The organism is Bacteroides sp. AM54-2NS (assembly GCF_003602935.1).
Taxonomy (GTDB): domain Bacteria; phylum Bacteroidota; class Bacteroidia; order Bacteroidales; family Bacteroidaceae; genus Bacteroides; species Bacteroides xylanisolvens.
This window is the reverse complement of record NZ_QTMZ01000014.1, coordinates 57,672-115,342: the sequence shown is the minus strand read 5'-3', so window position 1 is coordinate 115,342 and position 57,671 is coordinate 57,672. Positions and strand designations below refer to the sequence as shown.

The 57,671-nt window shown below is 42.9% G+C and carries 22 protein-coding genes and 10 pseudogenes (2 of these 32 cut by a window edge); 1 reads left to right on the top strand and 31 read right to left on the bottom strand.

Annotation, left to right across the window (positions count from 1 at the left end):
- The 24 genes and pseudogenes from DXA05_RS10915 to DXA05_RS10805 all read right to left on the bottom strand — a co-directional run.
- A pseudogene (locus tag DXA05_RS10915) lies at positions 1-4 on the bottom strand (DcaP family trimeric outer membrane transporter) (it extends 1,255 nt beyond the left edge of the window).
- Between the two features lie 54 nt (positions 5-58).
- Entirely contained in the window at positions 59-1,006 is a 948-nt protein-coding gene (locus DXA05_RS10910; RefSeq protein WP_008641729.1) for a tRNA-dihydrouridine synthase family protein, read from the bottom strand.
- A gap of 227 nt (positions 1,007-1,233) precedes the next feature.
- Positions 1,234-2,333, bottom strand: a pseudogene (locus DXA05_RS28360) (DUF5017 domain-containing protein).
- A 30-nt stretch (positions 2,334-2,363) separates the two neighbouring features.
- Positions 2,364-4,135, bottom strand: a pseudogene (locus DXA05_RS10900) (RagB/SusD family nutrient uptake outer membrane protein).
- Between the two features lie 27 nt (positions 4,136-4,162).
- A pseudogene (locus DXA05_RS10895) lies at positions 4,163-7,320 on the bottom strand (TonB-dependent receptor).
- A 159-nt stretch (positions 7,321-7,479) separates the two neighbouring features.
- Positions 7,480-9,015 carry a sulfatase-like hydrolase/transferase gene (locus DXA05_RS10890; RefSeq protein WP_049701570.1) on the bottom strand — a complete coding sequence of 512 codons (1,536 nt, stop codon included), beginning with the start codon at positions 9,013-9,015 and terminating at the stop codon, positions 7,480-7,482.
- 284 nt (positions 9,016-9,299) lie between these two features.
- Positions 9,300-13,358 (bottom strand): two-component regulator propeller domain-containing protein, encoded by a 4,059-nt coding sequence (locus DXA05_RS10885; protein WP_004298357.1) that lies wholly within the window; start codon positions 13,356-13,358, stop codon positions 9,300-9,302.
- A 195-nt stretch (positions 13,359-13,553) separates the two neighbouring features.
- Complete coding sequence (locus tag DXA05_RS10880; protein WP_015532085.1) at positions 13,554-14,837, bottom strand: acetylxylan esterase; 1,284 nt, start codon at positions 14,835-14,837, stop codon at positions 13,554-13,556.
- A gap of 17 nt (positions 14,838-14,854) precedes the next feature.
- Positions 14,855-15,559, bottom strand: coding sequence for a hypothetical protein (locus tag DXA05_RS27460; protein WP_347812597.1), 705 nt, complete (start codon positions 15,557-15,559; stop codon positions 14,855-14,857).
- Between the two features lie 47 nt (positions 15,560-15,606).
- A complete protein-coding gene (locus tag DXA05_RS27455) occupies positions 15,607-15,924 on the bottom strand; it encodes a hypothetical protein (protein WP_284515523.1) in 318 nt (105 codons plus the stop codon).
- 22 nt (positions 15,925-15,946) lie between these two features.
- Entirely contained in the window at positions 15,947-17,719 is a 1,773-nt protein-coding gene (locus DXA05_RS10870) for a RagB/SusD family nutrient uptake outer membrane protein (RefSeq protein WP_128859167.1), read from the bottom strand.
- A gap of 11 nt (positions 17,720-17,730) precedes the next feature.
- Entirely contained in the window at positions 17,731-20,763 is a 3,033-nt protein-coding gene (locus DXA05_RS10865) for a SusC/RagA family TonB-linked outer membrane protein (protein ID WP_128859166.1), read from the bottom strand.
- Positions 20,764-20,775: 12 nt separating this feature from the next.
- Positions 20,776-22,613, bottom strand: a pseudogene (locus DXA05_RS10860) (RagB/SusD family nutrient uptake outer membrane protein).
- 19 nt (positions 22,614-22,632) lie between these two features.
- The gene (locus tag DXA05_RS10855) at positions 22,633-25,872 is read right to left on the bottom strand and encodes a TonB-dependent receptor (RefSeq protein ID WP_008776109.1); all 3,240 of its coding nucleotides are present in this window, start codon (positions 25,870-25,872) and stop codon (positions 22,633-22,635) included.
- A gap of 28 nt (positions 25,873-25,900) precedes the next feature.
- On the bottom strand, positions 25,901-27,649 hold the full coding sequence (locus DXA05_RS10850; RefSeq protein ID WP_128859165.1) for a hypothetical protein: 1,749 nt from the start codon (positions 27,647-27,649) through the stop codon (positions 25,901-25,903).
- Positions 27,650-27,686: 37 nt separating this feature from the next.
- Positions 27,687-31,193 (bottom strand): annotated as a pseudogene (locus DXA05_RS28355) (alpha-galactosidase).
- Positions 31,190-33,288, bottom strand: a pseudogene (locus DXA05_RS10840) (glycoside hydrolase family 36 protein). Before DXA05_RS10840 ends, DXA05_RS28355 begins: the two co-directional pseudogenes overlap by 4 nt.
- Before the next feature lie 12 nt (positions 33,289-33,300).
- On the bottom strand, positions 33,301-34,455 hold the full coding sequence (locus DXA05_RS10835) for an MFS transporter (protein ID WP_004310370.1): 1,155 nt from the start codon (positions 34,453-34,455) through the stop codon (positions 33,301-33,303).
- A gap of 136 nt (positions 34,456-34,591) precedes the next feature.
- Positions 34,592-36,193, bottom strand: a complete 1,602-nt coding sequence (locus tag DXA05_RS10830) for a hypothetical protein (RefSeq protein ID WP_008641751.1) — start codon at positions 36,191-36,193, stop codon at positions 34,592-34,594.
- Between the two features lie 22 nt (positions 36,194-36,215).
- Positions 36,216-36,794, bottom strand: coding sequence for an SIS domain-containing protein (locus DXA05_RS10825; protein WP_004310374.1), 579 nt, complete (start codon positions 36,792-36,794; stop codon positions 36,216-36,218).
- A gap of 5 nt (positions 36,795-36,799) precedes the next feature.
- Complete coding sequence (locus DXA05_RS10820; RefSeq protein WP_128859164.1) at positions 36,800-37,768, bottom strand: ROK family protein; 969 nt, start codon at positions 37,766-37,768, stop codon at positions 36,800-36,802.
- A gap of 5 nt (positions 37,769-37,773) precedes the next feature.
- A complete protein-coding gene (locus DXA05_RS10815) occupies positions 37,774-40,176 on the bottom strand; it encodes a sugar-binding domain-containing protein (protein ID WP_128859163.1) in 2,403 nt (800 codons plus the stop codon).
- A 122-nt stretch (positions 40,177-40,298) separates the two neighbouring features.
- Positions 40,299-42,935, bottom strand: a complete 2,637-nt coding sequence (locus tag DXA05_RS10810; protein ID WP_128859162.1) for a family 78 glycoside hydrolase catalytic domain — start codon at positions 42,933-42,935, stop codon at positions 40,299-40,301.
- Between the two features lie 125 nt (positions 42,936-43,060).
- Positions 43,061-44,071, bottom strand: a complete 1,011-nt coding sequence (locus tag DXA05_RS10805) for a LacI family DNA-binding transcriptional regulator (RefSeq protein WP_008023950.1) — start codon at positions 44,069-44,071, stop codon at positions 43,061-43,063.
- Positions 44,072-44,258: 187 nt separating this feature from the next.
- Here DXA05_RS10805 and DXA05_RS10800 point away from each other — a divergent pair, with 187 nt between their 5' ends.
- Positions 44,259-44,900 carry a carbohydrate-binding family 9-like protein gene (locus tag DXA05_RS10800; RefSeq protein ID WP_004307482.1) on the top strand — a complete coding sequence of 214 codons (642 nt, stop codon included), beginning with the start codon at positions 44,259-44,261 and terminating at the stop codon, positions 44,898-44,900.
- 84 nt (positions 44,901-44,984) lie between these two features.
- On the opposite strand, the gene lpxA is transcribed toward DXA05_RS10800, so the two are convergent.
- The 7 genes and pseudogenes from lpxA to DXA05_RS10765 all read right to left on the bottom strand — a co-directional run.
- Positions 44,985-45,755, bottom strand: coding sequence for an acyl-ACP--UDP-N-acetylglucosamine O-acyltransferase (gene lpxA, locus DXA05_RS10795; protein ID WP_004307481.1), 771 nt, complete (start codon positions 45,753-45,755; stop codon positions 44,985-44,987).
- 18 nt (positions 45,756-45,773) lie between these two features.
- Complete coding sequence (locus tag DXA05_RS10790) at positions 45,774-47,165, bottom strand: TolC family protein (protein WP_061447859.1); 1,392 nt, start codon at positions 47,163-47,165, stop codon at positions 45,774-45,776.
- An 11-nt stretch (positions 47,166-47,176) separates the two neighbouring features.
- On the bottom strand, positions 47,177-50,608 hold the full coding sequence (locus DXA05_RS10785; RefSeq protein ID WP_128859161.1) for an efflux RND transporter permease subunit: 3,432 nt from the start codon (positions 50,606-50,608) through the stop codon (positions 47,177-47,179).
- 16 nt (positions 50,609-50,624) lie between these two features.
- A complete protein-coding gene (locus DXA05_RS10780; protein WP_008023959.1) occupies positions 50,625-51,800 on the bottom strand; it encodes an efflux RND transporter periplasmic adaptor subunit in 1,176 nt (391 codons plus the stop codon).
- Between the two features lie 181 nt (positions 51,801-51,981).
- Positions 51,982-55,088 (bottom strand): annotated as a pseudogene (locus DXA05_RS10775) (glycoside hydrolase family 2 TIM barrel-domain containing protein).
- A gap of 282 nt (positions 55,089-55,370) precedes the next feature.
- Positions 55,371-55,565 (bottom strand): annotated as a pseudogene (locus tag DXA05_RS10770) (DNA-binding protein); the annotation flags it as partial.
- Between the two features lie 31 nt (positions 55,566-55,596).
- A pseudogene (locus DXA05_RS10765) lies at positions 55,597-57,671 on the bottom strand (TonB-dependent receptor) (it continues 102 nt past the right edge of the window).

The window sequence follows — 57,671 nt, the reverse complement described above, 5'->3', positions numbered from 1 at the left end:
TCATAATGTGCATGTTTGTAAACGGGTGCAAAATTACGTAAAATTACTGGTTATTAGTTTATCGTTGATTAAAAAAGGCAAGGATTGCCTGATTGTATTTGTTGAGGCTTGTGCTTTTATGAATTGCTTTCAGTAATTTTCTGTCTGCTTGCGGCATTAAATATTCCCAGAAAGTTTTCATTTTGTTCAGAAGCTGTTCGTCTCCTCCTTCTAACTGTTCTGCATATTGATTGTATACACATCTATGCATCGATTGCAATTTTTCTCTTATTTCATCAAGCTCAAGTGTACGGTTTTGTCTATATTCCAATGCCAATGCCGGGTTGGCAAGTAATCCTCGTCCTATCATCATTCCGGCTAATCCGGGAAACTGTTCCTGAATGTGGTGAATATCTTCCACACTATTGATATCCCCATTATAGATGAGCGGATGTTTGCAGACTCCCTGAAAGGCTTCAAACGCTTTAAGGTCGACTTCTCCTTTATATTGCTGTTTTCCTAAGCGGGGATGCATAACCACTTGTCGTAGGGGGAGCTCATTGATAATCGGAGCCAGTTTCAGACATTCTTTCGGATCTTCCCAACCCAACCTCATTTTGATAGAAAAACTTATTTGCGGATATTCCGTAATCAGCAGGCTAAGTAACGCTTGCACTTCTTCGGGATAAGGAAGAATACCGGAACCATTGTGGCGTTTAGCCAGCATGGGAAAAGGGCATCCCATATTGATATCGACTTCCTTATATCCCTTTTCAATGAATAGGGATAAGATTTTGTCTGCTTTGTCAAAAGAGGGAGCTATCAGTTGCGGAATCAGATGGGGTACTTGATTATTTCCGGGCTCGATTCCTCGGACATCTCTATGACGAAATCCGCCTTTTTCGAGTCGTACAAATGGGGTATAATAAGTATCTATACCTCCGAAGCAGGCAGCATGAGCATTACGGTAAAACACGTCGGTATAACCTTGTAATGGGGCAAAATGAATAGGAAGAGTCTTTTGCATTGTTTTTATTTTTGTGCAAACTTATATATAAATGTTGATTTATACGCTAGTTGAGTAAAGAAAAATGCTTTTTCGGAGGAGAAGAAAGGGAAGAGGGTGAAAAGATATAGTAAAAGTAAAAGAGAGGAACCTCGCGGTCTCTCTCTTTCTGATGTTAAATTGATTAAAGTCTGATTTTTATAAACGTTTTCTATGATTGAAGGTTAGAAAAATTGGGGGATATGTTTTTATTCTACAACGTTTATAGTCAGTTCACGTACTACTTGACCACCTTGATGGACGTAGTTTGCATTGTTGGCTACGAAGGTAGCGGTGTATGTTCCGGCCTCCTCGTAGGTATGTGAGTATATCTCTAATGTTTGCGAGATATTTTTGATGGCCACACCGGCGTCAGGATCGCAGGAACCATTGAGGAGGATTGGATTGGAAATAAGCCAAGTATCTCCTTTGGTATAATCTTTGCTACCCCCGCTAGTTACGAAATCGTTTGGTTGGCTAATTCTCCAAAAATAAGGAATATTACCATCCACTGTGGTGTATGCTATCTTGTCTGCATATTCAGCACTTTTCATTTCTTCAAGTGTGAGATTTTTGTTTCCTAATGCTTCCTTCAGTTTGTTAAGATGAGAATTGTTTTTTGAAAGGTCATCTAAATTATAGGTTACATTCAATGCCGAGAACTCGAAGTTCTTTGCATTAATTGTGGTTGATTTCCCATTGTTGAATTCTAGATTAAGTTGTAATCCTTTAATATGTATAACAGGCATTGTAGCGCTGTTGTCAAGGGGATTCAGGCGGAAAGCAATGCTGATTTCCTTGCCCAAGTAAGAAGTCAAAGGGCAAGAATAGTCTTTAGTAACTTTGGTTGCTTTGGGAAGATCTTCCTGGCTGACAAGTTCCGTCCAGTCACAGTTAGTAACAGCTTCTTTGTCTTTTTCCACGTTGTTGCCACTAATTCCTCCAAATCGATCGGATATTAATATGTGAGTAGAACCTCGATGGTTTTCGCATTGCCATAGTCATATAATATAGAGAAATTGATTTCACATTTTTCTACGTCTTCCGGTTGCATCTCAATTCTGTCCCGATGTTTGTATTCATGGCCTATTTCTCCACTGAAGAAGCTGATAAAATCAGGGTCGCCATCGAAGCTGAACGTTACAGGGCTTCCTTTTTTTACAGTCACAGTTTTGCCATCGAAGCTGACATTGCTGTCTGTCACCACACCCACTTCCATTGCTGTTTCTTCTTTTAATTCCTTGTCGCATGAAGCCAGGGATAGTCCGGCAAAAGCGATAGTCATCAAACTTTTATATATTGTTTTCATGTCCTTTTCTTTTTAAAGTTATTAAGAGAATTACCAACCCGGATTATTCGTCTTGATAGCACCGTTTGATCCTATTTCATTGGCAGGAATCGGGAAATAATTGTAAGACTTCGGAATATTGAAGTAAGTATATACATTGATTCCGAACTTCCAGGATTCGTCAGCCTGTGCCTTGTCCACTTGTTCCTGCATCAGTTTGTAATAGTCTCCCCAACGGATCAGGTCGAAACGACGTGTGTACTCGAAACAGAGTTCCATTGCACGTTCGTCTTTGATTGCTTTGCGGAAGCTCTCTTCATCCAGATTTGCTGCAAGTTTTTTGATTCCTGCACGTTCTCTTACTGTATTGATACATTCATAAGCCAGATCATTAGGACCATGGTTGACTTCATTTTCAGCTTCTGCAATCATCAGCAAAATGTCAGAGTAGCGGAGAAGAGGGAAGTTGATGGAAGTATCGTTTTTGCTCTTCTTGTCTGCTTCATATTCTCTACGATATTTGGCGGCAGCCTGTTGCGGTTCTTATTGGCATCGTTCTTCGATTCACGATCACCGTAAGTAGAACCCGGCTCTGTTTTACCATAGCTGAAGGATTTATCCCAGTATTGTTGTTCCACTTCATCTCTTTTTCCCTTTACAAATTCACGACCGTCCACCGGAGTACCTTCTCCTGCTGACTGGGTGTAAGTGAATGGAGCAATATTCCAGTTGCAACGGTCAATGTCATCGTTTGCTTCATACAATTCCAGCAGTTTAGGAGTATTCCAGATAAAAGCGTATGCATAGCCCGGATCACCTTTACCAGTGATGGATGCTTTGGAAGAAAGGTCCTTACCCTGAATGCCGATAATATTACCGATTCTACCTTCTGCACGTACATCCGTCGAACGGTTACCTGCAAATTCTACTTCCCAAATACTTTCATTAGCCTTGGCACCATCCTTATTGAGAGCAGTGTTATACTTATCAGAACAAATGTCGATAAAGAAGTCCCAATATTTGGCAGTTAGTGAATGACCCTCATTCTTGACTAACTGTGCATAGTAACTTGCTTTTTTGAAATATTCTGTAATCTCGGCACTAGTCGTGTTGTTAGCCAAACCCACTTCCTTGTCACGTTTAGGTTCACCGGCCCGGAACATATATACACGCGCCAACATTCCCCAAGCAGCCGATTTGGAAACACGTCCCGGTAAATAGTTCAAATCTTGAGCAGATTTGAGATCCTCGGCAGAACCATACATCTCTTTGATGATAAAATCATAAATCGTCTGTTTGTCCGTACGTGGAATGGAGAGGTTATAGGCATCTTCTGTAGAAGTAGTCTTGAAAGGTACATCTCCCCAACATTCTACCAAAGTAAAATAATAGAATGCGCGTAAGAAACGGGCTTCGGCTTTGTACTGCTTGCGGGTATCGTCGTTCATATCGGGCACTGCATCAATATTTTCCAGGAAAATATTGGCTCTGTTGATGCCGGAGTATAATGTGTACCACAATGCTGCAACGGCCGGATCACTTGTGTTGGCATTGTTACAGATCAACCCACTTTTGTTAGGTCCGCGGTTGGCACCACCATAGTGTCCCAGATCGTCACCTCCTACAAGGTATAAGAACTCATTTCCGTAGAAGGAACTTTGTCCCAGAATGGCATAGGTTCCTGTCAGCCAAGAGGTAGCGTCCGCTTCATTTTTGAAGAAGTTTTCAGGAGTGGTGTATGTCGGGTCTTTTTCCAAGAAATCGCAGGAAGTCAGGTTAAGTCCGACAAGAAGTGATATGATGATTATTTTTATTGTTTTCATATACGTAATTGTTTGAAGGATGATTGATTAGAAACCTAAGTTTATACCAAAACTGATAGAGTAGGCTCTCGGATAAGCGGAGAAGTCCAGTCCCGGAGTCAGTGCGCCTTCACGGATAGATACTTCCGGGTCGTAACCGGAATACCCTGTACATGTCCATAGATTCTGACCGGCAACGAATACGCGTGCATTGTCTATCTTCCATTTCTTGGTCAGTTGTTTCGGCAGTGTATATCCTAAAGACACGGTCTTCAGACGAAGGAACGAACCATCTTCGATAATACGTGTAGAGAACACTTTGTTAGAACCGGAGTCGGTAGCTCTCGGAATATTACTTTCCGGATTTTCCGGTGTCCAGCGGTCTGCGTAACTTGCGTATTGGTTCAAGTCACGTGTTTTATTGCTGTTCTCGAAGAACAGGCGGTTGGCATTCAATACATCGTTTCCATACGACCATTGGAAGAAGATGCTCAAGTCAAATCCTTTGTATTCGAAATTGTTGGTAAATCCGCCCGTATGTTTCGGCATACCGTTACCGATCATAGTGCGGTCGTTATCGTCGATGATACCGTCACCATTCAGGTCTGCGTATTTCGGCATACCCGGTTGTGTATTACTTTCGGAAGAGAAATACGGAACATTGCGTTTCAGTGTATATGTATCACCTACTTTGTCGAAATCTTCGTATTTGTATGTACCTTCGTAGATGAATCCGTACATCATTCCCATCGGATAACCCACTTTGGCAATGTAGCTGTATTGAGAGTTATAGTTCTGGTCAAATTTGGCTGCACTCAACAGAGAAGATTGGTTTTCGGCCAATTCTAATACTTTGTTCTTGTTGAATGCGATATTAAAGTTAGTAGTCCATGAGAAATGACGGTTCTTGATATTGGTTGTGTTCAATGTGAGCTCGATACCTTGGTTGCGTACCTTTCCTACATTCTTCATGGCACTGAAATAACCGGAAGAGGTGGGAAGTGCAGTATTCAGCAACAAATCACGAGTCGTTTTACGATACCAGTCTACGGTTAATCCGATGCGTTCGTCCAGGAAGCCTAAGTCCAGGCCTAGGTTCCACTGTTCGGTAGTCTCCCATTTCAGTTTTCTGTTTCTTAAGGAAGTGGGCACTGTACCTACACTTGTCAGGCTGTTTTCGAACGGATATACACCACTCGGTAGGCTACCGATCGAAATAAAATCTCCAACTTTATCTTTTAATATCTGATATAAAGCATACGTATCATACTCGCCTACACGGTTGTTACCGGTCAATCCCCAGCTTGCTCTTAATTTACCGGAAGAAACAACAGACTTCAATGGTTTCATAAAATCTTCCTCCATGAATCCCCATGCCAATGAACCGGAAGGGAAATAGCCGAAACGGTTATCACCACGGAATTTGGAAGAACCGTCGGAACGGAAAGAAACCGTTGCATAATACAATGATTTGTAGTTATAGTTCAAACGTCCCAGGAAAGAGAGCATAGACCAGGAACTCTTTAATGATTTGGTCGTACTGGGAGTTCCTTCACTCATTCCTGCCATCCCGAGTGCTTCGTTTGGAATTTGCACTGTCTTGTATGAATAGTATTCATAGTCAGAATTTTGCAGAGTTACACCTACCATACTATTAAAGAAATGCTTCCGTTTGATATTGGTCTGATAGGTTAGAATATTTTCGTTCAACCACGTTGCACGTTGAGAATGGTAGATTTCTGCATTCACCTTATCGGATGATTTCGGATTACCATAACGAGTTTTCGAGTTGTTGAATGTTTCTCCTTTGCGGGTATCGAATGTGTAACCGCCGGAAACTTTCAACTTCAATCCTTTGATAAATTCATATTCTGCAAATCCGTTGAACTGGATATAGTTCGCGTACGTCTTGCGATATTCATTTTTCAAAGACATGATAGGGTTGAAACGATAGTCGTTGGTATTGTTTATCGCGTCGTCCATGATGTTATCCATCAACGAGTTTAATGGTCTGTCCGGTTCGGTCACAGGGCGATATCCCCATACACTATAGAACAGGTTATTCATACCACTGTATGAGTTCTGGGAAGGAGAACCACCAGTGGTTGTAGTGCTTGAATAGTTGGTTGTCAGATAGATTTTCAGTTTCTTCTTTTGGATGGTAGTACCATACGGCCTTGTACACGTTTGTAGTTTGATTCCAATAAGATACCGTCCTGGTCATAATAAGATAAAGAAGCATTGTAGCGAACTCCTTCCGAACCACCGGTCAGGCTGACATTATGGCTTTGCATCCATGCGCTGCGGAAGATTTCATCCTGCCAGTTATATTGCGGGATATTCCTATAATCTTCCAGTCCCCATTTCTTACCGTCATAATCCATGAAGTAGGTAGTTTCCATATCTTTGGGACTACGTTCTGCCTGTAGTTTGACGAACTCGTATGCATCCATCATCGGAATCGTTTTGGTGATATGCTGAATACCGAAACTTCCGTCATATTTAATTTTAGGCTGGCCGATTGTTCCTTTCTTGGTTGTAATCATCACGACACCATTGGCACCACGGGCACCGTAGATAGCAGTAGCGGAGGCATCCTTCAGGAAATCGAGTGACTCAATATCGTTCTGATTGATGGCTGCGGCTATGGAAGGGTCTTCCACCGGGAAACCGTCAATGACATAAAGAGGAGAGTTGTCCTGTGTCAAAGAGTTGTTACCACGGATGACGATGTTCATCTGTCCGCCCGGCATACCTTCGCCCGAACTTACGTTGACACCGGCAATACGTCCGCCTAATGTCTCGCCGAAAGAAGCAGTCGGAGTGCTAAGAAGTTCTGCCATGCTGGCTTTGGCAACAGAACCCGTCAGATCCTTCTTGCGTATTTCCTGATAGCCGACTACTACCACTTCGTCCAATGTCTTTGTGTCTTCCTTCAATGTGATAACCATTGGCTTTTGAGTATCCGCCTTTATTTCTACAGTGACATAACCAATGAAAGAAATAACCAATATTGAATTCTTATTGGGCACGTTAAAAGCAAATTTACCGTCAAGGTCAGTGATTGTTCCTTGCGAAGTACCTTTTACCTGAACACTGGCTCCCGGCACTCCTTCTCCTAAGTTATCCTTCACTGTACCTTTAACAAGTACCTGTGCAAGTACAAAAGAAACAGAAAACAAGATCAGTCCGATGGAGGAGAGCATCCTTTTTCTAGTTTGAGTGGATAAATGTTTTTTCATATATTAAAAATTAAGTGATTTTATTGAATCTACGCTTGCAAAGATAGACGGATTGAATATTCTAATATGGATAGAATTATTCAAGATTGGTGCAAAATCATACAATTTTTCTGTTCTCATAAACTATTTTTCTTTAACGGATTCCAGTAATTCAGATAATTCTTTCACTATGTCGGGATATTGTTTTGATACATTCGTTTTCTCCGATGGATCGGAGGATAAATCGTAAAGTTGAGGCTGTTTGTCGTTGCCTAACTCCATTTTCGTCCAATGTTCGATAGCAGGGCCGTCGCTCGGTTCGATGTATTTCCATTGACCTTTTATGATGGCAAGTGTGTTATTGAGATTCTGTTGAACGACATACTCACGGTTTGTATTATTTTTGCCGAGGAGAACGTTCAGATGCTCCTGACTGTCGGGGGCAGCTCCCTTGCGTAAAGGTTGCTCTAAAAGTGAAGCGAGCGATGCATACACATCTATTTGAGAGAAAAGAGCTTGTTGCTTGTTCGGCTTCACCCGGGCAGGCCAACGGACAATAAATGGAACGCGTGTACCCGCTTCGTAAGCGCTGTATTTTCCACCACGGTAGATACCCATTGGAGTATGTCCGTTGAGAAGTTCGTAAGCTTGGTCTTGATAGCCGTCGTCGATAACAGGACCGTTATCGCTGGTAAAGATCAGGATGGTGTTGTCTGCGATGTGGAGGCTGTCCAGTGTGTGCATGATTTCACCTATGGTCCAGTCCAGTTGCAGGATGACGTCGCCACGAGTGCCGAGTCCGCTTTTGCCTGCGAAACGTGGGTGGGGGATGCGCGGTACATGTACGTCTTGCGTACCCATATATAAGAAGAAGGGTTCTTCCTGATGGGATGCAATGAAATTTTTAGCCTTATGAGTGATGATATCGGCTATGTCTTCATCTTTCCAAAGGGCGGATTTTCCTCCGGTCATCCAACCGATGCGGGGAATGCCGTTGATAATTGTATTGTTGTGTCCCTGGCTGGGCTTTAAAGTGACGAGCTCCGGATTCTCTTCTCCCGTAGGCCAGTCGCCTACTTTGTGGTCGTAGCTTACGGTGATAGGGTCATTGGGGTCAAGTCCTACGACATGTCCGTTTTCTACAAATACACAAGGTACACGGTCTACGGTAGCCGGAATAATAAATTCGTAGTCGAAACCGATGCTTTGCGCGTTAGGGGTAATTGGGTTGTTAAAGTCGGTTCCACCTTTCGGACCGAGTCCCAGATGCCATTTCCCTACTGCACCGGTTGCGTATCCTGCATCTTTCAGCATATCTGCCATGGTGACGCAGGTAGTGTCGATAATGAGTTCGGAGTTACCGGGAGCGATTCCTGTGTTTTCCTGTCTCCAGGGATACATACCTGTCAGGAGTCCGAAACGGGAAGGGGTGCTGGTGGCAGAAGTTGCATAAGCATTGGTGAATTGTACTCCTTGTCCTGCCAACCGGTCAATGTTGGGAGTGCTCACTTTTGTTGCTCCATAACAACTTAAATCACCAATGCCGAGATCATCTGCAAATATATAAATAATGTTAGGCTTTTGGCTATTCTGCCCATTGTTCTTTTGGGGTGCATGATTGCATCCTGACAGCGTGACGATGCCAGACAATAGGGGAAGTAGACGCGAAACGTTTTTCATAATGCTGAATGTTTTAGGAAATAATGTAATGAACACAAAGATAAGCGAATGGAAGAAAAAGAATGAGTAGGAATGTACAAGTGAAGTACAAAATAGTACACTTAAGAAGTTACCTTCTTTATTCGGGCGAAGATGTCCGGACTAAGAAACCGTTTATATCATAAATTTAGGCACGGATCACACGGATTAATGCTGTTGTTCTCATACTCAGCGTTTTTTTATCCGTGAAATCCGTGTGATAATAATATAAGATTATTTTGCAAGAGTGCTTATAGAGTTACCTGTTAATCTGTTTCTTCTCCGTCTCCTTCTTCTTCGCTCTCTTCTCCTTTACGATAAGCCAGCGGACTGACGTGATAAATCTCCTTGAAACATTTACTGAAATAGCGGGAGGAGGAGAACCCAATCCGGTCAGAGATCTCCGTGATATTCAGCTCCGGGTTATTCCTTAACATGACAGCGCCTTTTTTGAGACGTATGCTTAGGATGAAATCATTCGGGGTCTGGCCTGTAACTGCTTTCAGTTTAGTGAATAGGTTCGTACGTGCCATACCCATTTCGCGGGCGAAGATATTAACGTTGAAATCCGTATTGTCCAGATGACGTTCGATAATGGCCATCGCGCGGTCGAGCATCTCCTTATCCATCGGGTTGGTAGCCAACATTTGGGCAAAAGCCTGTGGTTGTTTGCTGAACTTCTCTTGCAATAGCCGGCGGGAATTAACTAGGTTATTGCAGCGGGAAATCAGAAGATTGGTATTAAACGGTTTCGTGATATAATCATCCGCACCAATCTTCAAACCTTCGATATTGTGCTCTATAGCAGTACGTGCGGTTAATAATACCACCGGAATATGGCAAGTGTTAAAGTCCGTCTTGATCTGTTTGCAAAGTTCCGTACCCGACATGCGTGGCATTACGACATCACTTAAAATGATGCTCGGCATATCCTTCTGTATCATCTCTAATGCTTCTACTCCGTCGGAAGCCGTACTGACTTGATAGAATGTTTCGAAAATACCGACTAACATCTGTTTGATAGATTCATTGTCTTCCACTATCAGCATTTTGGCGTCTTCGATGCGCTTGTTATCTTCTTCTTTCCATTCCGAATCAGGGATTATTTCTACTGAAGGAACAATAGTCTCTGTTTGCTGGATGGTTTCCGTATCATCTTTCGCTATTTGCTCTTCTGTGAAGTGTTCCTTGCCTAGTTTGAGGGTGATAATGAAACTGCTTCCTTTGCCCGGTTCGCTTTCTACCCGGATTGTGCCGTGATGAAGTTCCACAATACCTTTCGTCAGTGCCAGTCCGATGCCTGTACCGGCTCCGGTATTCAGCGAGTTGAGATGCTCGGTCTGATAGAAACGGTCGAATATCTTATCAATTTCGGCAGCGGCGATACCTGTACCTGTATCTTTTATTTCAATGATGACATGGTCTTTCTCCTGCGATACATTAATCGAAATTGTATCTTCGGCCTTGGTATGCTTCACTGCATTAGACAGCAGGTTGTTTATCACTTTCTGCATCTGCTTTTGGTCATACCATACTTCAATGTCATCCTTCTGTTTGTTGAACTTGAAGTTGATTTGTTTACTGCTCGCATATTCGAGGAAGAGCAAATAATTCTCATACAGGAAGTTAACCAGATTGTGCTGGCTAACTTTGATCTTCATGTGACCCTGTTCCTGTTTACGGAAATCAAGTAGTTCCGTAATCAGTTCCCGTAATTGGAGACTGTTCTTGTAGATTCCCAATACCTTATTATATATATTAGGCGTAAATGTCTGCACCTGCAACAAAGTTTCCACTTGTCCCACGATCAGCGTTAACGGTGTGCGGAATTCGTGCGAGATGTTAGTGAAGAAACGGAGTTTCGACTGGTTCAATGCTTCGAGGTCTTCAATATGCTTCTTTTCGTACTTCAAAGACTCACGGAGTTTGATGCGCGAATTATAGTTCTGAATAAGATACCATAACAGGCTGATAGTGACAATGGTATAAATCAGGTAAGCCCACCATGTCTCATACCATGAAGGGAGTACGATAATCAGCAGTCTGGCCTCTTTTATTCCTTCCCTCTGTGATTTGATGACAAGGGTATATTTACCCGGATTCAGGTTTGTATAAGTAATCAGCGTTTGCTTCCGGTAAGTATGGTTCCATTCGTCTGAGAAACCCTCCAGGCGATAGAGAATTTCATCTCTGTTGGCAGGGATGAAGTTGGAAGTGGCATATTCGATGCTAAACATCGATTGATTCGCTTTCAGACTGATTTCCGGAGTATGACAGATCGACTGTTCCAGGATGCCGCTTTCATCTCCCGGAACTACTTCTTTTCCGTTGACAAACAGGCGGGAAAGAATGATATTATATGATTTGGGAGTGAAATGTAATTTTTTCTCCCAGAAAGAAATCATTCCCTGAATACCGCCAAGGAATACTTCTCCGTCATGTGTCACAAATAGTGCGTTTTCATTGACGGCAGTCAACGGGAATCCATTCTCCGTACCGTAATTATAGAATTTCTTGCTTGGATAGTTGAACTGTGAGAATCCCTGATTGGTAATCAGCAATAAGTCTCCTTTCTGTATGGACGATTCGCATACTTCGTAGATACAGTCGCTGGATAAACCATCTGTCTGTACATCGAAGTTTTCAAAGTCATCACTTGCCTTACGGTAACGGTCGAGACCGCTTCCGGAGGTGCAGAACCACAGATTACCGTTACTGTCCTGCATGATACTGTTGATATTATTGTTGCTAAGACTGTTCGGATTAGCGGGATTGTGTGGATAATTAGTAAGTTTACCGCTGTCGAACCGGTAAGAATAAACACCCTCCCCGGTAGCCGCAATCCACAATGTACCGTCTTTATCAATGCAAAGACTGGCTACCATGCCAATACCTCTTCCTTCTTTAGTCTCTTTGAAGAGCTGTTGGCAAGCGCCTGTTGCCGGATTGAAAAGACAAACACCGTTTTGTGTGGCGACAACCAGCTTGTCCTTATAAGGTACAATGTCTCGGACGATATCCGAAGGTAGTGAGGTTGGGTCTCCGGCTTTCATTCGGTAGACTGTGAAACGGTTAGTACGCAGGTCGAGTTTGTTCAATCCTCCCAAGTGTGTACCTATCCACATGATTTCATTAGTCCGGTCGTAGTAGATTGCTTTGACATTGTTATGGGAAATGCTATTTTTGCCCTCTTCGTGGCGATACCACCGATAGGTGTTATCCTTCCGGTTATACACATTCACGCCGCCGCCTTCGGTACAAATCCACAGGTTTCCGTCCTTATCTTCAGTCATTCTACCGACGATCGGACTACTTAGACCTTCTTTCTCTGTATCTCCGGTTTTGTAACGGGTATAGATTTCATATTCTGGATTGAAATAGTTGACACCTCCGAAATAAGTACCCAGCCAAATTGTTCCTTGTTCATCTTTGACGATGCACCAGATGGAGGAGTGGGTAAGTCCGTCGGGTTTGTTCGCGTTGGCAGTGTAAAGTTGGAATTTACCTGTGCTCTTTTCATAGCGATTTAACCCGTGAAAGGTTCCTATCCACAGATTTCCTGCATTATCTTCACAGCAACTCCTTACGAAGTCGGCACAAATACTGTTTGGATTTTTAGGATCATGACGGAAGTTCTCAATGGTACTATCTGTTTTTATTCGGTAGAGTCCTTCTTCCCAGGTACAGATCCATAATTCTTTAGACGAATCTTCGTAAATACTCGCGATATTACCTCTTGTGACAGGTTGGGAAATCTTTTTGTCTCCCGATAAACAGTAAAGTCCGTTACTGGTAGTTCCCATCCACAGATTTTTCTTTTCGTCCAGGTGGAGGCAGGAGAGGGTGATATCTTTTCCGGCAAGATGATAGTAGAGATCGAAGTTTCCGGTACTTTCATTATATACAAACACTTCTTCTCTTTTCCCGATATATAATTTCTCGTTGAAATAAATAGCATCCACATTGCCTTGCAGCAACGTTTTGAATCTTTGTGTGGTCAGATCGAACTCTGCTACCCCGTCCGTACAGAGCAGGTATACCTTCCCGTTTTTGTTTCCGGTGATACGCAGCACTGTATTGCTGAACAAACTGTTCGGATCGTTTTTATTAAGTTTGAAACTTTTGATATCGTTACCGTTATACCGGTTCAGTCCTTCACGCGTGCCAATCCATATAATCCCCCGTTCATCAATATAAAGGCTATTGACAGAAAATTGGGAGAGTCCGTCGTCCGTGGTCAAGTGGCTAAAAGTGATGTTTTGACCTTGTGTGCGGACTCCAGCTACGCTTAAAAATAGCAGAAATAAAAGAATTACTTTTCTCACTAATTTATTTTTTAAGGTGTTTACATCTATGCAAATATATTGTTTTTATTCGATTTCAGTGAATCTTATTAGAAGAAAGTAACTATAAAACACCGGAAGAGAATTCTATTTAACAGAATTACTCTTCTGGTTTCTAACCTAACTAACCTCTTGTTATAGTGTTTGTGCCTGTTTCGTTTTTATCAGTTCAGATTATTACCACACTACATACTGATTGAAAAAACGAGTACTTTCAGCAATCCATGAGTCCATGTTCTCATAAGCTGCAAAGTGTCCTGATGTAGGGTAACATATCCAGCGTTTAGGTGTACGGATGTGATTGTATGCTGCAAAATTTGTATGTGGTGGTGTAATGTTGTCTTGAAGTCCGAATCCCATTAATACTGGGCATTTGATCCATCCGGTCAGATTCTTCAAGTCAAAGTAAGTTAGTAATGAGAATATTTTATCTTTGTCAATATTCTGCCGGGCAGCTCCTTCGAATACCAAGTTGGCAGGCCAGTGAACCAAACGGAAATAATCGGGATAGTCTGACAGAAAGGGTACGATAGGCGCAGCTGCGGAAATACGATGGTCGAGTGACGCTGCTGCTAGTGTGAGCGCTCCACCTTGCGAAATACCTGTAGCAAAAAGGTTTTGTCCGTCAAAGCATGGCTGAGCAAAAATAAAATCAATACTGCGGACTGTATCAGCAAAAGCACCTCTGTAATAGTAATGTTTGGGTGAATCCAGTCCGAAAGCAATCCACTCACCAAAGCGGTTATAAGGTTTGTTGAGGCCTTGTCCACGGGGTGGAATGACCAAGATACACCAACCGGGATAGTCGTCGGGACTGGGAATCCAGGTGACGGCATCATAACCTTGATAAACCACTACGGCCGGATGACTCTGACCATCTGTAGGGACTGCCCAATACCCCCGTAAGATTTCTCCTTCAAGCGAGCGCATTTCTACTTCGTAAACATCACGCTCTGGCTTCGAAGATTCAGGTAGACGTGTCATTTTATAGGCAGGGTGTACACGTTTAAGTTCGGTGATGGTTTTATTCCAAAATCTTTTTAAGTTAGGGGGACCATCCGGTTTGGATAAAATCTGTTCGGCTTCGTATCCAAAGAAGAAATGTTTCAGAGTGTCGGTGCCGGCAATGAAACAAACCTGGTAAAATCCGGGAGTGAGATTCGTGAGAGTGACTGATGCACGACTGCGAAAGCCTCCACCGGGAGCTATCGAATCTGTTCCGAAAGAGTAGGTTATAAAGGTAGACGATACAGCATTGCCGAAATCTGTTGCAATGTCCATGCGTATCCTATCCGAAAAACCTGACTGTGCAGATGTCAATTCCAGCATGAAGCGTACTGGATGTTCGTTATCGAACATCCAGTTTTGCTCAACAGGAATATTGAGATTTATGGTCTTCTGTGTATAACTTCTTATTGAGTATCCGGTCAGGAGTATAATGACGTATATCCACTTTTGCATCCTGTTAATCATTGTAATTACTCTTTGATATAAAACGTAATCAGCACTCCTTTATGATCGCTTGGCCACTGATTGTTTACGGGCGGAATGATTGGATCTTTGGTTTGTTCTTCTATTCTTTGTCCGCGTACAATAGAGCCTGTTGGACCTACTATCTGGGCACTTTTTATTTGTAGATTTTTATTTGGATAATAGTAAACGAAATCAATTCGTTCGCGTTCATCTGCCTCCGGTGCCCATGAGAGATTCTCTGGAATGACTGATTTATTGTCTGCTGGAAAAGTGAATCCTGGACATTTCACCGGATCGGGATGAATTACCCGGTAGGCATCTTTATATCCCCGTTGAACCAACAATTTGGAAGTTCCCCAATTGACGATACATCCGCGATGATCGAATAGATCTTTTGTATCGGCCTGCCAATCCAGATAAGAAGGCTCATTCAGATCTCCGGCAAAAAACACGAGTGCTCCTTGCTCTAGCTCTTTGGCAGCGTTGTTGATAAAAGCTTGGGCGGATTCTATACGGTCTGATTCTTCGCAGACAGCAAGTATCTTGTTTACATCAGTGATAGGAGCCGGAAGTTTATCCCAATTAACGCTACCGTCATTGTATCCCCGGGGATAGTAACAGGTGTAGTAACGATACTCTGAATGTGCCGGGTAAACGGCCACTCGTTTCCCATTGACATCCAGAATCGCTTTGAACATCCATTTGTTGATGCGTTCTGTCTCTTTGAACGGATATTTTGATATGACCGCTCTTCCGTCTATTCGTGCATCGTAATAGATGAGTCCCTTCTCTTTAAGCCTTGCATTAGTTTAGGCATCACGGGGTCGTCTTGCGGGCCTTTATATAATTCGCAAAATGTAGCGATGTCTGGCTGTAGGGCAGCAATCTGTTCTATCAGATATTCCGGAGCATGCTCCACCTTGGTACACTCCACCCATAAGTTGAGTTGAAGGAATTTAATCTCTGTTTTCTTTCCTGTTTCTTCTTCCGGTACAGATACTTCCGTATCGGTTTTAGAACATGCAGTGATAACAGGAAGTATGGCAATAATAATAGTTAATAACCACTTTTGCATAATCTGTATTTTTTAGATTTGATTACCAGCCCGGATTCTGACAGTTGGTTCCTGAAGCATTCTGTAACCGGATTGCTTCGTCACCCGGTATTGGATATAATAGGAATTTTTCACTATATGCTTTTCGGTTATTATCTACTACAAAACGGGAGTAACTTCCATCTGAGTTTGCCTTCATTCCGGTAATTACTTTATCTGTTTGATCTAGCATCTTCCAACGGCGTACATCAAAGAAATGGTGTTCTTCAAAAGCAAGTTCTACGCGTCTTTCGTTCCTGATTCGCAGACGAAATTGATCACAGGATAATCCGTAAGGAATGCCTGGCATACCTACTCTGGAACGTACTGCATTGACTGCGTCTACCGCATCATTGGGCACAGTTCCGGTGGTAGATGCTTCATTAGCTGCCTCTGCATAATTTAAATATAATTCAGCTAGGCGGAACTCTTTGAAGTAACCATCCAGATTGCCGGAACGTCCGGATTTATAATGCGAGAACTTACGCGTATAATAGCCGGTACAGGTGTAACGTGCGTTACTGGGATCAAGTGCACAGTTTCCTCCTGTCTTGGTTGAGAGTAGTGTACCGGTTTCCAGGTTTAGTTTGGAACCATCGTAATAAATAGAAGCTTTAAGACGCGGATCACGGTTCTCATACGGTTTGGCTTGATTGTAGAGACCTTGAACAGCCGAATTCAAGTTAGGTTGCAGATGATTGGCATCTAGATAAGGGCTCTCTAAATTGAGCAGAGGATAAGATTCTGTCATGTCACCGTTCACAACTTCATAGGCATCAAGTAGCTCTTGCGACGGACACGCACCGGCATCTGTCTGGCCGTCGGTAGTTGGCAGGCCAGCATAATTCCACATATACATTTGTCCAACTTCCATAATGGTTTCTTTGTCATTAACTACCGGCAAGTCAGTGCGCGAATAGAAATACACATCATAAGGAGAATAACCAGCTGTAGCATTCGGCTGTTTCTTATAAAGTTCATAATTGTTCGCCAGACAGTCATCCAGAGACTTTTTAGTAATTTCTGCGGCTTCTGTCCAAGTGATTGTTCCGTCATTGTACAGAGGACTGGCTGCATAGAGTGATATCTGTGAACGGATGGCTGCACAGATGGCTTTTGTCATAACGTGACGGTAGTTCTCCTTATCTAAGGAACGCCATCCCCATTCTTCAACAGTGGGAATATCAATAGCAGCCTGACAATCAGCTAATATTTGGCGGGCACACTCGCCAAATGTACCTCTTTTAACCTTGGTATAATCGTAGTCGGGAGTTGTTATGATGGGAACACCTCCATAACGTTTCACCAATTGAAGATAATAGAAAGCGCGTAATGTAAGTACCTGTGCCTTGAAACTGTTACGTATATCTTCCGAGTAGACACTGGCAGTAGGGATATTGGCAAGAAAGATGTTGCAGGCACGAATCCCTTGATAATAATAATTGTAGTTTTCCGGATTTCCTTCGATGCCCTCCAGCGGATTGCTGAAGGGAGATAATTGTCCTTCATTCCATTTGCGGGTAACTCCGTTCTGTAGTTCCCAGGAATCTTTGGCTTCATCCGTACAACCAGCTAGCATGGTATAGTTATAGTTCATTCCGTAATTCAGAATCCATCCATAACATTGATTCATATAAGTATACGTTTTACGGTTCGTGGTAAACAAATCGCTGTAATCCGTACGGCCGTCCGGATGATCTTCAATTTCAGTACATCCTATGAATGAGGATAATATGAGTAAGGAGAATACTCCTGATATGATTTTATTTATTTTCATAACTTCAGTCTTTAGAAATTCAGGTTAAGTCCTATGTTAAATGTTCTGTAAATGGGGTATACAGAGTAGGAATATTGTTCCGGGTCCAGATTATCGAACTTGAGAGATGAGGTGGTCAACAAATTGGCTCCGCTGATATAGAATCTCATTTTCTCCAGTTTCAGCTTACTGCTCCAACGTTTAGGAAGTGTATAACCTAATACTACATTCTTCAATCTCATATAGTTATTTTTGGAATAGAAGAATTCATTCGATTGGAGACTTGAAGAGCTTCCTGTGGTCAAAGCCGGATAGCTGATTTTTTCATTTGCCGCATAGCGATCTGCTGTCCAGGCATTACGGTGCAGGTCTGTGTACACTCCTTGGTAAGCATTATCGAAGATACCGCATCCACTGTAATAGGCTGCTGTACCTGATACACCTTGTAACTGAACATACAAGTCAAAGTTTTTGTATTCCAGTTGAATAGAACCACCATAAGAAAGTGTAGGTAGTGTCTGGGCTTTGTCCATCGGTGCCTGGTCACGCTCATCTATATTTCCGTCGTTATTTAAGTCTTTGTAAATGAAATCACCTGGGCGCGGAGAAGCACCAGAGAATCGCAGACCGCTTTTATCTATTTCCTCCTGGCTATTATAGTAGCCGTTTCCGTTGGAATAGTCAATCAGATATCCGAACTGTTGTCCTGCAGAATAGCCGGTTTTACGATATGGATAGTAATATCCGCTGGCGGTACGGTTCAACTCTTTTATGTCAGTTACTTCATTTTTATTGTATCCCATATTCCCTCTGATAGTCATTCTTAATCCATATTTCAGATTCTTGATATAAGATAGTTCAAGATCAAATCCTTTGTTGTTCATCTTACCCAGATTTTCAAATGGCAGATTTTCACTGGCGATACCTTGTGCAGAAGATACACTGTTATTTTGGATAGCCATTTGGGTCTGTTTCACGTTCCAATAATCAAATGTGATACCTAGTGAGTTGAATAAGGTAACATCTATTCCGTAATTTTGCTGGAAAGATTCTTCATAATGGATATACGGATTACCTTGCATACCTTCTACAGTATGAAAGCCATAGTAGTTGCTTAGTAAGTAACCTGCATCTTTATAACGTACATCTGTAGCATACAGGAAACGGGTGTCAGATATCTGGTCATTGCCCAGCCAGCCGGCAGATGCGCGTATTTTGAGGAAGGACAACCAATCTGTGTCTTTCAGGAAACTTTCGTTGGATACCACCCAAGCGACAGATACTGTCGGGAAGAATTTAAAACGGTTACCCGGTTTGAACTGTTCTGTGCCATCATAGGTAAAGTCTCCCTGTATATAGTACCGTGAATCATAGCCGTATTTCACATGTCCCATTAATGACAAACGATCGTATGGGAGATCACCGTTTTTCATCATATTCTCATTGAAATAGCTGACAAATGCATCTACTTCATGTTTGCCTCCAAAAATACGATTATAGTTGATGAACCCTTGGAAGTTGATAAAGTAGCGCATATTAGCGGTCTTACTTAAACTTAGAGGAAGAGTGGTGTGAGTACCGAAAAGTCCGCTGCCATTGGCTGCATAACGTGCGTAGTCAGTAGAACCATAGATTGTTCCGTGATAGTTTGCTTCATAACCTACTATTCCTTTTACGCTCAATCCTTTAGTCAGGAATCCCAGATCCAGATTCATTCCATAAGCGACGTTCAGATTGATACCTGTTTGATGGCTATATCCGGAGCGGTTGATAAGTCCGTAAGTAGGATATTCATTGTATTCTGCAGTAATCACTTTTCCGTCTTCGGTGATAGGTCCAGGTACGGTGGGGGCCATCTGATAGATCGAATTCATGATATCTCCTGTCCCGTTGTATCCTTGATTTATCCGGTCGATAGTGACATTTGTGTTAAGGAAACAGTTTAGATAACGATGCAGAGTGACGTCCACATTAGCTAAAATGTTGAAGCGATGCAATTTGAGTGCAGGATTATAATTATCATTCTTCTCTGCATCAATCAGGCTGTTTTGGTGAAGATAACCGGCATTAACAAGGTATTTAACCCGGTTGTTACCTCCGCTGATATTTACGTTGTAACGTTGCATACTGGCTGCATCATTCATGAAAGTGTCATACCAGTCGTGTCCCGGCATAGTTCCATCTGTAAACCCGGCTATTTCATATAAAGAATAGAGTGGAGTGCCACCGTCATTGAGTAAGGCCTGGTTACGCATTTGTGCGTATTCACCGGTACTTACTATTTTAGGACGCTGGGTAGCCTGTTGTATGGAGAAGTCCATGTTCACATTTACTTTAGTACGTCCTATTTCGCCTCTTTTTGTAGTAATAAGAATTACTCCGGAAGAAGCTCGCGGACCATATAATGCTTTAGCTGCGGCATCTTTCAGAATACTGACAGATTCTACAGTGTTGGCATCGAGTGTATTCATATCGAATAATGGAGCCGGAATTCCATCGAGTACAACCAAAGGTGAATTACCGTTTATGGAATTCAGACCACGTATATACATCGTTGTTGCATCATCGGCTGGTGTGCTGGTGGATTGGATAGAAGTCAATCCTGCCAAGCGTCCGGTCAGCGTAGCTGAAAATCCGCTATTAGGTGTTTTAACTAACTCTTCTCCCTGAACGGTAGAGATTGCTCCTGTATAACCTCCTTTTCTCTCTTTCTGCAGCATGGCTACTTCGAGAGATGTATCCTGACCGGCGATGTCTGATATCAGACAAAACTCTACCGGTTTATTCAGAGTGAATTTCATTGTCTGGTTCCGATATCCCGGAATCTTACAAATGACCATACTGGCTCCCGACGGAATCTCCATGATGAATTTTCCGTCTTTATCACTGCTTGTGGTGTATTCGGGATTGTCCGGGACAGAAATGATTGCGCCGTCTAAAGGTTCGTTGCTCTCATTCCGCACCACACCGGATATAACTTCTTGCACTTGTGCCCGGCATACTTCATTGCCTGTGAACAGGCATACGATGCACAAAAGTGTGATTATTCTGTTTTTCATATACATTCTGTTTTATGATTACCATCCTGCATTTTGCCACGTCTGTCCTGTCGTGCCTTCCAATACGGCTGCTTCATTGGCAGGGATAGGATATACGTGCCATTTCTTTTCATAACTCATTTTGCTCGGTTTGCTGCCGTCTGTTCCTAGATTGATTCTTTCATAAGAGAATGAGTTTCCATTTTTGGTGATTCTCATACCTGTGGTAAACTTCTCATTTTCCATATTCTCATTGGCGGGTGTCCAACGGCGGATATCGAAATATCTGTCTTCTTCACAAGCCAGCTCTATCTGGCGTTCGTGGCGTACCAATAAACGAGCTTCGTTCTTGTCGTTTGTCGACAGATCAACCGAAGGATCAAAACCTGCGCGATGACGGATTTCATTGATCCATTCCAGGCCTCGGTAAGGTGTCCGCTTTCAATAGCGGCTTCGGCGGCATTCAGATAAATTTTGCCTAATCGGTAAAAACGGAAACGGCCATCATATCCAGCCACTCCGGCTGCCTTACAGTTACCGTTTACCATTCTTTTTCTCCAATAATAACCGGTACGTGTATTCGTATTTCCACTTGTACGGATTTCGCTATTTCCTCCCACGTACGTTTCTACTACTGCCGGTTCCTTTCCTAACAGCACAGGACTGTTATTATAAAAAATTGTAGCCTGGAAACGAGGATCACGTCCCTTATAAGGGTTGGCTGGGTCATAACCGCTATTAGGGTTATAATTAGGTGACAGATGCTTCTCATCGTTATAAGGTTTCGATAAATCCAGTACAGGCTTTCCTGTTGCTAGCATATCATAGGCGTCTACTAATTCTTGGGAAGGAACAATAGTTAATTGAGCGTTTCCCAATACCGGAGCTCCGATAACGTCATACAAAGGATTGGTGTATGGGTCGGGCCAATAGCCTTCGGTACTTTGCCAGATTGTTTCTTTATCACTGGGATCTGTTCCGATATAGTTATTGAGCGTAAAGTACTCCATATAAGCATTGTTATAGTACTTTTCAGTATCCGCACATTTAGTATACAATTCATATCCATTGGCTTTCAGCTGTTCCAGACAGTCTTTGTTGATTGTGTAAGCCCATTCCCAAAGATCTTTGCCGCCATTGTTGTAAGTGCTGGCTGCGAATAGACATGCTTCGGAACGGATAGCCATTGCGATACCTTTGGTCATTCTGATCTTCTCGTTGAGTGTTGTCAGTCGCCAAGGGAGGTTGCTGGATTGCAAAGCTATTTCGCAATCATCTACAATGAATCGGGCACAGTCTTCGAAAGTAGGACGTGATAGAGTTGAATAATCATAGTCTAAACCGTATGGCTCTTTCTCAATAGGCACAGGACCATACCATTTCAGTAACTCCATATAGAAATAAGCACGGAGTACATGAGCCTCTGCTACCCAACGGTCACGGTCGCTTTCTCTTGGTATGGCGGCGGTGGCTGCCCGTTGGAGGAATGTGTTGATAATACGGATTTGCCCCCAGTATAACTGCCAGTATCCTCCTTCTGAGTAGGTGTCACCCATATCTCTGCGAACGTCGAGATAGAAGTCGGTGGTGGTACAGTTGCCGGATGCGGCATGTGCAAAGCCGGCACCGGAACCATCCGTGCAATCCCACGCTTCATCACTAAGTGCTACGGGATAGTTGCTCCAGAAATGATATCGTAAACTCTTTTTAGGCAGATAGTCAAAGCAAGTACTGAAATAAGCTTTAGTCAGATCGGGATCTTGGAATACTTCGTCCAGTGATAATCTTCCGTCGGGAGCTACATCCAACGCTTCATTACAAGAACTGAATGTGAGCAAGGAAGCAAACATGCATATATAAATCAATCTTTTTTTCATATCGGTTTTGTTTTAGCCGTTAAAATGTAATATTTAAACCTACATTGTACGTACGCATTGTTGGATAGGCTGCCGGACTGTTTTGTTCGGGATCGAAGCTGTCAGTCTTCAGGTGAGTCCATGTATACAAGTTGTTACCACTTAAATAGAAACGTACATTGGAAGCACCGATTTTCTTGCTGATGCTTTCCGGTAATGTATATCCTACTTCTGCATTTTTCAGACGTATATATGAGGCATCCATGATAAAGAAGTCGTTGGGCTGCAAGCTCGGGCCGCCACTGCTGGACAGACGAGGATACGTAATCTTTTCGTGATTATTATAGCGTTCTTCGCTCCAACGTTCCATGTGCATCTTGTAAAAGTTGCCGCTGCTTTCATAAATACCGGCTCCTGAATAAGTCTTGCTGTATTGGCCTACTCCCTGCAACATGATAGAAACATCGAATCCTTTCCAGTTGGCAGATAAAGAGAAACCGTAGTTGATGCGAGGCAATAGGGAGGAATAGCCAATGGGAGCCTTGTCACGGTCATTGATGACACCGTCTCCGTTGAGATCTTTATAAATAAAGTCTCCGGGTTCCGGTGTTCCTACACCTTCATAAGTCAGTCCGCTCTTGGCAATACTCTCGTCGCTATAGAAGAATCCTGTGCCGTCACGCCCTTTTTCAGGATCATAGCTGTGGTCGATGATATATCCCCAGTTTTGTCCTAATGAGAAGCCGGTGGTGCGGGTGCGATAAGCATAATCCTTACCTAATAGTGGCTCGTCATATTCCAATACTTTGTTTTTGGCATAACTGAAGTTTGCATTAGCAGAAACAGATAGCCCGTTTTTGAATTGTTTCTGATATCCGAGGACCATTTCGAATCCCTGATTCTTTACTTCACCATCGTTCATCAGTGGAAGAGCGGATGAGGGAAGACCTTGAATCATAGGAGTAGTCTGCGGGATAATCAGAATATTTTTTCTTTTTTCAACAAAGTAGTCAAATGAGAAGGAAAGATCATGATACAAGGATATGTCTATACCATAATTCTGTTTTTCAGCTGTTTCCCATGTGATGCTTTTGTTTCCTATGTAGTTTTCGGCTATCTTGTAACCTTGTCCCCAACCGGAACCATTGGAAGCATATCCCAAGCTTGGGGATAACCAATGATCTCCTTTACTGTCGGTGACTACGGAATATTGACTGATATTATCCAGATAAAGGAAACGGGCTGAACCGAAGGCGTCGTTACCAACTTTTCCCCAAGAAGCTCTTAACTTCAGATTGGTCAAAACCGGATTATCCTGAAGGAAGCCCTCATTAGTAATCAGCCAACCGAAAGAGGCAGCCGGGAAGAGACCAAATCGTTTGTCCGGTGAAAATTGTTCAGAGCCGTTATAACCTACGTTGACCTCTGCAAAATAACGTCTGTCATAGTCATAAGTTGCACGTCCGGCAATACCGATGACGTTGTAAGGAAGCAGTAGGTCACCGGATGTTTCTTTGGATTCTTTGATGTCCCGTTGAGCTAGAAACATAGCAGTGACATTATGCTTTCCGGCGAAGGTCTGGTTATAGTTGATTTGTCCCTGTAAGTTCATAACCCAATAAGATTCGGAAGACTTTGTGAGTTCAATCGGGCCGTCTTCGTCCTCCAGGCTAGGATGGCGATTGATAAACAAATGCTCTCCTGAAGCTAATGTCTGATACGTATACCAGGTATAGGAACGTTTTCCGATTGTTTTCCCAAATCCTTTGGAGTCGAAAGATACCTGGCCTTTGACAGAGAGCCCTTTAGTGATAAATCCCAAATCTATTTCTACTCCTCCGATAACATTGATTCCCGATCTGGTTTCCAGTTGATAGCCCGAACGGTTGATTAGCGGATATGCACTCAATGAATTGTTGGCGGGATCTTCTACGGATAATCCGGCACCAATAGGGAAAGTACGTATAGCATCAGTAGCGTATGCACCTTCCGGGGTGAGATACATGGAAGTAGGGCGTGAGGTCAAAGCGCTGTTGAATACACTTGACATACTTGCGGAAGTTCCGTTGATCCGTTCCAGATAAGAGGAAGCGTTTAAGTTAATCTTTACCGACTTATTGACTTTGTAGTCGATATTTGAGCGGAAGTTGTAGCGGTCTAATGAAGACTGGGCATTGTATCCCAACCTGGATTTAGGTTCTACGTTGAACATACCTCCCTGATGCAGATAGCCTGCACTTACAAAGTATTGAAGTTTGTCCGAACCTCCCGAAACGTTCATGTTGGCTCTGGTCATGGGAGCATAATCTCTGAACAAGATATCTTGCCAGTTATTATTCGGATAAAAATCCGGGTCTACAGGATTACCTGTTTTCCATGAGTCGAACTTATCAATGTCCGGCCCGAGGAATTCAGCGGAATTTCCGTCGTTCACGAGTGCTTCATTGCGAAGTCTGACCCAGTCCCATGAATCCAGACGTTCGGGCTTGAAAGCGATTTCCTGCATGCTGAATTCTACATTGGCACTGATACGGGCAGTTCCTTTTTCACCTCTACGAGTGGTAATCATTATCACTCCGTTGGCACCACGTACTCCGAATACTGCTGTTGCGGAAGCATCTTTCAATACGGAGATATTAGCAATCTCGTTCGGGTCGATAGATCGCATATCGTCTACAGCTACTCCATCTACCATAATTAATGGGTTTGTTCCGTTTGTAGTGGCAGCACCACGCAGGAACATGGTGACTTCGTCACGTCCCGGTTCACCGGAGGTCTGGATAGTTGTCAATCCTGGGAGTTTTCCGGATAAAGCGGAACTTAGGTTGGGCGATGAGGATTTCATCAAATCTTTTCGATCAATGGAAGCTACGGAACCGATGACAGAAACCTTTTTCTGGGTACCGTAAGCTACCACTACAACTTCCTCCAGGTTCGCTACGTCCGGATGCATGATGATACGCATGTCTTTTTTAGCAGGAATGTCCTGCTTTTGATAACCTACATAACTGATTTCCAGTATAGCGTTGGGGGCAACCGATAAAGAGAAACGACCGTCTATGTCTGTAATAGTACCATTCGTTGCTGCTCCTTTTTCTATGACGGAAGCTCCGATCAGGCTTTCACCGGACTCGTCTACGACGACTCCAGAGGCTGTTATTTTAGACTGTTGCTGTGTCAGGGTAGCATCTCCGATATCCGATGCATTTCCTGTAACGGGAATACAGATTCCCAACCCAAGCAGCAGGCACATTTTGTATAGCCAATAACTTTTTTTCATAACTATAACGTTTAAGATTGTTTTCTGTCTAATTAAATGAACTCAACATTTTATCCTTGTCGTATCCTATGTATTCATAGCGTTCTATCCGGACACCTTGATTCTTTGCGGTAATACATGGGCTTGTGCCATTCCATGGGCTATCCATCCACCATTCTTCTACTAGTAGCTTCCTTTGAGTTGAAGAGCTGTCGGTAAATGAGAACTGAACTTTTGAGGCATCTACAGCTCCACCGGAGTAACCTAGTACGGAATAAGTACCTGCCAGATTACGCAGATCAACATAAGTGAGCGGACAACCGGATGCATTTAGTGATGTGATGGATTTGCACCGGTTTATATCCAGATATGCTAATCCCGGATTGTTGCTCACATCTATAGAGGTTATCATATACTGATCGCCAGAAATGAATTTGGTTAATCCTGCATTCTTGGCACTGAAAGTCTGAATTCCTTTCTCATCTACCGGACCTGCCGTGTAGCTGGTACTGATTGCGTATTTACTAAGATCGATTTCTCCCAGATTATTTCCATCCAGAATGAGGTTTTTGTATCCGCAGAAGTATTGTAGTCCTTCCAGATTAGTGATTCCCTTATTGCTAAGATCAAGGGTCGTGTTATTCCTGAAGTATTCAGTATTCAGAGCAGCCACTGTCAGAACTTTATCTCCATCGAATACATCCGGAACCAATGCTTTGAGTGCGTTTCGCAGATTGATATCAGGAATTTCTCCGTACTTTTTCATTGTCTTCTGATATTTTCCGTAACTGTAATAATAGTTGTTGTTTCCATCGGGATAGTCGTGCATCCAGTCGTACCCTTCCACTGTCACTCCATTATTGATGGCATCTACGATAGAACCGCTATTGCTGTAGTATGAGTCCATCCACCAGGATTCCATTTTCAGGAGTCGTTCTTTACTTGCGTCATCGCTGAAAGTAAATTTGAAGTCTGTGCTGTTGTAGTTCAGACATCCGCCATAGATACTTTGGTAATTGCGTACATCCAGATATACCAGTTTACAGTTTAGAGCAGAGAACTTCTCAATGTTATAACAATAATACAGGTCGACAGATTCTAGTTTGGTACTTCCATCTATGTTGAGAGATACCAATGTCGTGTTCGGCTGTTCCGAAGTGGCTAGTTCCAGTTTGGTCAGACCAGTGTTTTGTGCAGTCAGTTCAGACAGTCTGGATAGTACTTCTGCAGGAATTTCACTGATATCATTATTGTTGCAGAGCAGTTTCCGAATGTTGCTGAAATATTCGAGTCCCTCCAGAGAAGTGATATTTTTATCGCTGATATTTAGTGTGCCATCAGTGAAAGTGACATATTTAGCACTGGAAGATATCTTTTCTCCTTTAAATATATCAGGGAAAAGAGCAGACAAGGCATTACGCAGGTTTTCGTCGGGCATAACTCCAACAGTACTGTTGATGACGCCTAATGTTCGCATTTTGCTACCGCGTACCAATACAAGTCCATAAGAATCTTTGGTGGCCGTAGAGGGGTAAAGTACCGTGATATGATCGGATTGTACTTCTCTGGTTTCCATGTAGATGGGCTGTTCGGTTCCTCCTGAAAGGGGAGAAAGAGCCAGTACATCACAGTCGATAAAGCCATTTCCCTGAATGGTAATCTCTGTGCCCAGGGATTCTTCCGAAATATCCGGAAGCACTACATTGGTTACTCCTAGGTCTGTGCCTAACTTTTCGTCTTCACATCCCAAAAGGAATACCATTCCAAGCATTAATAAAATGTAGAAATGTGTTTTCATAAATACTATTTGTTTAATGAATAAATAGAGTACATAGTTATTCTTGTTTTAAGACGATCACAGAATGAGCCGGAAGTAAACATAGAATTTTATCGTTCACTTTGAGAGGCTGGGCGTCCGGAGCCAACATTTGGTCTGTGGTAGGTAAACCGTCTTTGATATAACGGTAAACCTGATAATTCCCTTTGGTTTGCGTATGTTGGTTGATGAGGCTTATTGCTTTCTCCTGGTCCATTCCATTGGCGAAAACATATACCCATTTGCCATTTGTGTTTCGAACAGCAGTTCCTGCATACCATTCTTCCGGTGTTGCTATCGGATAGATTTCAGCTCCCGGGCGTATGAAACGTGTCAACAGAGAATAGGCATAGTACTGTGGGCGTACCTCGTAATCACTTTTGATATCGTTGTAGTATGGTTCCGAAGCGTATGTTTTCTTTACATACTTCCATAAACCCAGTTGCTGCATTGCTCCGTAGTCTGCATCCTTACCATAGTATTGGTCTATCAGGCTCCAATAGCTAACACCGCTTGCTCCTGCATTGAGTAGATTGATGGCTATGCGTGTCATGAGTACTCCTCGTTCATACAAGTCGATATCTTTTTGTCTGGTGGCACCTACGCATTGATTACCTCCGAATTCACCGATGAAATGGGCTTTTCCAACTGAAGAGGCCAATTGAGAGTTTTGTTTTTCCCAATCCAGAATTGTGGAGTTCGGAGTTTCGTAGCCGAAGATATAGGTGTGGGAGTTGAATACGTCAGCAACGTTCGCCAGTCCTTTCGTGCAGGCTGCCAGATATTTATGCGTTCCTGTACCTCCGTCTGAATTGTCAGAAAGGCTGAAATGTACTTTATTTCTTATTCCATCCTCTTTGAAACGTCTGTCGAGTACTTTACACATTTCAATATAGTCGGCGGTGGGAGCAGCTTTACCTTTGATGATATATGACCAATCTGGTTCGTTGATCGGAGTAATCTCTTTGACGCACGTGTATTTTTTGTTGTTGAGCAGGTGTTGTACAAGTGCGGAAAAGTTCTCGCTCCATTCTTCATAGTTAGTCGGGGCTACTACCCAGTTACCATAATTCCCTTCGGCCAGGAAATGTCCCGGAGGGGCTCCCCAAAGTACAAGGGTGACTTCCATTTTCTGTTCTTGTGCCATATCCAATACTTTGTAGAGTGATTGCATTTCTACAGAGTTGAAAGTGAAATTATGCCAGTCGATTTTGGATGCATCCGGATTGTCATTCTTTGGCTCATACCATTGTGGCATCACCATCACCCGTAAGCTTTGCAGTCCCATTTCTTTGACACGTTTCACAACGATGCGATCCCAGTCTTCAGCTTTAGCTCCATCATTGCGGGTCACATTTTGTGAGAGAAAGTGGGGATCTAGTTCTGCACCTATAGCACGGAGCTTTACACCGGTTTTCTTTCCTACAGAAAGTTTCTGTATGGCAGTTGTTGAACTTTGGTATTTGATTATCAGACTACTTTGCGGGTTATCCAGTGTCAGCGTGAAGCCGTTAGCCAGTTCTTTACCGGTTTTCTTTATAGCTTCTCCTGTATCTTTATTGGTGAGTATATAAGTGTGGTCAGGGTGTAGCCTGATAAATTGACAGTATAGCTCTTGTCCGGATTGTCTTTGCGGCGGAAAGCTACGATGTATCCGCTGTCATCCGACGGACGATAAAGTTGGTATGCTAGCCAGATATTTTCCGAAGTAATGTTGTTTATTCCACTCAACGGATAGTAATCTTCATAGAAATAGGGGCGGAGTTCTTTGAACTCTGCCTGGCGGTCGCGCATATCATAGATGGATTGTCCGGCTTCGGTTATTTTCCAGTTGTAGATAATAGAGGTTCCGAGGCTGGAACGGAAAGTGAATTTATCGGCACTCACAGTTCCTGTACCATGCAGGGGAAGGTATAAGTTCAATCCGTAAGTATGGCATTGATAGCCGATTGGTTCTCCATAACTGTAATCTGTTCTCCACATCGGTGCACTGCGTGAGATACTTTCGAGGTCAATACGGCGTCCGCCACTGGCACAATTATCAACCAGCAAGCCCGGAAAGCGGTTCAGCAGATATTCCCAGAAAGAATAAAGTCCTTCAATGTATCGGATTTCGCAGATACCTTGTCTGCCAGGTTCATCATTGGCAGCCCAGAAACCTTCCGGCTCTATATTGAAATCCTGGCGGTAGTAGTCTATGCCATTTTCTTCGAGGAAGTCTCCGATATATTTACTCATCCATCGACATGCCTCCGGATTTCCGAGATTGATAGATAAGAGTCGTGCTCACCATCTTTTGTCCAGTCTTCCTGTTTGGCTTTTCCTCTGGCATCCAACATCCATTGAGGGTGTTGCAGTGCCCAAGCTGAGCCTTTCATAACACGCTCCGGTTCAAACCATACCATGAACTTGGAACCAACTCTATGCACTTCGTCGGCGATGGGGCGTAATCCTTCGGGGAAACGAATAGAGTCGACGGTCCAGTTTCCTACGGTGTTCGCCCAATTCTTATGATTGGCTACATCTGCAGAGTGATTGTACCATCCGGCATCCAGCCAGAATACTTCGGGTACTAATTTGAATTGTTCATACCGTTTCACCATAGCAATGGCATAATCTGTAGTCAGGCAGGTATATTCATTACAGGGAGTAGGATCACCGTAGTTGAAACTGGTCGATATTGGATATACGGTCGGTTTACCACCTACTTTCCAAGTGTGGTGGGCTTGCACGAAACGGCGGAACTGGTTGTGTCCTTTCATCCGGTCGGAACCGTTCCAGAATGACAGGCATACACTGGAAGTGCGGATGCTCTCTTCCGGATACAGATAGGTTTTCAAACGTTCAATTCCGGAGGTAAGCGCTACGCTTTGCTGGTCTGCACAGCGCACATCGGCAAACCAGGTTCCTGTCCATCCGATGGCTACGATAACTCCTTGATTAGCCGGAGATTCAATATTGAAGAATGGCATACGCATTTGTGAAGAGCGTCCACCTTCCGGTCTCATATAAAGATTATCACCCGGAGACAAGATTGTAAGTTGCTGGCTGAAATCTGATTTGGATGCATGGCTGCCTTCGGAATGATGAGGTTGAATGCTCCCGGATGCTGGTAGCGGAATGTGATATCAGACACTTTTATGTTGGCAATCTCCGGCGTATTTTTCTTTCCCTGGTTGGTGAAACGGAGTACCCATTCCACCGTATTGAAGTCGGTAAAGCCTTTCACTTCACATTCGACTTTTAATCCTCCGGATGGTTCACGATAAGTATAAAGGTATTTCAGAACCTTGGGATCGTCACTTTTCTGACGCGTAGCCGTATAAGACCAGCTTTTGATAAATTCCTGTGAAGGTTTACCTCCATATTCGAAAGAGAAAGGAGGGACCACACCGCGGGCAAAGTGGGTGGTTATCCATTGGCTGGTGTTTACCGGGCGGTCGCTCATGCGGGCTACCGTCTGTCCTGTTCCATTATGAGGGAACAGAAGCAGAATGAATAGATAATATAGTATTCTTTTTTTCATTCTTTATTCGGTTTTTCGTTGGTAACTTTATATTTTAGTAATAAGGAACTATGTGGCTTTTCGAGGATCAGTGGCAACTGACTGGTCAGTTCTTTTCCCTGATAGATTTTGCTCTGTCGGCTATCCATGTCTGTCACTGTATAGTATTTTTCCGGATCCACTCCTGAAAGTCTGACGGTGATTTTTTTGTCTTTGGAGGCGGTTCTGCGGAAAGCAACGATAATACCACTGTCGTCCGACGGACGATGCATTTGATAGGCTAGCCAGATATTATCCCGCGTCATGTCTTCTGTACCCGTCAGTGGTAATAATCTTCGTAATAGTAAGGTCTGATTTCGTGGAATTCTTTCAGACAACGTTGCATTTCGTAAACGGAGGCATTTTTATCGGTTATTTTCCAGTTATAAATCAAAGCTGTGCTGACGCTTGAGCGGAAAGAATACGGATCGGTCTGTAAACTACCTGTTCCATGTAAAGGTAGGAAGAAATTCAGGCCATACGTGTGACATTGGTAGCCGTCCGGATCGTCGTAATGATAATAATCACTCCTCCATAGTGGTGCGCTTCGGCCGATTGTTTCCCAGTCAATACGTCGTCCCCCACTGGCACAGTTGTCTATGAGCAGGTTCGGGAATCGGCTCAGCAGATAATCCCAGAAGTAGTATAGTCCTTCGATGTGTCGTATCTCTTTCATTCCTGTACGTCCGGGCTCATCGTTGGCTGCCCAGTAGATATCCGGCTGCATATTGAAATCCTGACGGTAATAGTCTATGCCGTTTTCTTCGAGCATATCGCCTATATATTTACTCATCCAGTGGCAGGCTTCCGGATTTCCCAGATCGAACAGTAGGTAGGTGTCATTGTTGTGTTCGGGAATGTCGAGCATCCAGTCGGGGTGTTCTACTGCCCATTGGGTACCACGGATGACACGCTCGGGTTCGAACCAGACCATGAATTTAGCTCCTACTTTGTGTATTTCGTCGGCTACAGGACGAAGTCCTTTGGGGAAGCGCAATGTATCTACAGTCCAGTTACCGGCTGTGTTGGCCCAGGTCTTGCCATGTTCGAAGTCTGCAGCATCGGTGTTCCATCCGGCATCCAGCCAGAATACTTCGGGTTTCAATCCGAACTGTATGTAACGTTTCACCATGGCAATGGCATAATCGGCTGTCAGGCATGAGTATTCCGTACAAGGTGCGGGGTCCCGATAGTTGAATCCGCTGGAAAGAGGATATTCGGCAAATTTTCCGTTGATTTTCCGTGACTTGTGTGCCAGGACAAAACGGCGGAATTTATTGTGTCCTGCCATCCGGTCGATATTTTCCCAAAACATCAGACTGATACTTGGGGTACGAATTGTTTCCTGTGGACGTAAGTATAATTTCATGGTTTTCATTCCCGAAGCCATGGATATTGTACGATTATCTTGTGCGCATACATCTGCATACCAGGTGCCCGACCAGCCTACTCCTAATATGACTCCCTGTCCGGCAGGTGATTCAATGTTGAAGAAAGGAAGATAGTCCCCTTCTGAAGAGCGTCCTCCTTGTGGAGACATCTGTTTGGTTTCACCCGTTGCCAGAGTAACCGAACGTGGATGGAAATCATATTTGGAGATATGGTTTCCGTCTGCATAGTGTAACTTGAATTCTCCTTTAGAAGCGTATTGCATGGCAAGGTCCACTACTTTCACTTGTTCCAGAGTGGGAGAGTTGCTCGTACCTTTGTTGGTGAAGTTCAATACCCATTCGGCAGCCTGATAACTGGGGTAGCCTTTTACGGTACATTCTACTTTCAGTCCGTTGGTAGGATTGTAGTAGGTAAAGAGATACTTTATCACATCCGCTTCTTCGGATTCTATCTTTTGCTGGGAATAGTCCCATTGGCGGATAAATTCTGCGGAAGGTTTCCCGTCACATATAAACGAGAACGGAGGTGTTTTTCCTTTAGCGAATTGTTTCTGAATCCATTTTTCGATTTCAGGAATGTGTTTGGAGATTTTAGCCGTCGTCTGACCCACGGCTATGATGCTCCACACACTCATAATCAGTAATGAGAACAGGAATTTCGATTCGATTTTCTTGAAATGTTTCATTAGAATATAGGTTTATGTGGTTTTTATTTTTCTCATTATTCCGATCAGATAGCACCATACAATGGCAAGTACTATGATTGCAGATAACTGACTGTGGAATGAATCGGTAATTACTCCTAAAATAGGCGGGAGGACGGCACCGCCAGATACACCGACGATAAGAAGTGCAGATACTTCGTTCGCTTTCTCGGGAACACGTTTCAAAGACAGAGAGAAGATGATGGAAAACAGATTGGCATATCCTATCCCGAAAACTGCTACACATCCGAGGATAAACCAGAGATTAGTGCTAATGGTCATCAGTATCAATCCTGCGAGAGCTATCCAGACGCTATAAATATAGAATTTACTTTCTGAATATTTCATCAGTAGGATACCACCCAAAAAGGCTCCTACAGTGCGGGCGAAGAAATACACACTATTTCCCATTCCTGCATCTGTCAGTGGTAGATCACAACGTTCCATCAGGAATTTAGGGAAAGTCATATTGATACCTACGTCTACACCTACCAGCACGAGAATACCGATAAAGAAAGCAAGAATGTATTTGTCTTTGAATAATTCAAGAGTGACTTTGAAAGAAATGTTCTTCCGTTCCTGTTGTTTTTCTTGTATAGGGGTAAGCCATAGCCATATCAAAGCGAGCAGTGACAGTCCGGCATAAATGGGGAATATCATTTTCCATCCGAAAAAACTACCAGTCACCCAAGCTGCCAGGATAGGACCCAGGAATGAACTGACTGCTTTGACAAATTGTCCTAGGGTTAATGTACCTGTCAACTTATCGTTTGCAACGACATCCGTTACTAATGGATTGAGTGAAACTTGCAATAGAGTGTTACCGATACCTATCAAGGCAAATGCGATTAATATGGCGGTAAAGTCGTATGCAACGAGTGGAAGGCACATGGCTAATACATGGAATGCGAAGCTAAGTAGTACGGTTTTCTTGCGTCCGATGCGATTCATTAACATTCCGGTGGGAATAGAAAGCACCAGGAACCACAAGAAACAGGATAGAGAGATGAGATTAACCATCGTATCGGTGAGATGGCTGAAATCATTCTTCACATAGCTCGTGGTTATTCCGACAATGTCAACAAATCCCATAACGAAGAATCCGAACATGACGGAGAGCATTTTTACTATGGATATTTCTTTTTTCATTCGTGTACTTTTGATGATAAATTACTTGGTTGGTGGGCATATATATCCAGCACGGTGGATATATATGGCTAACATGGTGAATATATATGCCCAATACGGTGTATATATATCCCCACTAAATGGGGTGTATATACTTCTATTTTTGTACTAATACCCTGATTGATGAACGAGATAATTTAAGTTTTAGGTTATTCTCTTGCGTGTTGACCGTTTCTGTTGATTCTATAAGATTATCACCTTCCGGTAGGCGTCCTTCCATATATTTGTAGACATTGTATTCTCCATTGGCACCTTCTTTATCATTTTCCAACTGTATCATCTTGTCTTTGTCTGTAGCGTTGGAAAGTACATACGTCCATTTTCCCTCTGTGTTGAGAAAAGCACTTCCGGCTATCAACTCGTCGCCGAGATCCAATGGATATACTTCGTCGCCCTGGCGGACAAAACGTGTCAACAGACTATATGCATAGTATTGAGGACGTACCTCGTAGTCTTCCTTGATTTTGGAATATACATCTGGGTCTTCGGTATAAGCGGATTTTAGATATTTCCATAAACCGAGTTGCTGCATTTCCGAATAGGAGGCATTGCGGTTATAATATTGATCGATCAGACTCCAGTAGCTTACTCCGCAAGCACCGGCATTCAGATAGTTCAGAGCAACGCGGATTATCTGTACCCCTCGCGTATACGTGTCTATACCATATTGACGGGCACTTCCGTATCCAGGAAAACCGAATTCTCCAACAAAATGTCTTTTACCTCCTGCAGAAGCTATATTTTGACGTTCCCAATTTACGAGAGTCGAATTAGGGGTGTTGTAGTCAAACTTGTATACATGAGAGTTATACAGGTCGGCTTCATCGTTTGTGAAAGCGGAAACACAGGCAGCGATATATCCGGGTGTACCGTCTGTATTGTCAGAAAGGTTGAAGTGTACCTTACTGCGTATTCCATCTGCTTTAAACTTGGCATCCAGTGCTTTCACCATGGGGGCGTAGGTGTCCTGCCAACCCATGGTTTCAAAATCACCTTGCCACATGATGCGGCCGTAACCTGCTATATGACTGTCAGGTTCATTGAATGGAGTAATTTGATTGATACAGGTATAATGCTTTTCTTCAATCAGGTATTTCACCATTGTGGAGAAGTTTTCAGCAAATTCTTCATAGTTATCTATACCGGCAATCCAACCCGGATTAACGTTATAACTTCGTGCATCACACAAGAAATGCTTTTGACCATTGTTAATGCCTGATAGTAAGTCGATATTGGTAATGGCTCCCCATACGACTAATGTCACTCCGATATTATTCTCCTGGGCCAGATCCAATACTTTGTATACAGATTGCATTTCTTCCGAATCAAAAGTGAATTTGCTCATATCCGCGACATTAGGATCGTTGTTGTCATTGGAGGGTTCCCACCATTGTGGCTGCATCATGATTCGGAATTGTTGTACTTTCATTTTCTTTACCCGTTGTACAACTATATTTTCCCAATCTTCAGCCTTTGAACCATCATTGCGGGTGATGTTTTGTGAGAAGAAGTGTGGATCCATCTCGACACCGATAGCATGAACCGGAGTTCCTGTTGAATTCCCTACTGCAACAGGATAATAGTTGCAAGCCGGGCAATCGTCATATTTGTTATAATCATCCGAGCAGGCGGACATTCCCCAAAGTGTGCAAACAATACTCAATAGAGTTTTACTGATATGTGTCATTTTCATTGCCATATTGATTAAATTTAGTAGGTTATTATTCAAAGCCTAATTCTGCCTCAATTGCCTGAATCAGAATGTGGATAACTTTGATGTGAATTTCTTGTATTCTGTCGGAATGTGCTGCTCGTGGCGCGCAGACTGCAATGTCTGCCAGTCGTGACAGTTCATTCTCTCCTTTTGAAGTCAGCGCTATCACTTTCATTCCATTGTTGTGTGCTTGTACGGCAGCTTTCAGTATGTTCTCGGAATGTCCGCTTGTGCTGATGGCCAATAATACATCTCCCTTACATCCCATAGCTTCTACATAGCGGGAGAAGATCTCGTTGAACGAAAAATCATTTCCCACACAGGTCATGTAAGCCGGGTCATTGATTGCAATTGCCGGTAGCGGGATGCGGTTGTTGCGGTAACGTCCGGTTAGTTCTTCTGCAAAGTGGGTGGCGTCACATAAAGAACCTCCATTACCACAGCTGATAATCTTATTTCCGGCTTTTAATGCTTCGGCGCAGGTAGAGGCTGCCTGTGAAATAATCCCGACTGTTGTTGTTTCCTCAAGAAAGCTCTCCAACGTTTGCCGAGCCTCTTCCAGTGTTGTTTCAATAAGCTCTTTCATAATAGTTAATCGGTTAAGTTAGCGGCTACAGAAAGAGCTGCATAATCTCCTATCTGCTCTCCCAAGGCGGCTGGTTTCACTTTACATACTCTGTTTGCACAGGATAATGCTTCCTGATCGATTATCTTTTGCATGATGGGTTCCATCATATTTTTATTCCGGGTATAGATGCCACCTATCACAATGACTTCCGGATTCAAGATATCGATCACCATGGATAATCCTTTTCCCAGATAAATAGCAGACGTCTCATATATGCTTTGGGCTAATTTATCACCTTTGGCAGCTTCTTCAGCCACTTTTCGGGCAGTAAGCTGATCTAGTTCCTGTAAGGTACACCATTCAACTTTCTGTCCGGTCTGCAATTTCTCCATCACATACATTTTGGAGAGTTGAGCAATACCTCCACCGCTGGCAAATCCCTCAAAAGAGCCCTTTTTACCGTAACCTATCGGACCGAAATCCGACAGGCGGATATGTCCCAGTTCTCCGGCATTGTCATTGGTGCCCGTATACAGTTTGCCATTTAATATTAATCCTGCTCCCAGTCCCGTACCGAATGTGAGAAAGACCATATTCTTAGTTCCTTTTCCTGCTCCGAACTTCCATTCGGCTAAAGCACAGGCATTGGCATCATTGTGTAGATTGGTTTTAATGCCCGTCTTTTTTTCCACCATTGCCACAATGGGGATGTTGTCCCATCCCGGCAGGTTAGGGGGTGACATGACAATACCTGTTTCACTGTTGAGGGGACCTCCGCAACAGATTCCAATCGCTTTTGTGTTAGTGGGGGTTAGTTGATGGAGTTGCATCATCTTTTCGGTCTCACAGAGGATTTTTGCTATTGTTTCGTCGACTGTTGTCGTGTCAAACTTCTTTTTGTCGATGATATGTAGCTCGTCGTTCTCTTTGATACCGTAGATGATGGCACATTTGGTGCCTCCTACGTCAATTCCTAACATGTTCTCTTTCATAAGTATTATTTTTTAGCGTATAATCCTGTTTTTTGTAACAATCGCTTGTATTCTTTCAGGCTGAAAGGAGCTTTACCATAGAGGTAGTGGTTCATGAATTTCTGATTACCGATTTGGTATTGAATCAGATAGATTCCCTGACCGCTTTCTTCCGGTAGTGAGGCAATTTTGACCTTTTCATTAGCTGGGATACGGAAGGTGCCTTCGTAGATTTTGCGACCGGAGGAGGCGTCGGTTACTGTTACATTTCCACTTTGTGTACTGCGTGTATCATTGGTTCCTATCAGTGGGTAATTTCCGTCTTCTGCATCATTAATCAGTACACAAACGTCTTGCTGAACATTCTTGATGAAATAATATGCCATCTTCTTTGAATTGTAATAGTCAACAATTGCATCAGAGATCACTGGCCATCCATCCCGCAGGTTCCACCAGATAATACCAGTCTTGTCGTCAAACTTCTTTCCACGCCACATTTCTATGAAATATTTCATAGCTTCTGCCTGTACGGATTGAGAAGCGAATATAAAATCATCCAGTTTGGAGGGAACTTCACCAAAAAGTAAACGTACCTGATTAATCATAAGATTATTGCGATCGAATGTCTTTCCCCATTCTGGGAATCTACGAACAGATTTGGTAACCCATTCATCATTCCATTCATGATTTTTTGTCCAGGGATATACGGCATCTTTCGTCATCATTTTCTGGAGACTTTCTAAATTAGGGCAGCCGTGATAGCCGATTTCACTGACAAAGCAGCAGGTAGCATCCGTATAGAATTTGTCTTTGTAATATCCTCTGGGACCCCATAAATGGTTTTCTGGTAAATATTGGTCAGCACTTCCTCTTTCATATACCGCTTGGCTGTAGTAAGGAGAGCTGGGAAGATAAGGGCGAGTAGGGTCAAACTCATAAATAACTGCCGGAAGGACCTTGCGGCTAACTACATCCTGATTTGGATTAATATTAAATGGTTGCAAAGACCAGCGCAGTGCACAATCGTCTTCATTATTTCCTGACCATAAAACGAGTGATGGATGATTGCGTAACTTGCATACAACGGAAATGGCCTCTTCTTCCAATGCTTGTGTAAATGAGCTGCGTTGAGGATAGAAAGTGCATCCCATCGTAAAATCCTGCCATACCATAATGCCGTTTTCATCGCATAAATCAAAGAAATGATGATCTTCATACACGTTGCCACCCCAACAACGTATCATATTGCAGTTTAATTCTACAGCCATGCGGATAGATTCGTCTACGAAAGAATGATCCCGGCTATGGAGTGCATCCATGGGTACCCAATTGGTTCCGTGAATAAAAATAGGTTCTCCATTGACTATGAAACAGAATTTACCCGGATGATCCGGTGGGAGGTTGATGTCTGTAATGTCTAGTTGAATCGTGCGGAGGCCTACCCGTTTATTATCTGTTGATAAAATAGTGCCGTCAGAATCTACTAACTCTACTTTTGCATCATATAAAGCCGGTTCTCCATATCCTCTTGGCCACCATAAATCAGCATTCTTGATTTCCATTATATATCGGAATGCTGGGGAAACGACAACAGAGCTTCCTTTATATATTTCTTTCCCATGGCGACTTAGTGTATATACGGCTTTCACTTTGTCGAACTTTTCGAAAGGTAGTTTTACTTGTACATCAGTATACAAACGTACATTTCTGGTAGCAGTGTCTACATTGGCGACCATATAGTGAACATCTGTGAGACGTGCCGGATTCAATACGCGTAATTCTACATCTCTCCACAAACCTGCACTGACTAATCGTGGCAGAATGTCCCATCCATAGGTGTGCGGAGCTTTTCTGATGAATACGGATTCTTCAGACGGGAAGTTTCCAATACTGAATGTCCCTAACAGATGTTTTTGTCCTTCAATAACAGATGAACGGAGTATCACTTGGAGTTGATTGCTTTCTCCTGCTTTTATTTCTTTAGTTACATCAAAAGCATGTTCAATCATCATATTTTCTGCTTTGCCAATGTGTTTTCCATTCAGCCATATATCGGCCAGACAGTCTATTCCGGCAAAGAAGAGTTGATATTGTTGTCCTGGTTTTAGTTGTGGCGCTACGAATGATTTGGAATAACACCATTGATAGCCTTCCCATTTGCGTAATTCATTTACATTACTGCCAATCATCGGATCTTTAATTAAGTTGGCAGCCATTAGGTCTAGTTCTACATTACCGGGGACTTGGGCTGATAGATGTTTCACTTCAGCTAGTTGCATGTCCTTGGGCGAAGTTATAGGTTCTTCAGGTTGCATCCAATAAGAGAGTTCCCATGTTCCATTTAAGGAGATGGAACTACCGGAATCGGCAAAAACACCACTTGTACAAGTGAGAAATATCAAAAATAGCAGTGTACTGATTTTATTCATTGTTAATAGATTTGATTGATGGTGTGACAAAGTAACTAGTGTTATATTTTTATAGTATTACATAACGGTCTCATTTTTGCTTCTTTATATATCTATATTAAACCTCCTTTCTTTTGTTTCAATTAAAATGTGAGTTGATGTTTTCCTGACCTTAAATCTATCTTTTTACCATTATATTCTACTGTCGCATTCGTATTGACTGGGATCGTGACTTTGAGAATCACTTGTTCTCCTTTACGTTCCCATTCAGAACGAATGATTCCGTTTACAGATTTATATTCTGCTTTTACCCAGTCAAGACCTTTTACGAAATGAGGTTGGATAAGAATATGTTTGAATCCGGGTTTCTGTTCATCATAATTAATGCCTGCCAATACATTGTACATCCATGCATTAATGTCTCCAAGAAACATGTGATTTATAGAGGCATCTCTAAATTCAGGTGAAAGTATCCATGTTTCTGCCAGTGTAGTGAAACCTTGTTTTATCCAGTTACCCCAAGATGGAGCTTCTTCTTGTGCGGCCATCTGATATGCCAAGTCAGCATATCCATATTTGGAAAGCATCCGCAGGACTGTTTTACTGCCTAAAACTCCAAAATCGAGCAGGTTTTTATTGGCTTTTATCATCGTAGAAAGATTATCTGCAACCTGCTGTTCGTATTCTTTAGGAACGATTCCAAGGTATAAGGCAACTCCTTGTGCTGCTTGCGAACCATTGGCATAAATAGCTTTGGATGTGTCGAAGTATTTGTGATTGATAAGTAATTTCAATTCTTCTGCTTTCTTAGCATAACTACTACCGTCTTTTCCTATGAGTTCTGCAAATTTAGCCATATACAGATTGTCTAAATAGTAATAGCAGGTAGTGGTGAATTCTGTAGGGGTTTGTGTTTTATGGAATACCCAGTCACCAATTCCGTAAGTTACGGTTCCTTCCGCGTCCTCGCGTCCTGCGAGGTAGGCAAGGTATTTAGTACATACAGGCCATAGTTTTTCGATGCTTCTTGTATCTCCATAGTAGTGGTAAATTGCCATTGGCACGATAAACATGGCAGCATCCCATACAGGACCTATCCAGTCATCATAGCCCCATCCGGAACTAGGAATGATTCCCGATATACGTCCTTCTTCATTTTGATTATCAATCATATCATCGAGCCATTTTTCATAGAAAGTAATACCATCGAAGTTTAATAATCCTAAATCCATTGTTATGTGTGCATCGGCAGTCCATCCATTTTTCTCTCGTTGGGGACAGTCAGTCGGGATACTCATCAGATTTGATAAATATGATTGATTAGCAGCTTTCCATATTTTATTTAATAGTTCATTTGAACAACTGAATTTACCAACAGGAGGAACAGCCGTATGTATGAATTGAGCGGTTAAGCTCTCTTTAGTAAGTTTTACAGGACGATCTGAACGAACTTCTACATATTGAAATCCATGATATGTAAAATCTGGAGTGAATGTACCTTGTTTTCCGTCCAATATATAAGTGTCTGTTTGAAAAGCGAGGCCAGGTAATGGTTTGTAGTAAATATCTAAGTTGCGCATTTCCAAGCGTCCGTTATCTTTTAGCAATTCGCCGTGTTGCATACTGACTTTAGTGCCTTTCTTGCCATTGATAGAAAGAGTACAGACCCCTGACATATTAACTCCAAAATCGTATACATAGACTGTATCACCAAAAGAACGCATATTGATTGGAGTGATAAATTGTTCCGTTTCAATAGCAGGCATGTTTTGTGATACTAGTAGGGGAGAAGGGGCAGCCACCTGAATTGCATTTGTCCATTTAGAGTCATCAAAACCCGGTTTGTCCCATCCAGCAATTGCAAGACATGCATCATAGGTATCACCACTATAAATATTGTTTTGTATATAAGGACCGATACTCGTTTTCCAAGTAGAATCTGAATGGATGGTTTGCTTTTCTCCATTTTTATATAATATCTCCATTTCGCAGATCATTCTTGGGCGGTTACGCCAGCGGGCTTGCTCATAGCTCCATGTTGCTACAGGGGCCGATTCGTTGTAGAATCCGTTCCCAAGTATTGCAGATAGTACGTTCTCTCCTTTGAGCAGTTGTGAAGTGACGTCGTATGTGTTATACAGATTTCTTTTATCATAATGAGTAAAACCCGGATTGAGATGTGATGATGTTATTGATTTACCATTTAATGTCATTTTATAATATGCAGCGGCACTTACATATAATCTTGCTTGTTGTATATCATCTTGAGCGATAAACGACTTGCGCAACATGGGCGCTGGCGTATAATCTTTATCATGATTATCAGTAATCCATACTCCTGTCCAGTCACTTTGGTTGAGTTGAGCTGTTTCAAAACTGGATATAGGAGAGATAATCTTATGTTCCTTTGTTTTATCCCATGCTATTACTTGCCAGTAATAACGAGTTCTGGATTTCAATTTTTCTGATCCTTGATAGGTCGCATGAGGAGTGTCAGAGTAAATAGTGTCAGATTGCCAGCTATTATCGGATGAGTTTCTCAAATCTTGTTCCCGGGTGGCGATATATAGCTGATAGCTGTCTTGAGAAAACTCTGTTGCATCTTCATTATTGGTTGTGTAATTCCAAGTAAAACGCGGTGCTGGTGAATCAATGCCAATTGGAGAAATTTGATATTCACATCGCATATTTTCAATATCAATGTTGTTACTGCTGCATGCCCATACTAGAAGTCCTAATAGAGCCAGCATGTATTTTTCATTTTTAATTTGGAACTTCATAATTCTGTATCTTTATGTTAATAATTAGAGGGCTATTTTCTTTATTGTTACATTTGTTAATTTGATATCATTATTTATTTTCACTAAACCGGTTAAGTGATTGAAGAAAAAATGTAAAATCATGACTAGGGTAATGAACATGGCAGGACAAGTGTTTCTACTTCTCTTTTTTCGGTCGAATTTTCCAAGCGATATTTGATATCGCCAAGTAGAATCCTTACGGCATTCTTACCGATCTCTTCTATTGGCATTCTTGCGATGTTCATATTAGGTGCTAAGACACGGAATGCTGATACTCCATGAATACAAGCCAATTCATATCCTTTATTTATATTGATTCCTTTTTCATAAAAGTAACGGAATGCTTCCAGAGCCAAAATATGGGTTGTGAAGAAGAACCCATCTACATCAGGTACTTTGCTGAATATTTGATCAAGAGTCTTGAAAACATTCTTCTCATAATCAACAAAGGTCACCTCTCCATATAGATCAGGATCAACGGGTAGGTTGGCTTCAATTAAAGCTCTTGCATACCCTTCTCGTCTCATATTCATTGTGCGGAGATGAGGATTCGTGGTAATAATAGCTATTTTAGATGATCCGTTATCGATCATTTTCTTTACTAACTCGTAGCTACTGCCTTCATTGTCAATAATGATGTAGTTTGTCTGCATCTCAGGAAAGTAGCGGTCAAATAAGACTAATGGATAGCCTTCTTTGACTAGATTCTGTATTTCAATTTTAGAAACTTTTGTGGGGGCTACTATAATTCCATCCACCTGTTTCGCTTTGAATAACCGGATCATTCTGTTTTCTCTTTCTATTTCAGATTCAGAGCTACAAATCATTAATGAATAGCCTTGTGTTTCCGCTTCCTTTTCTATAGAACGGGCAACTTTGGAGTAAAAAGAGTCTGTAATATCCGGTATGATTAATCCGATTGTGCCTGATATACCTGTATTTAGGCTTCTGGCTAATAAATTAGGCTGGTAATTCAACTGTTTGGCGCATTGAAAGACTTTTTCTTGTGTAGCAAGACTAATACCTTTTTCATCCCCCTTACCAGAAAGTACCCAAGAGATTGTTGTTTTGGATAATTTTAAGGTTTCTGCTATGTCTTTAAGGGATGTTTTCATAAACAGTATCTATTTAATCGGTTAAGTGATGGCAAATATATGAAAAAATATCTCATTATATAATAGTTGAGCAATATTTAACTAAATATTATTTTTTGATATAATAATTTGCAATTTAAAAATAACATAGAAATAAGGTGTAAACCAAAGAAAGTAACTATATTTGTATCATTCAAACGAAAGATATATGAAAGTAAAGAAAATTAGTGCGGCTAACGTGGAGGCTTGTTCGCTTCCTAAACTATTCGATGAAGAAAAAATAGATTTTCAGCCGATTCAGTGTGTCAATTGGGCTGAATATCCTTACAAACCTAAAGTGAATTTTCGAATTGCTCACACACAGAACTCGATTTTGCTACATTTTAAAGTGAAAGAGGAGAGTGTACGTGCCAAGTATGGAGAAGATAACGGTTCTGTATGGACTGACTCCTGCGTGGAATTCTTTTCCATACCTGCAGGCGACGGGATCTATTATAATATAGAATGCAATTGCATCGGAACTATTCTGGTGGGTGCCGGACCTGTGCGTAACAACCGCGAACATGCACCGAAAGAGGTGACTGCTCTTGTACAACGCTGGTCTAGTCTGGGTAATCAGCCTTTTGCTGAACGCATCGGTGAAACGGACTGGGAAGTGGCCCTTATTATTCCGTATTCTGTGTTCTTTAAGCACCAGATTGATTCGCTCGACGGAAAGGAGATAAAAGCTAATTTCTATAAATGTGGCGATGAATTGCAGACCCCTCATTTCCTTTCATGGAATCCGATACAGATTGAACAGCCGGATTTCCACCGCCCTGATTTCTTCGGAACGTTGGAGTTTGAATAGTGAATTGAATCTTTGAATTTGAAGATAAAAAAGAAGGTTGATACTTGAAAAAGTATCAACCTTCTTTATATGGACTCACTTTGTTTATTTCACAATCCCTCTTTCCGAGTTCTTCACGAAATTTACAATATTCTCGATCTCCTCACTCATAGGAACCTGATCGATGATCTTCTGTACAGCATCCTGAACGCTAAAATTACCCTGATAAATCAAACGGTATGCGTTGGCGATGTGACGGAGGACTCTTTCCGATGTATTGCGATGTTGCGAGAGAACCACAGCATTTACACCGTGATATGCCACCGGATTTCCTGACATGATAACGTATGGAGGCACATCCTTAGATATACGGCATCCACTTTGTACCAGTGTCCAGCTACCTATATGACAATATTGGTGTAAGGTGACATTGCCACTTAGGATAGCGCAGTCATCCAGCATACACTCTCCTGCAATGGTAGTACCTATGCCTACTACACAGTTATTGCTGATTTGTACATCATGGCAAAGGTGTACCTTATCCATCAGGTAGTTTCCATTTCCGATTTTGGTAGCATTGCCGGCAAATGTAGCGCGGCTGATTACCACATTCTCACGAATATCGTTGTTATCTCCAATAATCAGGCTACTTTCTTCTCCTGTGTAGTGGAAATCTTGCGGTTCCGCTCCGAGGACGGCATTCTGATGTACCTTATTTCCTTTTCCCATTTTAGTACCTTGCAAGATACTAGCGTAAGACATGATGACGCAGTCATCTCCGATCTCTACATTCTTTTCGATGTAGGCAAAAGGCAGAACAGTTACATTCTTGCCCAGCTTTGCTTCGGGATCTACGTAAGCTAACGGACTAATCATAATAGTATATGTTTAAAGTTATTCTTCTCTTCCACCACCCAGTGCCTGGTAAAGGCTTACTACTGCCTGCATTCGATCAAAGCAATCAGAAACCTGAGAGATTTGTGCGCTCAGGTAAGACTGTTGTGCAGACAATACTTCCAGGTAGGTTGAGGTCCCTAAGTTAAACAATTCTTTTGTATCTTCCGAAGCTTTTTTAGCAGATTCTACCTGCATTTGGCGAGATTCTACCTTTTCACTGGTCTTTTGGTATAAACTTAGCGCATTGCTAACCTCACTACCAGCATTCAATAAGGCTTGTTGGAAAGATAATTTCGCTTGTTCTTCCTGCGCTTTAGCAGCTTTCAGGCGAGCGATGTTCTGTCCGCGGTAGAACAATGGCTGTGTCAGTGAACCGACAACAGAGGCCAACAATTTGCCGGGATTAACGATTCCGGCTCCTGAATTATTTGTCCATCCTGCTGAACCGCTAAGTGTGATTTGCGGATAGAAAGCGGCACGAGCCGAGTTGGTATTATAATAGCAACTAGCCAATGACATTTCGGCTGCTTTTACGTCCGGACGATTGGATAATAGCTGAATAGGCACACCGGCGGAAAGTTCGGTTGGAAGTACTTGTGCTTCCAATTCACCACGCTTGATGGCATGGGGAGCCTCTCCCAAAAGAGTAGACAGTGCATTTTCCGTTTCGCGGATACTCTGCTCGATATCAGGAATACTGGCAAGTACCTGTGCGTAAGCGGCTTTACTTTGTTCTACACCAGCTGAATTGATGCTATACATGGCCGCATCTTTCATGGCTTCCATCGTTTCTGCATTCTTTTTCAGAATTTCTGCTGTAGCCTTGGTTATTTCCAGTTGGCGGTCCAACATCATTAATGTATAATACATATTGGCGATGTTAGAGACAACTTGTGTTTGTACTGCCTGGCGGTAAGCTTTCATTTGCTTCAGTGTAACTTGCGCATTTCGTTTCGAGTTCAGCAACTGACCGAATAAATCGACTTGCCAACTGGCTGTGACAGGTAATGAATAAGTTTTTGTAGCTGCATTCTTGTCAAAGCTGCTGATCGTTCCTTGCGGAGACAATCCCAATGACGGGGCATAAGCCAGGCGTGCCGACATGAGGGATGCTTCTGCTGCTTTCACATTTTGAGCGGCGGACAAGAGGTCCGTATTTTGTTTCAGTCCCGTTTCGATGAGAGACTGGAGTTGCGGGTCGGTGAAGACTTCTCTCCACGGCAGATTACCGAAGTTGGCTGTATCCGAAACCAGTGTATCATTATCCGCTACCGGATCGCGATACAGGCCGGAAGTGGTGATATCTTCGGGTCTGTCATACGACTTATAGATGTGGCAGCTGCTCAAGAGAGCAGTTGCGCACAACATATATAGAATCTGTTTCTTCATATCGAATTTCATTATTTAGCGTATTGTTCAATCTCTGTTACGGCATCTGTATTGTCGATATCTTCCCATTCCATCGGTTTAACCTTCTCTTGTAAGTACTGGAAGACTACAAACAGCGCAGGAACGATAAAAATTTGGCAAATCATACCGATTAACATACCACCGATAGAAGCTGTACCCAGTGTACGGTTACCGTGAGCACCTACACCGAAGGCAAACATCAACGGAAGCAAACCGACTACCATAGCCAATGATGTCATCAAAATCGGGCGGAGACGGGCACCGGCACCCAATACGGCTGCCCATGTGATACTCATACCCATCTTACGACGGTCGAGGGCGAACTCTACAATCAAGATGGCATTCTTTGCCAACAGACCCATCAACATGATTAACGCGATCTGCATATAGATATTATTGGACATCGTACCCAGAATCATCTTCAATGCCGAAATATTACCGATAGCACTTACACCGTTCACAAACAGGAAGCTGCCTAACAGACCGAACGGAACGGATAACAATACAGCCAGCGGAAGAATGTAACTTTCGTACTGTGCACTCAACAATAAGTAAACGAATACGAAACAGAGCACAAAAATCAGTCCGGTAGCACTTCCGCTACTTTGAGCCTCTTCACGCGCCATACCTCCTAATTCATACGTATAACCGGTAGGCAGGTTTTCTTGGGCAACCTCGGCGAGGGCAGTCAATGCCTGACCGGATGTATAACCACTTGCCGGAGCTACCATTACTTTCATAGAGGTATAAAGGTTGAAACGGCTGATAATATCCGGACCATATACTTTCTCCACAGAGATGAACTGGGCAATCGGGGCCATCTCACCTGCACTATTACGCACCTTGATATTCTTCAAAGATTCCAAGTTTTTGCGTGACAATGGATCTGACTGAATCATAACACGATACATCTTACCGAAACGGTTGAAGTTGGATGCATACAAACCTCCGTAATATCCTTGCATGGTAGTGAGGATATCGCTCGGGCTGATACCTGCTTTTTTACAAGCTGCTGCATCGATGTCGATCATGTATTGCGGGAAATTCGGGTTGAAGGAAGTCTTTGCCGAATTGATTTCTGGACGTGCTTCCAGTGCTGCCGTATAATCATTAACCACATCGAAGAATTTGTTCAGGTCACCACCGGTCTTATCTTGCATATTTACCTCAATATCCGTAGATGCCGAGTAACCCGGGATCATAGGAGGAGCGAAGAACAATACCTGTGCTTCTTTGATAATCTTTTGTGCACGCATATATAAGGAACCGACTACAACGTCTGAATTCTGTATCATGGAACGTTCGTCCCAGTCTTTCAGTTTGATGATGAAAGAACCGTATGACGGTCCCTGGCCACCGATAAAGCTGAATCCGGAAATCATGGTACGTGACAATACCGCAGGATCGGAAGCGATCAGACTGTCTACACGTGCCAGGATTTTTTCAGAACGGTCTTGGGAAGTACCCGGAGGCAATGTCACTGCTCCCATCAGCGTTCCGGTATCTTCATTAGGCACCATACCTGTCGGAGTGGTGTTCATGAAGAATACAAGTATCGCAATGGAAGCGACAACTAATCCCATAGACAACCATTTCTTCTGGATAAAGAACAATACTCGTTTCTTATAACGTTTCAGGATTGATTCGTATGTATCGTTGAATCTGTTTTTAAACTTCTTCGTACTCATTCCGATCAGTGCCAGAATACTAAGCACTACGAAAATTGCAGTAACTATCGGATTGATACTGAACAAACCAAAGATCATGCCGAGAATGGCAATAAGCGTGAAAGTAAGTGTAATTCCCGGATGCAACATCTTTCCGATAGCCTCGGTATATCTGTTGATCATGGTTGTATGGGCTGCCGTATAGGCTACTTTCATACGTTCTTTCAATGTGGAGTCTTCCGTTGTTCCGTCTTCTTTTTTGTGAGGTTTCAGAAGAACGGCACACAAAGCCGGACTCAAAGTCAATGCGTTCAATGCGGACAGACCGATAGCGATAGCCATAGTCATACCGAACTGGCGGTAGAATGTTCCTGCTGTACCTCCCATGAAACTTACCGGAACGAATACGGCCATCATGACCAGCGTAATAGATACGATAGCGCCGCCCAATTCATTCATGGCATCGATAGAAGCCAGACGGGCAGATGTATAACCTTGGTCAAGCTTGGCATGCACACCCTCGACGACCACAATCGCATCGTCGACCACAATCGCGATAGCAAGCACGAGCGCACATAACGTCAACAAGTTCAAACTGAATCCTACCAGGGACAGGATGAAGAAAGTACCGATCAGAGCTACCGGAATGGCGATAGTCGGAATCAATGTGGAACGTAAATCCTGCAAGAAGATATACACTACGATAAACACCAGGATAAATGCTTCGATCAACGTCTTCAACACTTCATGGATAGAAGCGAAAAGGAAGTCGTTGGCATTCATGGAGATGTTCAGTTTCAATCCGGTAGGCAACGTTTTTGATGCTTCATCCAACAATGCCTCAATATCACTGATGGTCTGTGTCGCATTGGTTCCTGCCATCTGGTATACGATACAAGTCACAGACTTGTGCCCGTCTACCCGGTTGGTAAAGTTATATCCCAAGCGGTCCAGCTGAATTTCTGCTATATCTTTCAGACGGAGTACTTCACCGTCAGGAAGAGATTTGATAACGATATTTTCAAACTCTTCAGGCTGTTGCAAGCGTCCTTTATAACGGATGGTGTATTGGAAAGTCTGGTTACTGCGTTCACCGAACTGTCCTGGAGCAGCTTCGACATTCTGTTCTGCCAGAGCAGCGGAAACATCACCGGGAACGAGCTTGTATTGTGCCATGACGTCCGGTCGTAACCAGATACGCATAGAATAATCCTGACCCAAAACGTTGGCGTCACCTACACCCTGTACACGTTGAACTTGAGGAATCAGGTTGATCTTAGCATAGTTTTCAATAAACGATTCGCTATATGTATCTGTCTCATCATATAGAGAGAATACTACCAGCATGGAAGTCTGGCGTTTTTGAGTGGTTACACCGACTCTAGTTACTTCGGCAGGCAGCAGACCTTGTGCCATAGAGACACGGTTTTGTACATTGACGGCGGCCATGTCCGGGTCTGTTCCTTGTTTGAAATATATGGATATATCACCGGAACCCGTGTTTGACGCAGTTGAGGTCATATACATCATGTTTTCTACACCGTTGATTTGTTCCTCCAACGGAGCAATCACGGAATTCAATACGGTCGATGCACTGGCTCCCGTATAGGTGGCTCTTACCGAAACGGTAGGAGGCGCGATGTCCGGATACTGCGTGATAGGCAGTGTCGCCAATCCGATAGCCCCCAGGATGACTATCAGGATAGAAATAACGGTTGATAGTACCGGACGGTTAATAAATCTATCTAATTTCATAATGATTATCTGATTATTAGTTGAAGGCTGTGGCTAAATTACCGTCGTGTTGGTCTTTCAAATGTTGTTGATAGTTTGCTTCTTTTTGCGCCGGTGTGATAGGCTGAACCTTCTGACCGTCTTTCAGGTTTTGTACTCCTTCGATTACGATTTTATCTCCTGAATTCAAACCGGAAGTAACCAAGTACTCTTTTCCGTTATCCAGATTGAAGATTTTGATTTCTGTATATTTTACCGTGTTGTCCGGTTGCAAAACATAAACGAACTTCTTATCCTGGATTTCTACTGTTGCAGACTGCGGTATAGTGATTACATTCTCCATGGTATAAGGAATCAGAACGTTTGCAGTACCTCCGCTACGCAATACATGTTCCTTATTCGGGAAGATAGCACGGATGCTTACCGAACCGGTAGATTGGTCGATAACACCTGTGATAGCATCTACTTTACCCTCTATATCGTATGTGGAACCATCAATTAATTGCAGTTTGATAGTCGGTATTTTGCTGATTTCTTCTTTGATAGTGCTACCGGACTTGGTCATTGCCAGCAATTCCTTTTCTGTCATTGAGAAGTATACATATACTTCGTCAATCTCGGAAACAGTAGTCATCGGTGTAGCGATAGAAGGACTTACCAATGCTCCTACACGATAAGGGATATTGTTGATAACGCCATCTGACGGACTTTTAACCTGTGTGAATGACAAGTTCTGTTGAGCAGTGGTCAGTTGTGCTTTTGCTTGTGCCAATTGGGCTTTGGTCTGTGCCAGGGAATTTTCTGCCATTGCCAGGTCATAGTCACTGATGATTTGCTTTTTGTTCAACTCTTTCTTATTGTCATACGTCATCTGTTGAGTACTCACTGCTGCTTCTGCTGTAGCCACTGCTGCTTTGGCAGTGCGTACAGCTGCTTCGTATTGAGTCGGATCAACAATGAACAACACTTGTCCTTTACGGACAGTTGCTCCTTCGTCTACACAGAGTTTCGTGATGAAGCCCGATACTTGGGGGCGGATTTCTACATCTTGTTTTCCTTTAATTGTAGCCGGATAGGCAGTTGTTAAATTAGCAGTCGTTTTTTGTAACTCTTGTACTGCATATTCAGGAACCTTTCCTGTGTCATTGCCCTTATTGCCACAACTAGACAAGAGGGCTACGCAAAATGCAAATAAAACAATTCTACTTTTCATACTTATAAATATCTGTTTTTTAATTTAATGCGTTTGTTGCCAGTGTGCTGTTCATCCATATAGATAAGGGGGTTAAGGAAGAAAAACCGGAAACTAAATTCCTTAATTTAGTTTCCGGTTGCAAAAGTACTTTAAATTCGGTATTCTTGTTCTCTGATACCGTGTTTTTTAACTATGTTTTTTACTTTATTTTATGATATACAGGAGTCATAATAAAACTTAACTCATAATCCTGATAAGGAAGACGATATTTTTCCAGTGCAATAGCTCCCCAGCTGTTGACACAGGCAAGTCCGGTTTGTGCCTTGTCGATACAGAAGTTGGTGAAGTCTGCCTTTTCTACTTCCGGTGAGTGACGCTGGTCTTTGCCGTCGCCGTCATCCAATGACTCGATGGTGTAATTCAGGGCAGAAGCGGAGAAAGGAGCACTCGATACGAATTGCAGTCCGTTGCCACTGATGTTCAGAAGTCTCCACCAGCGGATATCCGTTTTTGTTCCGGTTTCCTGCGGGCGGATGTAAGGATAGAATTGTTCTTCCACTGTCTGGCGATATTTTCCTAACATTGCCGCGTGGTTGCGGTCGGCATAGTTTTCTCCCGGACCACGGCCGTAATATTCTATCTCGTTGAAGTTGACCGGCATACGCATTTGCATACCGAAACGGAACATGTCAGAAACTTTCTTGCTTTTGTCTGCCGCCATCTTTTGGGTAATTTTCACTGCTCCCTTGTTGTTAATGGTGTAAGTCAGCGATAATGTTCCGCCAATCGACTTCATGTCATATTCGGCACGAACCACTGCCTGATCGTTTTCAATAGCATGTTTCAGAGAAGTCAGTTTCAGTTCCGGATTCTTCCAGGCGGCATATTTGTGTTGCAGTCCGGCTCCGAAGTCATTGTCGGTCGGTGCACGCCAGAAGTTAGGAGTCAGTGCGCTGCCATCTTCCATCAGTTGCATGCCGTTGACGTCGTAACGGCAGAGATAACCATTGTGTTTGTTGAAATCCATAGAGAAGTTTTCACCTTTCACAATCAGGAAGTTGCGGTCGTTGTCCAAAATAGTGGGCACGATGACCGGAAGGTAGATGCCTGTTGGTTTTCCAGTTTCAGTTCCGGTGCTTTATAGTCACGGATGCTTAGTTGGTCGTAAGCGATGGTGGTTCCGGCCGGCAGCAGTGTTTCGGCGGCTTTCAGTTTGTAGCTCACGTTGAGTAGCAGTTCTTTGCAAGGACAGATGTTCTTTGTGTCAAATGGAATTTGCACTTTCACAGTTTGTTGGGGCGCTACTTTCAGGTCGGATACGATGCCTGTTTGCACTACTTCTCCGTTTGCCAGTAATTGCCATTCCATGTAATAAGCAGATAAGTCGCGGAAGAAATACTCGTTGAAGATGTTGATTTCGCCTTTGGCAAGATCAGCAGGAGTCGTCCATATATCCTGATAGAAATAAGCTACTTCGTATGCATGCGGATTGGGTACGCGGTCGGGGCTAATCAAACCGTTGTCGTTGAAGTTATTATCCGAAGCGTCGTATTTGTTGAAGTCGCCGCCATAGCCGTAGATGCTTACTCCGTCTTTGTTTTTCCAGTGGCAGGACTGGTCTACGAAGTCCCAGATAAATCCGCCCTGATATTTCGGATATTTGCGGATGATGTCCCAGTATTCTTTGAATCCTCCCTGTGAATTACCCATAGCGTGCGCGTATTCACATTGGATTAACGGCTTTTGGATATTGCCTTCGCTATATTTGATACAAGCGTCATAGTCATAGTACATCGGGCAGAAAATATCGGTGAATTCGCTGGTTCCTGCTTGTTCGTACTGTACGGCACGTGTCTTGTCTTCATTCTTAATCCAAGTGTAGCATTTCTCAAAGTTTGGTCCCATGCCGGCTTCATTACCCAATGACCAGAAGATGATGGACGGATGGTTGTAACCGCGTTGTACGTTGCGTTGGTTACGTTCCATGTGGGCTTTGGCGTAGATTGGGTTCTTTGCCAGTGTCTGGTCGCCGTAGCCCATTCCGTGAGATTCTACGTTTGCCTCGGCTACTACATATAGACCGTATTGGTCGCACAGGTCATACCAACGGTTGTCGTCCGGGTAATGGCAGGTACGCACGGCGTTGATATTGAGTTCTTTCATCACTTTGATATCTTGCAGCATACGTTCGGTAGAAACCACATAACCGCCGTCCGGGTCCATTTCGTGACGGTCGGCTCCTTTGAAGAGTACCGGTTGTCCGTTTACGAGTATCTGTCCGCCTTTCAATTCAATCTTGCGGAAACCTACTTTGACAGGGATTACTTCTACTACGTTGTTGCCGTTTTTCAGTGTAGCGGTCAGCGTGTAGAGATTAGGCGTTTCAGCAGTCCATTTCGCCGGATTGGAGACGGATAGGGTTGTGTTTAGTTTTCCCGAACCTTTCAGGTCGGCAGTCGTTACGCTGTTGCCTTGAACATCTGTCAAGTCCAAAGCTACTGTGCCGCTTCCTTTCAGGTCAACGGCTATATTTAATGTACCGTCTTTATATTGGCTGTCCAAATCGGGAGTGATGCGAATATCCTGGATGTATTTCTTGTCGCGTGCGTAAAGATAACAGTCGCGTCCTACGCCGGAGTAGCGGAAGAAGTCCTGATCTTCCAGGTAACTACCGTCGCACCAGCGGAAAACTTGAAAGGCGATGACGTTCTTACCCGGTTTCAGGTAGTTAGTCAGATTGAATTCAGCTTCCAGTTTGCTGTCTTCGCTATATCCTACGTAGCGTCCGTTCACCCAAAGGTACATATTGGACGTTACCGAGCCGAAATGTGCGAAAATTTCTTTGCCTTTCCAGTCGGCAGGAAGGATGATTTCTTTGCGGTAAGAGCCTACGTGGTTGTTTTCTGTCGGCACTAGCGGAGGGTTGTTTTTGAATTGGCTTCTCCAGGCATATCCTACGTTGACATAGATAGGGTCACCGTAGCCGTTCAACTCCCAAACGCCGGGAACTTGAAGGTCATCCCAACCTTTGTCGTTGAAATTAGTCTGATAAAAGTCAGTCGGGCGCGCGTCTGCGTGTCTTACCCAGTTGAATTTCCAAAGACCGTTCAGGGTCATGAAATTCGCGGAATTTTCTTTAATGCCGGCTTTAGCTTCATCAGCCGATGCGAAAGCAAAGTAATTAGTGTGCATAGCGGAACGGTTTACGGAATTCACTTCCGGATCTTTCCACTCGTTGAAGCTTTGCGCTTGAATTGCTGTCAGTCCCAATGCAGCCAAGCAGCAAGAGAGTAGTTGTTTCTTCATGGGTTTTTTGTATTAGGTTTGAATTTCGGGAGTCAAAGATAGGGAATATTTTATTCAGTGAAGGGCACAAATCATTCAATTAAGGCTAGTTTTTAATAAATTAGCTAGAAAATAGAGTATTTTACTTACTCTAATCAGTAAAAACGTGAGATACAGTTTTCCTCCGCGATGGAAAAGGTATCTCACGTTAATAAAGTTTGGCTGTTACATTAGTCAGCTCTTATACGCTGTTTGTACGTAGACTTGCGTATAGCTACTACATATATAGATATGATTCATACGTTATGCTGCAGGATCCGGAGCCTCACCGCTACCGCCTTCGTCCGGATTTTCCGGTTTATTTCCCCCTCCATTTCCGGAAGAGGTGCCGCCGTTTCCTTCCGTCTTGTAAATACTTACATTATCCAGCATATCCTTAAATTTATATCCCGGCGTAAATACAATTTTCACTCGACGAACGGTATCGGCATCTACATCTACATCTTTTATTAGGTGAGGAGATTCATATTTAAAATCTTAATTTAACTCCGGCATTCATGACGAAACCGTCAAGCGGTGCATAAATATCCCTGAATATAGGATTGGATATACTGCCTGTGTATATCGTGTCAAAACGGGTTTGGCGTCTATCCGTGAAGTTTTCAAAGTTGGCATATAAAGAAAACATTTCCCATATTTTCTCAATCATAAAGCCGCATACCACATACTGTTTCCCTTTCAGTCCGTCTCCTAATTTCTGCGGACTAAAGTAATATGCCTCTAAACCAATTTTCCATTTGTCCTCTACCTCATACATCAAAATGCTGTTCAACCGGTGTTTGGGAGTTAATATATTTTCTTGTCTTATACCGTTTTCTTTCGTGCCGGTATCGGTAAATGTATATCCTAAATATAGATGGAAATCTTTATATCCGATTTTTACATTCGTTTCTCCGCCTTTGCTATCTGTATGGCCGGTTATGTTGTTGAGTCTGTACAGACCGTCTGTTGTTGATTGTAGCAGGAGGGGATTGTCGAGATAGGTATAAAAGAATAATTGGTTGATGCTGAATGTAATGTTGCCGTCACAGAAGGAAGTCACATAATTAAAGTCTATGTTTAACCCGTAACTTCTTTCCAGTTTATTCTTATCCTTGTCGATTGGTAATACATGCTGGTATTGAAGCCTTTCGCTATCTTCTGTAAAGATAGTAGGTGTTTTATAGCCAAACCCTCCTCCGAGCCGGGAGGAAAAATTGTCAGTAATCTTGAAGTGGGCGGAGACGCGCGGAAGTATGGCAGTTCCATAATCAGGAACATAATCCGTTCGTAATCCTGTTTCCAGGTTAAGCCATTCTGTCGCTTCCCAGTTGTTCTGTACGAAAGCTCCCAGTATTGTTTGGTTATAGTCCCTTGGTTGAAAATCGGTCAGTTTGTTTTCATCAAATTTGTCCGTCCACAAATTCAGTCCGGCTACCCATTCTGTTTTTTGATTCGTATGTGTGTATGATAGTTCGCTGAATGTAGATACTTGAACACCTTCGAAAGAATAGCTTGGTACGCCTATGTTTCTTTTGAAATAAGTGACACTATTTTTAAAGTCCAATCTGTCTTTTTCATTAAATCTGTGCCCGAAGGTTAATTGGGTAGAATGTCTTTGTGTCTTATTCTTCTCGAAATAAGAGTGGGTGTCGTCTCCTTTTCCTTTTATATATTCAATATCTCCTCCCAAGCGGTCCTCGAACATGGCATTAAGCCCTATGCTTATCTGCGTGTGTTCCGTTAAATAGAGGAATAATTTAGGATTAAAGACATACCTGTCAAACTGGGGGATTGCCGTGAAACCGGTATCCGAAGGGTCATAAACCCAATTCCTATTATAAGAAGCGAAGATTGTTGTACCGACCTTGTTGAATCGTTGCCCGTAAAAACCGCTTACGTCCAAGCCTTTGCCTGATGTCCCGTTGAGATGCAGGCTTAAGTCTCTCTTCTCTTCGGGAGTTTTTGAGATGAGGTTGATTAATCCGGCTATTGCTCCGCCGCCGTATAGGTAGATGTAGAGCCTTTGATAATTTCAACCTGCTTCAAGTCGAGGGGAGGAGTTTGTAATAGTCCCAGTCCGCTTGCCGCACCTGCAAAAACGGGGAATCCGTCCTTCAATATCTGCGTATATCTGCCGTCTAAACCCTGTATGCGTATAGCTGCGTTTCCTGATGTTGCAGAGGTTTGTTGTGTAATGATACCTGTACTTTCGTTCAGCAACATACGGATATCTCCCGGCTTCATACTTCCTTTTTCTCCAAGCTCTTCACTGGAGATGAATTCAACCCTGGTAGGTATATTTTGGATGCTTCGTGTTCCTCTGGTCGATGAAATAATTACTTCTTCCAGTATTTCTTCATCTTGCTCTAAGAAAATCTCCACCGGAGCTGTTGAAGAGAGGGGGAACGAAAATGATTTTGTTTCAGACTCATACCCTAGATAACTGAATGTAATATGTTGCACTCCGTTTGGTATGTTTGATATAGTGATTATTCCGTTCTCATCCGAACTGGCTCCATTGGTTGTTTTGTTAAGAACAGCGTTTACGCCAATCAATATCTC

What these genes read in the sequence shown, in the direction of transcription:
- DXA05_RS10780 (WP_008023959.1), bottom strand. Translation starts at nt 51,800, where the DNA reads ATGAAAAGTAGAATTGTTTTATTTGCATTTTGCGTAGCCCTCTTGTCT.
- DXA05_RS10825 (WP_004310374.1), bottom strand. Translation starts at nt 36,794, where the DNA reads ATGAAAGAGCTTATTGAAACAACACTGGAAGAGGCTCGGCAAACGTTG.
- DXA05_RS27455 (WP_284515523.1), bottom strand. Translation starts at nt 15,924, where the DNA reads ATGCAAAAGTGGTTATTAACTATTATTATTGCCATACTTCCTGTTATC.
- DXA05_RS10790 (WP_061447859.1), bottom strand. Translation starts at nt 47,165, where the DNA reads ATGAAGAAACAGATTCTATATATGTTGTGCGCAACTGCTCTCTTGAGC.
- DXA05_RS10865 (WP_128859166.1), bottom strand. Translation starts at nt 20,763, where the DNA reads ATGTATATGAAAAACAGAATAATCACACTTTTGTGCATCGTATGCCTG.
- DXA05_RS10890 (WP_049701570.1), bottom strand. Translation starts at nt 9,015, where the DNA reads ATGAAAAACGTTTCGCGTCTACTTCCCCTATTGTCTGGCATCGTCACG.
- DXA05_RS10870 (WP_128859167.1), bottom strand. Translation starts at nt 17,719, where the DNA reads ATGAAAATAAATAAAATCATATCAGGAGTATTCTCCTTACTCATATTA.
- DXA05_RS10855 (WP_008776109.1), bottom strand. Translation starts at nt 25,872, where the DNA reads ATGAAAAAAAGTTATTGGCTATACAAAATGTGCCTGCTGCTTGGGTTG.
- DXA05_RS10785 (WP_128859161.1), bottom strand. Translation starts at nt 50,608, where the DNA reads ATGAAATTAGATAGATTTATTAACCGTCCGGTACTATCAACCGTTATT.
- DXA05_RS10910 (WP_008641729.1), bottom strand. Translation starts at nt 1,006, where the DNA reads ATGCAAAAGACTCTTCCTATTCATTTTGCCCCATTACAAGGTTATACC.
- lpxA (WP_004307481.1), bottom strand. Translation starts at nt 45,755, where the DNA reads ATGATTAGTCCGTTAGCTTACGTAGATCCCGAAGCAAAGCTGGGCAAG.
- DXA05_RS10880 (WP_015532085.1), bottom strand. Translation starts at nt 14,837, where the DNA reads ATGCAAAAGTGGATATACGTCATTATACTCCTGACCGGATACTCAATA.
- DXA05_RS10830 (WP_008641751.1), bottom strand. Translation starts at nt 36,193, where the DNA reads ATGGCAATGAAAATGACACATATCAGTAAAACTCTATTGAGTATTGTT.
- DXA05_RS10815 (WP_128859163.1), bottom strand. Translation starts at nt 40,176, where the DNA reads ATGAATAAAATCAGTACACTGCTATTTTTGATATTTCTCACTTGTACA.
- DXA05_RS10800 (WP_004307482.1), top strand. Translation starts at nt 44,259, where the DNA reads ATGAAAGTAAAGAAAATTAGTGCGGCTAACGTGGAGGCTTGTTCGCTT.
- DXA05_RS10810 (WP_128859162.1), bottom strand. Translation starts at nt 42,935, where the DNA reads ATGAAGTTCCAAATTAAAAATGAAAAATACATGCTGGCTCTATTAGGA.
- DXA05_RS10805 (WP_008023950.1), bottom strand. Translation starts at nt 44,071, where the DNA reads ATGAAAACATCCCTTAAAGACATAGCAGAAACCTTAAAATTATCCAAA.
- DXA05_RS10835 (WP_004310370.1), bottom strand. Translation starts at nt 34,455, where the DNA reads ATGAAAAAAGAAATATCCATAGTAAAAATGCTCTCCGTCATGTTCGGA.
- DXA05_RS10850 (WP_128859165.1), bottom strand. Translation starts at nt 27,649, where the DNA reads ATGAAAACACATTTCTACATTTTATTAATGCTTGGAATGGTATTCCTT.
- DXA05_RS10820 (WP_128859164.1), bottom strand. Translation starts at nt 37,768, where the DNA reads ATGAAAGAGAACATGTTAGGAATTGACGTAGGAGGCACCAAATGTGCC.